We start from the raw sequence: 57,671 nt of genomic DNA, 5'->3' as shown, positions 1-57,671 counted from the left end.
TCTTCGACACGCGCAACATCTGTCGGATCTGAGAACGCCAGATATGAATTTGGATGCTTGTCTTCATTTAATTTGATCATGGTGCCGTTTTCGATCATCAGATCGATCAGGCGCTGGTTTTCTTCTTCGGAGCCGTCGCACCATTCGATGGCGGCAGGTTTGGTCAGAGCGGCAATTTCAGCCACCCAATTAATCAAGGCTTGGTGACGAACAAAATCTGGAGCAGTTATCTTTGCAGTCATGTTTGGATCTCATTTAATGAAAATTGGCGATCCACTGTTATTTGTACAGAAAGACTCATAAAGCCTTTAAATTGTAACAAGATAATACAGTGGCGCTGTGAAAAGCAGTATTAAACCACAAAACATGAAGAAAGATAAGTACTATAATTAAATTAAATGTATGTATTTTTAAAAGTTATGCTTAAAAACGGGTCAAAGTGGCGTTTTGCAGGTAGGATTGATAGGGTATTTGGGCTGCGTAAGATGTTAATTAGCAAGCATACTAAAAAAAATGCTACAATTTGATTAATCAATTAAGATTAATCAACTAGGATAATCTATGGCTAAAGCTAAATCAAGCTATATTTGCCAAAATTGCGGGGCAATTTATGGAAAATGGGCAGGGCAATGTACGGATTGCGGTGAGTGGAATACACTCGTTGAGGCGCCCAACACCAGTTTACCGCACCATAATAAGTCAAAAACCGCCACCGCTGCGCCTAGAAAAACTGCCAACTACGCTGGAGCGGTGAGCGGTGTGATGACCTTAGACCATGTTGGCGTTACGCTTGAGACGCGTATGCCAACTGGGATTGGTGAATTTGATCGCGTTCTTGGTGGTGGATTGGTGGCAGGGTCGGTGGTGCTCATTGGTGGCGATCCTGGCATTGGTAAATCGACAATTTTATTACAAACTGCCATTAATATGGCAGCAGGTGATTCACTGTCGGGCTCTGCTTTGTATATCACTGGCGAAGAAAGCCTATCTCAGGTGGCAATGCGTGCCAAAAGGCTTGGTCTGCCAACCGATCGCCTGCGCGTCTTAGCTGAAACCAATGTCGATACCATTTGTGCAGCATTGACTGCAGAGCAGCCAGCCATTGCGGTGATTGATTCGATTCAGACATTATTTACAGAGATGATTCAGTCTGCCCCTGGTGGTGTCGCCCAAATCCGTGAATCAGCAGCCATCTTGACTCGCTATGCCAAGCAAACAGGCACCGCGCTATTTTTGGTGGGGCATGTCACCAAGGAAGGCGCCTTGGCTGGACCTAGAGTGCTTGAGCATATGGTCGATACGGTGTTGTATTTTGAAGGCGAATCAGATAGCCGCTTTCGTATGATACGCGCCGTCAAGAACCGTTTTGGTGCGGTGAACGAGCTGGGTATTTTTGGGATGACGGATACAGGCTTAAAAGAAGTCGCCAATCCATCGGCAATTTTTCTGAGCCGTTATGATAAGCCCATCGCAGGGTCGGTCGTCATGGTCAGCCGTGAAGGTACGCGTCCTTTGTTGGTTGAGGTCCAGGCGCTTGTGGATAGCGCTCAAGCTCAGCCGCGCCGCATGGCATTGGGACTTGATTATCAAAGACTGTCCATGCTTTTGGCGGTAATGCATCGGCATGGCGGCATTCATACCAGTGGTATGGATGTGTATGTCAACGTCGTTGGCGGCGTTAAGGTCATGGAGACTGGATCAGACCTTGCAGTATTACTTGCCTGCGCCTCTAGCATTCGTGAAAAGGCGCTGCCCAATCGGCTTTGTGTGTTCGGTGAAGTGGGGCTATCTGGGGAGATTCGTCCTGTGCCCAATGGTCAAGAGCGTCTCAAAGAAGCGATGAAGCATGGATTTACCCATGCCATCGTACCCAAAGCCAATGCACCTGCCGCCAATAACTCACAATTTAACCGTATTCATATCATCGCTGTTGATAGGCTTGATGAAGCGATTTATCAAGCTTTTGAAATTACTGTTGGCTAAGGCGCTTTTTATCAGTTGGATTTTGGGCTAGTTTTTTAAATGTTATAAGCCCAAAAAATCCACCACAAAGTCACTGCTTGGCTTAGCAAACAGCTCGCTTGGCGTGCCAATTTGCTCTATTTGCCCATGATTCATAATGACAATCTTATCAGATATGGCTTGGGCTTCTTCTTGGTCATGCGTGACCATGATGCTGGTGATGCCAATTTCGCGCTGGATGTCCTTGAGAGAAGCTCGCAGCTCTTTACGCACTTTGGCATCAAGCGCACCAAAAGGCTCATCAAGCAGCAGCAGCTTAGGATTGGTCGCCAATGCACGCGCCAAAGCAATGCGCTGACGCTGTCCGCCTGACAGTTCATGTGGGTAGCGGGTTTTGGTGTGTGAAAGCTGCACCAAGTCAAGCAGCTCATCGACACGCCGATCAATTTCATCCACCGAAGGGCGCGCATGACGCGGTAGAAGTGTCAAGCCAAACCCAATGTTTTGGGCAACCGTTTGATGTCGAAATAACGCATATTGCTGAAATACAAACCCGATACCGCGATGCTGAACTGGTATGTCGGTCACATCGACACCATCAAAATATATCCGCCCGCTGTCTGCATTTTCAAGGCCTGCGATGATGCGCAGTAAGGTTGTTTTACCGCAGCCTGATGGACCCAATAAAGTGGTTAGCTCACCTGTTGGAATATCGATGCTGATATCGCCCAAGGCAACAAAATCACCGAAAGCTTTATGAATGTTTTGGATTTCAATACTCATGGAAGATACCTTTTTAGCTATATTAATAAATATTTATATGTAAATGCTTGTTTGATAAAACCTGTATGACTGCTATTTTTTACGACTCATAAAGCCTTGAACTGCCAAAGTGACCAAAGCAAGTAGCGCAAGCAAGCTTGACAGCGCAAATGCCAAGGTAAACGCGTATTCATTGTATGCAATTTCAATCATCAAAGGCATGGTGTTCGTCTCGCCTCGGATATGTCCAGACACCACCGATACCGCCCCAAATTCACCCATCGCACGTGCATTGGTTAGGATAATGCCATAAAGTAGCGCCCATTTGATATTTGGCAGAGTCACTTTCCAAAACATCTGCCAGCCGTTGGCGCCCAGCGTCAAAGCGGCTTCTTCTTCACTGTCGCCTTGTGCCTGCATGAGTGGAATGAGCTCTCGTGCGATGAATGGAAAGGTGACAAACAAAGTCGCAAGCACAATCCCTGTCGTCGCAAAGATCACCTGAATCCCCATGCTCTCAAGCCAGCCCCCAAGCAGCGTATTAGCGCCAAAGACCAGCACAAACATCAAACCTGCCACCACAGGCGACACCGCAAAGGGCAGATCAAGCAGTGTGGTGATCACAAATTTGCCGCGAAATTTATGGCGTGTGATCAAATACGCCAGCGCCACCCCAATGATCGTATTGATGGGTAAAACGATCGCCGCTGTTATTAAGGTAAGCTTAATAGATGACAGCGCATCAGGTTCAAGTAGTGCGGCTTGATATGCCTGCCATCCTTCTTTAAGCGCTTCATAAAAAACAGACAATAGTGGCACAACCAGCATGACGCCCATAAATACAGCCGCCACACCAATCAAACTGTATTTGACCCAAGGTTTATCACGCGTGGCAGGATTTTTTTGGTATGCATAAGAATTTGTATTTGCCATAGTCTTGCCTTAGATTTTTATATGACTCAATAATTTTTATCGTGATAAATCAGTTGGTTTTTGCACCAAGTCTTGCAGACAGTTTCCACTGAGCAAAATTAATGGCAAACAAAACCACCAATGAGATCAAAAGCATAAATAACGCGACGCAAGCTGCGCCTGATACATCAAACTGCTCAAGTTTTGAGACAATGATTAAGGGTAAAATCTCCGACTGCATGGGGATATTACCAGCAATAAAAATCACCGACCCATACTCGCCTGTAGCACGCGCAAACATCATGCCAGCGCCGATCAGCATCGCTGGGGCGATCTCAGGCAAAATGACGCGGCGAAATGTCGTCAGGCGGCTAGCACCCATCACCGCTGCCGCTTCTTCAAACTCTACCGAAAGCTCGGCAAGCACTGGCTGCACCGCGCGCACAATAAAAGGAAAACTGACCACCACCAAAGCAAGCCATATGCCAATCGGCGTAAAAGCAATTTTTATTGGCTCATTAAATAGCAGCAGTCCAAGGCGTGTAAACCATTGACCAAACAAGCCATTAGGCGCATAAAGCGTGGCAAGGGCGATGCCGGTCACCGCCGTTGGCAGGGCAAATGGCAGATCAACCAACGCATTTAAAAAGGATTTCCCCCAAAACTCATAACGCACCAATACCCAAGCCACCAGCGTCCCAAAAATCAGATTGGTAATGGTGGCAAGCATCGCCATGGATAAGGATAGCTTAATCGCTGCAAACACTTGTGGCTCGCGAATCGTGCGCATGATGTCGCCAAAATCCATTTGTAATGTCGTCAAAACCATCATCAAAAAGGGTAAAATCACCAACAAACTGAGTGCAAATATGCTGACGCCCATACTTAGCCCAAAAAAAGGCATCACTCGGCGCGCGCGATTTTTTGGGGGTATTGGCTGATTTGGCATGATAACAATCCTAATGGTACAATGGGTAACTGATGATAAACTCAAAAGATGGCTGTACTTTACGGCATTGGTATATAAACTTTAAGCGCAAAAATTGACTTTTTATTTTCCTTTATGGAATTTAGACCGATTAGAGCTGCGATGTGATGATTTTGCGTCTTTTGAGGGATGATCATAGACCTTTTCAAACTTTGCTAAACATGCGATAATGCCAAGGTTTAGCGCGATCAGTTGATCGTAAAATATACCAAAACACACTGGAATATAATGATGAAAAATAAGTTGATGCGTAGTTTGGCTATTTTGGCGTTGAGCTTACCAGCGGTGGCTTATGCAAATACTGCCGCGCCTGAAGCGTCTTTGACCCAACAAGAGCAAATGGCGGCGGATTTTTGCGATTTTGCAACTTATGGGGTGATGCGTATCGCTGGCGCTCGTCAAGGCGGCGCAACCAAATCTGAGGTGCTCACTAGCCATGGTGAGAGCATGACTGAGCTAAAAAAACTCATCGATCCGCAAACCGCTGCGACGCTTGATAAGTATTGGAAAGATGCCATTGATAGAATGTTTCAAGAATCGGTTCTAAAAACCGACGCTGAAAAACAAGCGTTCGTGATGAGTGTGGGCGAGTCATCTTTTTATTCTTGTCTTGAGCAAATCCTTGAAGCTCCCAAAAATTAATCGCAACACCGCAAGCCTGATGGTATTCTTATGACCGAAACGACTTTTAAAAATTTTGATGACTTGCCATTGTCTGAGGCGACTTTAAAGGCAGTGCAAGCACTAAAATTTGATCAATTAACTCCCATTCAAGCACAGATTTTGCCGCACACCTTGGCAAATCAAGATGCCATCGGGCAGGCGCAAACTGGCACAGGCAAGACGGCGACATTTTTGATTACCATCATTGAGTCACTATTAAAGCGTCCTTTTGGCGATGATGAAGTCCGTTATCTTGGCGAACCCAGAGCGCTGGTTTTGGCGCCGACCCGAGAGCTTGCGCAGCAGATTTTGGCGGACTGTCGCGAGCTGACCCGATTTAGTCAGCTTTATAATTTGTGCATTACAGGCGGCGCTGATTTTGATAAGCAGCTTGAGCAGCTGCACAAAAGACCGTTGGATATTTTGATTGGTACGCCAGGGCGCATCATCGATTGGGTTAATAAAGGCGAGCTTTTTTTGGATCGTGTCGAGGTATTTGTACTTGATGAAGCTGATCGCATGCTGGATATGGGCTTCATCCCTGATATTAAGCGCATCGTCCGGCACATGCCAAGCAACACCGAGCGCCAAAGCCTTTTGTTTTCAGCAACATTTAATCAAGATGTGATGAATTTGGCTTATCGCTGGCTGCATCAGCCAGCATTTGTTGAGATCGCACCTGAAAGCAAAACCAATCAGTCGATTGATCAGCAGTTTTATTTGGTCACTGAGCGTGAAAAAATGAGCGCGCTTAAGCAGATTTTGGCGGATGATTCGGTGAAAAAAACGATCGTTTTTGCCAATCGTAAAGATCAGGTCAAGCGCCTATATGATCATCTGCGCCGCCATCACGAGGTGACGATGCTGTCTGGAGATGTGGCTCAGCAAAAACGAGAGCGCTACCTTCAGCGTTTCAAAGACGGTGAGGTCAATGTACTGGTAGCAACGGATGTGGCAGGTCGCGGCATTCATGTGGATGATGTGACGCATGTGATTAACTATACTTTGCCTGAGATGCCTGATGATTATGTGCATCGTATAGGTCGTACAGGGCGAGCTGGTTTGAGTGGCGTATCCATCAGTTTTGTGAGTGAAAATGACGCTTTTAACTTGCCTGCGCTTGAGTCGCATGTCGATCAAAAATTCAAGCTCAGCCAATTTGAGTTTTTGGATGAGCAAGAACAAGGATCATGAGCGCATGCATCCTGATTTATTAGATCCTGCTCATATTCCGCTGTCGCTATATATTCACATTCCTTGGTGCGTCAAAAAATGCCCTTATTGCGATTTTAACTCGCATGCCTTGCCAAACCAAGCACCATTTGACAGCTATGTCGAGGCGCTGCTCAGCGATGCTTTGTCTCAACATAGCTTGGTATCAAATCGTCAGATTGATACGGTATTTATCGGTGGAGGCACGCCGTCTTTATTGCCCATCGAATCATTTGCGCGACTGTTTGATGGACTGCGGCTGATTTATCATTTTTCGCCTGACTGTGAGGTGACACTTGAGGCAAATCCTGGCGCACTTGAGCATTCGCCTTTTGATGAGTATCTCAAGATCGGCATTAATCGCTTGTCCATTGGCGTTCAAAGCTTTGATCACAGCGCCCTAAAAGTATTGGGGCGTATTCACAATCCCGATCAAGCATCAAACGCCATTCGTGCCGCACGCGCAGCTGGGTTTGATCGTGTTAATGCCGATTTGATGTATGGTCTGCCCAATCAAGACCCTTTAAAAGCGGTCAATGATATTCAAGCCGCCATTGATGCCGGCGCAACTCACTTATCTTGGTACCAGCTGACGATAGAGCCAAATACCGCCTTTTATCGTACTCCGCCGCATTTGCCAGACGAAGAAGTGATGGCGCAAATTGAAACTTTAGGGCGTGATGTACTGACGAAGCATGGATTTTCTAATTATGAAGTCAGTGCTTGGTGCGGTCCAAATGATGCCCCTTGTCGGCATAATCTCAACTATTGGCAGTTTGGCGACTATTTGGCGATCGGCGCTGGGGCACATGGTAAGCTAACTTTCAAAAACCATCCAAATCACCAAGATGGCATTTATCGTTATCAAAAATCGCGCCTGCCCAAAGACTATCTTTCATTTGAAGATGCGCCTAAAATGATTAACTTTGAGCGCATTGCTGATGAAAACTTGCCGTTTGAATTTATGATGAATGCGCTTCGTCTAAAAGATGGGGTGGGTGCTGATTTATTTGAGACGCGCACGGGGCTTTTGATCAGTACGATTGATAACGAACTACTGCCCTTACAGCATCAGGGGCTAATGGTCTCAGATCCTTTGCGCATAGCACCGACGCCTCTTGGGTTTCGATATGTCAATCATTTGGTCAGCCAATTTATCTGATGCATACATAAAAAGATCCACTCAGATGAGCGGATCTTTTTTAAGCTTAATGAGTCAAAATTAGATTTTGTTTTCAACTTTTTGTGCGGTGTTTGATACAGCGTCACCAGTTTTTGAGACATCTTTACCAAATCCTTTGACAGTGTTGCAACCAGTCAAAACAACAACGGCAGCGATAGAGGCGATCAATACTTTTTTCATGAGACATTCCTTAGTGATTTAATAAATTCATGTGAATTGTGAACTCACAATGCTATATTAGCGAAGTTTTTGATTAATTTCTAGCGATAGATGCGATTTGATAATACTTTTTACATTTTGTAAACTTTTGGCAAGATTTATAAATTTTACCTTTGAATTTCACCAAAATCTGGCGCAATGAGCCGTTTCGGAGTACAATAGGCGGCATCGTCACAGTTGTAAGTAAATTTCATGTCAAAATCTTCAGATGCGCTCATTCATATTGTGCTATTCTCCCCAAAAATTCCCAATAATACTGGCAGTATCATCCGTTTATGCGCTAACACTGGCGCTCAGCTGCACTTGGTCAAGCCGCTAGGATTTGAGCTTGATGACACTCGCCTAAAGCGGGCAGGGCTTGATTATCATGAATACGCAACCTTAAGAGTTCATGATCACTGGCAGGATGCCAGATCAGCGCTCGAATCGGTGGGTGTGACGTGTATTGTTGCGATGACGACTAAGTTTAGCCGCCCGTTTTATGAATATCGCTTTGGACTGGATAATCAACGGCATAAAGTTGCCTTGGTGTTTGGTTCAGAGACTGATGGGCTGCCTGAAGATGTGCGTGCCGACATTGGCGCTGATCATTGGCTGCGACTGCCGATGTTGCCAGATTCGCGCAGTTTGAACTTAGCCAATAGCGTAGGTATTTGCCTATATGAAGTGTGGCGTCAGCTTGGATTTGTGGGCGATGTTGGGCAGAGTGTGGGCTACCACAAACCAACATCAAGATAATGTAAGTGATTGATTTGGATAAATTTTGGATAAAAAGGGACAGTTATGCCACAAGTAATCATTGAGATATCACCAAACGTAGCTGCGGATGATATGATCATTCTTGGAACGATTAATCAAGCTCTGGATAACAGCGGAGTGTTTCGCCTGCAGGACATCAAAACTCGGCTCTATCGTCCAAAGGCATTTTTGATGGGAGATGGTCGTGATGATGCCGCCTTTGTTTATGTCAAAGTAGCGATAATGAAAGGTCGGAGCGATACCATTAAAGAGCAGCTTGCCAAATCCGTATTAAGTGAGCTTAAAAATGTGCTTGGGGCAGATTATCCGACCCTGAGCTACGGTGTAGAAGTGGTGGATTTGGCAGACAACTATCAAAAAGCTTGATGCGATTTAAGCCTTGGCGACTGTCAAACTTTGATCAGTGCAGGATTGCAAATCTTTTTTGCCATCCAAATTTATGCTACAATATTGCTATTTATAACAACAATATGAGCGAGCTATGTTTCAATTACATCCCACACTTGCCAAAGATACCTTTTTGGTCGGTGACTTTCCTTTATCGACTGTGCGTCTGATGAATGATTGCCAATTTCCTTGGCTAATCTTGGTGCCGCGTGTTTCTGGCATCAAAGAAATCTATGAGTTATCAGCAGCTGACCAAGTGCAATTTTTGCGTGAGTCAAGCTGGGTATCTAGCCAAATGGCAAAAATTTTTGGTGCAGATAAAATGAATGTTGCTGCTTTGGGTAATCAAGTACCGCAGCTGCATTTTCATCACATCGTACGTTATCAAAACGATGCCGCGTGGCCAAATCCAGTTTGGGGTCGTCCAGCGATGCCTTACACCCAAGAGGTGCTCAGTCACATGCAGCAAACGCTCATGATGGCATTACGTGGCCATCACCAAATGCCATTTGACTGGAAGATGGATGTTTAGGGTTTAAGTCTTTGATTTATATAATTATTTATTTTGCTTAGTGTATCATATACCACTTAAAATATGCCAATAATTATAATAAACCCCATCTGAATTCAACTACGCCCCAAAGGTTATCCAACTTTCGGGGCGTAGCTTATAGTAACTAAGGTTTTATGGACATATCCGTGCAGATAATTTAACTTTAATTTTTAGAATTAAAAATATCTAAATCAAAACTCATGATTTATCAGGATTGTCTTTTTCGGTGATGATGTCAGCATCTGGATCACCGAAGCTTAAGATATCACCAAAGTTTGGCTGAACTTTTAACAAAAGTTGTTGGGCTTTTAGATGGCCATCATTAACTTGAGCTTTTTTGAGGTTTTTCATGATTATATCGCTGTTTTTTAGCCAGCGACCAATTTCAAGATAAATGACATTACCTTTATGCTCGGTAAACGGGATGCCTTTGATCTTAATTTTATTTAAAATAAACGGCAGCGGATCTTTGCGCAGTAGCGCACGATATAGACCCACGCCAAGTCGTGCAGCTGGGGCTTTATACCATTGTTTGCTGTGTAGCTCAATCACTTCTGTGTCGCTGATTTGCTTAAGCACTATCCGCTGGGTATGGCGATCCAGCTGAAGATGAACCAGCTCAAAGTTACTTGCCACTGTCGTATATAGACCCATGATATCTACTGTGCAGGTTAGTCTAAGCCAGCCATCATGAATATCCAATTTTAAATTATGCAAAAGCTTAACATTTTTTGTAACAAACTTATATAAAGCATCATTAACTTGCTTTTGAGTCAATGTTACCAAAAGTTCATCCACCAAATTATCTGCTGCTTTGACATAGCCGTGCTTAATATTGCCAAAAGTCTGCTGCCAACTTAGCAGTAGGCTTTCATTGAATAAACTGCTTTGATCGGCATTAAATTGATTTCCAAAAACCACATTATCTGTTTGATCTTGATCAACATGATAAAAGGTTTTGTCATCGCCATTTTCGGCGATATGAGCAGCGGGTGTCTGAGAAGAAGGGTGATTTATTTGAGTATTATCCATATGATTTGATCTTAAAATTGATTATCCTAAAGCAGCCTTAGCTTGGCAAGCAAAGCCTGATAAATATAAATTGATGATTATTTTAGCAAATTTTTGGTGGGATAAGATGGGTGAATCAGTAACTTTTTGTAGCTTTAAAAAGTATGTGATCTTGCCAATGCCGATTGATCATCTAACGCCGAAAAATATGTAAAACAATGCTCAACACCACGCTAATAATGATCATGGTAACAATCGGAAAATAAACGCGCGTCTGCCCACTTGGAGAATGATAGCTGATATCGCCAGGCAATTTACCAAACCATGAAAATGCGTTTGGGAAAACGCTCAAAATAATACCAAGAAAAACAAAAACGATGCCAATTAAAAGAAATATTTTTGCCATAAAGATCTGAATGCCTGTCTTTTAAAACAAATCTACCAAAAATTTTGTTAAAATATAGCACAAATTTTATCAAGGAAATTCACCATGAGTCAATTTTTTGCTCGATTAACGCCTGAACAAAAAGAGATTTTGGCAACCATTCAAACGCCATATTATTTGCTTGATGAGCGTGCCATCATTGACAATCTCACCATCAGTCAAAAGGTCTGTGATGAATCAGGCGCCAAAGCCTTGCTTGCGCTCAAATGCTTTGCTACTTGGGGAGTGTTTGAGTCGATGCAGCCTTATCTTCACGGCACAACTTCTTCATCATTGAAGGAAGTGCGTCTAGGTAAAGAGTGCTTTGGTGGCGAAACACACGCTTATAGCGTGGCTTATGCCGATCACGAAATCGAAGAAGTGCTAAGTTATTGCGATAAGATTATTTTTAATTCTTTTAATCAATTAAATAGATTTGGACAACTGGCTCGCGATAAAAACATTCCTGTTGGACTTCGTCTAAACCCCCAAACCAGTAACTCATCATTCATCATCGCCGATCCTGCCAGACCATTTAGTCGCTTAGGTGAACATGATGTAGAAGCCATTATGGCGGTAGCCGATCAGATCACTGGCGTGATGATCCATAATAATTGTGAAAATAATGATTTTGAGGCATTTAGCCAAAGCTTGGCAGATATAGAAAAGCGCTTTGGTGAATTATTTCATCGCTTAGAATGGATTAGCTTTGGTGGCGGTATTCACTATATTGATCCAAACTATCCTTTAGATAAATTTATCAGTCGTCTGAAGTCTTTTAGCGAAACCTACGGCGTGCAAATTTACCTTGAGCCTGGAGAAGCGTCGGTACATCAAGGTGCTGTGCTGGTAACCAGTGTGCTTGATACGCTGCATAATGGTAAGCCGCTGGCGGTAGTTGATTCATCCATTGAGGCGCATATGTTAGATTTGCTGATTTATCGCCAATCTTCGCCGCTGGCCTATGTCAATGACACAGCTTATGATATTGCAGGCACAGATTTTGATGGCACATCGGCAGATGAGACCTCAATACGAATCTATGGCAAATCTTGCTTGGCGGGCGATATTTTTGGTGATTACGCACTGAGCGAGCCTCTAAAAATCGGCGATAAAGTCGCTTTTGGGAATGCTGCTGCCTATACGATGGTTAAGAAAAATTGGTTTAATGGCGTTGATATGCCATCGATCGTGATCATTCGCCAAGATGGTGACATCGTCGTTCAGCGCCAATTTGATTATGAAGATTATAAAGCCAGTCTGTCCTAAGCCAAAGATAGCTTTTGAGCATAAATGATTGCCTAGGTGCTTGAAAATAAGGCAAAAAATCGCTATCATTAAAGGCTTTGTCGTCAATGGCAAATGATTCGGGTGTATGAATTTTCCTTGAAGTCTTCCTTTTTAATTCATGCACAAATATTGATAAGCCCATTTCACTCATTGGGCACTAAGGAGGATTTATGTCTCAGGCAAAAAACGTACTCATCATTGGCGCAGGTGGTGTGGCTCAGGTTGTTGCGCACAAATGCGCAATGGCAAATGATATTTTTGGGGAAATTCACATCGCATCGCGCACGATTGATAAATGTCAAGCGATTGCCCAAGATGTCGCCCAAAAGGGCAGTTTCAAGCGCGATGCAGTTTTGCACACGCATGCTGTGGATGCGATGGACAGTCAAGCTGTGGCCGAGCTGATCCGTCAGACGGATACAGACATCGTGATCAATGTTGGTTCACCGTTTGTTAATATGAGCGTAATGGACGCGTGTATCGAAACTGGTACGCATTATCTAGATACCGCCATTTATGAAGATCCGCGTAAGATTTGTGAAACCCCACCTTGGTATGAAAACTACGAGTGGAAAAAACGCGAAGCCTTCAAAAAAGCCGGCGCAACTGCCATCTTAGGCGTGGGCTTTGATCCTGGTGTTGTCAATGCATACGCACGGTTGGGTGTTGAATATTTTGACAAAGATAGCGTGACTGATATTGATATCATTGATATTAATGCCGGCAGTCATGGCAAATATTTTGCGACCAATTTTGACCCTGAGATTAATTTTCGTGAGTTCACTGGCGTGGTGTATTCTTGGCAAAATAGCCAATGGCAGACCAACCAAATGTTTGAAGTCAAGCGCACGGATGATTTACCGGTCGTGGGTGTCCAAAACAGCTATCTGAGTGGGCACGATGAACTTCACTCATTGCACAAAAACTTAAATGTGCCAAATATCCGTTTTTGGATGGGATTTGGCGATCATTACATCAATGTGTTTGGCGTGCTAAAAAATCTTGGTCTACTATCAGAGCAGCCTGTCACCACTGCCGAAGGTCTAGAAGTGGTACCGCTAAAAGTAGTCAAGGCGGTTTTGCCTGACCCTGCTAGCCTTGCTGAGAACTATACAGGCAAAACCTGTATTGGCAATAAAGTAAAGGGTCAAAAAGACGGCGAGACCCAAGAGATATTCATTTATAATATCGTCGATCATGAAGAAGCTTATGCTGAAGTTGGCAGTCAAGGCATCTCTTATACCGCAGGTGTGCCCCCTGTCGCAGCGGCGCTTTTGATCGCCAGTGGTGAATGGGATGCAGGTACCATGGTCAATGTCGAAGAGCTTGATGCCAGACCATTTATCAATCTGCTTAATACCATGGGTTTGACGACGCGCATTGCCGATAAAGATGGCGATCGCTTGCTAGAATTTAACTAATCTATACTTTAAGCAGACAGCGCAGCAACGCAAATGCTTTGCTGCGTTTTTGCTTTTTGTCAAAAATCACCTGTGATATAATCATTCAAAACGAGTAAAATAGTACAATAAAGGCTTATCATGCGAATTCGCAAACTGTTTAAATTTGAAAATGCACACATCGTGCGTAATTGTTCATCTGATCGCTGCAAACGATCCATACATGGACATAGCTATGAAGTTGAGCTGATTTTGGAGGCGCATCGCCTTGATCATGGTCAAATGGTTTATGATTTTGGACTGTTGAAGCACAATATCAAAGATATCATAGATAGTTTTGATCACGCCATCACTTTTTGGGATAAAGACGATCCAGGCTATATCCAAGCCTGCAAGGACTTCAGCGCACGATGGGCGAGTCTGCCTGTGTCGCCTTCAGCCGAGCAGTTTAGCCGAGTGATTTTCTTTTGGGCAGATGCCATTTTAAGCCAAACCATCATGCAAAACGGTGAGCAAGATATCAGCGTTTATTCTGTGATCGTCCATGAGACAGCCACAGGCTATGCTCAGTGTTTTCGACAAGATGTTCAAAATGAACAGATGGGTAAGCTTAGCTTGGCTGATTTTGAATTCAGTGAGCAAGTCAAATCAGAATGGGGCGACCCTCAGATGTATGATAAGCTGCTAAAAGGTGAATCTTTTGTCAATCCCAAGGTGGATTTGCAGGTTCAAGTATGAGCAGCCAAACTTTATCACTACACACTGAAGCAGATACCAAAGCACTTGCCGAAAAATTGGCTCAGATGAACTTGTCGGGCAGTGTATGGTTATCAGGTGATTTGGGGGCAGGTAAAACCACTTTTGTACGCTATTGGCTACAAGCCATGGGTCACAAAGGCGCTGTCAAAAGCCCCACTTATACACTGGTAGAGCCTTATCAAATCAATATGCAAGGGGGGCTAAAGCCTGTTTATCACGCTGATTTATATCGCTTGAATGATCCTGAAGAGCTTGATTTTATTGGTTTTTATGAATATCTTGATGAGCCAAACAGCCTTGTCATCATTGAGTGGGCAAGCCAAGCCAGTCAAGTCCTGCCCAAGCCTGATTATCGCATTGATATCATCCGCCATCTTGATGACAAAAGGGTCGTGACCTTGACAGGCTTTGAGGAAGTGTGATGGATCTGCCGCATTATACCGATTTGCTGGATAACAGTGTTGTTTGCCTGATGTCTCCGACCGCCAGTGGCAAGACAGATTTGGCGTTCAAGCTGTACGATACGGGCAGATTTGAGCTGATATCTGTGGACAGTGCGCTGATTTATAAAGATATGGATATTGGTACTGCCAAACCAACCAAAGATGAGCTTAGAGCTTATCCGCATCATTTGGTGGATATTTTGACGCCCACTCAAAGCTACAGCGTGGCAAATTTTGTCCAAGATGTAGAGCGCTTGATTGGCGAGATTCATGCGCGCAATAAAATCCCTGTTTTGGTCGGCGGAACGATGATGTATTATATGGCGCTGCTTGATGGGATATCCACAGTACCACAAACCAAGCCAACCATCCGCAATCAAGTCAAAGCTTGGCATGATGAAAAAGGTAATGAAGCTTTGTATGAGTACCTAAAGCAGCATGACCCTGTGATTTGCCAAAAGCTCAAAGTTACAGACACACAGCGCATCACTCGTGCGGTTGAGGTGCACATGCAAACTGGTAAGCCCTTAAGTGAATGGCAATCGACACCCAAAGTAGCGATCAGCAACCACCCAAAATGGCATTGGTATGCTATCATCGTCATGCCAGACAGAGCTTGGCTGCATGAGCGGATCGAACGAAGGCTTGAAAAAATGTGGGCGGATGGATTTTTGCAAGAAGTGATCGGACTCATTGAACATCATCCAGATCTGACAGCCGACATGCCAGCGCTGCGTGCCGTCGGATATCGGCAAGCGCTTGATTATTTGATTGCAATTAACCATCCCTGCGTCACCGCTCATCCTAGGCTTAAGACATATTATGATGCTCAATCATCTAATAAAAACCAAGAAATTGGCTCAATTCATCAAGATTTTAACAAAAAATTTAAAAAAACCATGACAAATGCAGGGGGTTTGGCTTGTCAAGATATGAAAAATAAGGCATTATATGCTACAAGACAGTTGGCAAAACGCCAATATACTTGGCTGAAGCAATTGGCACAGACAGATAACCCAACCAAAAATAATTTAACAATAGTATCATTTAATAGCATAAAACAAGTAGAACAGCAATTATTGCAATAACTTATGAGGGGTTTCCCCGTTTGCATTGCTTTAGCTATTTAGATTGGAGAAACTTATGTCAAAAGGACAAACTTTACAAGACCCATTTTTGAATGCTTTGCGTAAAGATCGTATTCCAGTATCAATTTTTTTGGTTAATGGCATAAAGCTACAAGGACAGATCGAATCTTTTGATCAATATGTTGTCTTATTGAAGAACACAGTCAGCCAAATGGTGTATAAGCACGCCATTTCAACGGTTGTACCCACCAGAAACCCTCGCACAGAAGGCGGCTCTACACCAGCTCAATCCACAGGTGGATATCAAGGCGCTAATTTGGGCGTCATGACCAGTGGTACTTATCAAGGCAGTGGCTTTGAGCGCCAAAATCAAGGTGGATTTGACCGCGGTGGTATGGGCTATCAAGGTAGCTCTCGTCCACAGGGTGGCTTTACTCGTACGCCCCAGAGCGGCTTTGAGCGCCAAAATCAAGGTGGATTTGACCGCGGTGGTATGGGCTATCAAGGTGGCGGCATGGGCGGCATTAATCACACAGGATTTGATCGTCAAAGCTTTGATCGTTCAGGCTTTGAAGAGCGTGGATTTGATGGTAAAGCTTTTGAAAGCAACGATACCAGAAATTTTAACCGATCAGGCTTTGATGCTAAGCCAGACCCAAAATTTAATCATGACGATGATTTTGAGAATCAGTCCTAATCCAGTTATAACTTGGACTTATTCAGTTTAAAATGCAGTATTTTATAATCAAACTTGTATGCGAGCTTATCGTGTACAAGTTTTTTCTTGGGGAATGTTTTATAGATCACAAACCCCAAAATACCAATCAATAGACAGATAAAATGTGCTATTATTATGGTCTAAGTTTTTTGATGAATTGAATGGTAATGAGACAAAATAACCTTGCGCCCAGCGATTACATTCAAGATGCTATTGACGCCATCCGTACCGAACAGCGTGCTTTAGACCTGTTGATTGATGAGCTCGATGAGCGTTTTGTCAATGCGTGTCAGGCGATTTTGAATTGTTCTGGACGCGTGGTAGTAACAGGCATGGGCAAGTCTGGACATATCGGTCGCAAGATTGCCGCTACTTTTGCATCGACGGGAACGCCAGCCTTTTTTATGCATCCTGGGGAAGCAGGGCATGGTGATCTGGGGATGCTGGTGCAAGGAGATGTGCTCATTGCCATCTCAAATTCGGGTGAGTCAGATGAGATACGCATGCTGCTGCCTGTCGTCAAGCAGTTAAAAATCCCGCTCATTAGCATCAGTCGCGATAAGCGCGGAGTTTTGCCAAGATCGGCGGACATTGCATTGACTTTGGGTCTGTCCGAAGAAGCGTGCCCCCTTGGGCTTGCACCAACTTCAAGCACCACAGCAACACTGGCTTTGGGCGATGCGTTGGCGGTGGCGCTATTGCATGCACGTGGATTTACTAGCCATGATTTTGCGCTTTCTCATCCTGCGGGCGCACTTGGGCGTAAGCTTTTGACGCGTGTTTCTGACATCATGCATACCGACAATTTGCCCGTTGTGCATCATAAATCAAGCTTGAATGAAACTTTATTGGCTATGACCAGTGGGCGCCTAGGTCTTGCTGTAATTGTCGATGATGAAGATAACGTGGTCGGTATTTTTACCGATGGGGATTTGCGCCGTAAATTGGCGGAGCAGACTAAGCTGACCGTTGAAATTCAGACACTGATGACCAAGACACCAAAATCTGCTGATGAGCAGATGCGTGCGTCTGATGCACTTACTTTGATGAACGAAAATGCAATCAGTCAGTTGTTGGTACTAAAAGACCATCAATTAATCGGCGTAATTAGTATTCATGATATACTAAAAGCTGGCGTCAGCTAACTTGAGTATAGCTAAAACTAAATTCAGTTGATCTAAAATTAAAAAGATAAGCCATGAATGAAATTTACCAAAAAGCCAAAAATGTCAAACTCTTTGCCATGGATGTCGACGGCATTTTATCGGATGGGCAAATCATTTATAATTCTGAAGGTGTCGAAACCAAAGCATTTTATGTGCAAGATGGTTTGGGCTTGCAGGCGCTAAGACAGTCAGGTGTGACTTTAGCCATCATCACAGGTCGAAGCTCTGCCATGGTAGATCGACGCGCCAAAGAGCTTGGCATTGCACACATCATCCAGGGTCGAGACGATAAATTTACTGCTTTGGCAGGGCTTGCCAAGGCGCTTGGATTTGAGCTGTCGCAGTGTGCTTATATGGGCGATGATCTGCCTGACCTAAAAGCCGTGCGTGAGGCAGGCTTTGGGATCAGTGTGCCTAATGGATGTGAGCAGACCAAGGCGGTTTCAGATTATATCACCACCAAAACTGGAGGTCATGGCGCGGTCAGGGAGGTTTGTGAGCTGATTTTAAAGGCGCAAAATAACTTTGATGCATTCATTGCAAAATTTGAATAGGCAGCCCAAATGAACTTTCGTATTTTAAGTGTGTTGGGTGTGATGGCGTTGGCGGTTGCGGCGTGGTTTTTTTATCAAGAAGATGTCGAGGTCAAGCCTGCTTTGCCTGAAGCGCCGACTGTAGACTCTGAAGTTACCCAAATCAAAGCCATCCAAACCGATCCTGAAACTGGCGAAACAGAATATACACTGACCGCCGATTCATTGGTTCAAAATGCCAACGGTCAAGATGAAATGCTGGGTGCGACCATTCATTGGCAGCCCCCACAGGGTGAAACCTATACACTGACCGCTGACCGTGCGACGCTTGATCAGGGCAGTGGTGAGTTACGATTATCCCAAGGGTTTCAGTTGGTGCGTGCAGCGACTGCTGATAAGCCTGAAATGATCATTGAGGGCTTGAGCATTGTTGGCAATACCAAAGATCGCACTGTATCAAGCCAAGAGGCTCTGACTGTGCAGCAAGGCATGGATAGCTTTAGAGCGCAGGGTTTTAGAGCTAATCTGCAAACTGGCGAGTATGAGTTTGATCGCATCGAAGTACTTTTTGATGCGCCTAAGCGTCAGAATAAGGCGTTATTTTAATTAAATTTTCTTAAGTTTTTCAAGGTTTTATATGAAAACTGGTTCTGTAATTACAAAATACTTATTTTTAGCGTGCATAGTCAGTGCACCGATGATTGCCTCAGCATTGCCTTCTGATGCCAATCAGCCGATTCGCTTATTGGCTGATCGAGCCACTTATAGTGAGCGTACAGGCGTGACCACTTATTCAGGAAAAGTGACGATTGAGCAGGGCACCTTAAAGATCGCCGCCGATAATTTGACAGTGAATCTTGATACCAATAATCGCAGCATCAAGTCAGCGGTTGCGACAGGGCGACCTGCCACCATGCAGCAGGTGGTGACCCAAGAAAAAGGCTTGGCAAAAGGGCAGGCAAATCGCATTGATTATAACGCCGTCAGTGGGATTGTGACGCTCACAGGTAATGCCAGACTGACTCAGGCTGGATCGAGTTTTTCAGGCAATACGATTCGCTATAGTCTATCTGCCGGCGATGTCGAAGCCAATGCTGGCGGCGGTCAGCGTGTAGAGCTGGTCTTTCCGCCAAGCGATTCAAATTCTCGAAGTGGCTTGCGCTAAGGTCTGAAGATGACAGTATTATCGATGCGCCACTTGGGCAAGCGTTATGGTCAAAGATGGGTGGTCAAAGATGTCTCTTTTGAGATTGAGCAAGGTCAAGTGGTAGGAATTTTGGGTCCTAATGGCGCAGGTAAAACCACAAGTTTTTATATGGTGATTGGGCTTGTACCTATGGATAAAGGTCGCGTGATCTTGGGTGATCAAGACATCTCAAAAAATGCCATGCATGAGCGCGCCGCCAAAGGTATTGGCTATCTACCCCAGGAGGCTTCGATTTTTCGTAAGCTGACTGTCGAACAAAACATCATGGCAATCTTGCAGACGCGCAAGGACTTAACTCAAGCACAGCAGCATCAGCAGCTTGAAAAGCTGATGGCTGATTTTCATCTGGAACACGTCCGCCATTCGTTGGGTATGAGCGTATCAGGGGGCGAGCGTAGAAGGTGTGAGATTGCCCGCTGCTTGGCATCAGACCCCAAATTTATCCTGTTGGATGAGCCATTTGCCGGCGTCGATCCCATTTCAGTAGGCGATATCATGCAGGTCATCGAAACATTGCGCGAGCGTGGTATTGGCGTCTTGATTACCGACCATAATGTTCGCGAAACGCTTTCAATTTGCCAAAAAGCTTATATTGTTTCTGAAGGGGAAATCATCGCCGAAGGAAATAAAGATGAAATTTTATCCAATGAGTTGGTTCGTAAGGTTTATTTGGGTAAAGATTTCGTCGCTTAAGTATTTATATAATTATGGCACTTTTTATGATAAAACCGCTCCAAGATAGAGCGGTTTTATTTTGATCACGAAGGACTAAGCTGAAGCCATGAGACTGGCATTGCCCCCGGCGGCGGTCGTATTATAGCTTTGGCTGATTTCATGATACAGCCTTGACATATCAAGCCCTGAAGTGGCGTCAATGATACGGCGAATCGAGCCATCCAAATCGGCAAAGCGAAGCCGCTCATCTGCTGGCATGTCTGATAACGCCACAATAATATCATTCATATCAGCCGCTGGCTGTTCAACGACTTGTAGAATACCCTCAAGGTCAGCGGCATAATCCGCCAATGCGTGAGAAGGACAGACTTGGGCGATGACACCATTTAGCGCCAATACTGCCAAAGCGACCAAGCTGTCAGCTAAGTTGCCGCCATAAATGGCAACCGATTGTGGCGCGCGCCAGCTTAGGGTATTGGCTTCGCCGGTCGGTCCTGGCAAAACAGCCACAGCTTCATTCAAAGATGAATTGATGGCTTGTTGTACAATGGCATCAAACGTCGCCTGTTCAGCATTTGACACTAAGAGCTTGCGCGCCAGATGCTGCACTTTGCCCAGTCCTGCATGGTCGATGATTGCTGGCGTGTCAATAACCGGTTTTTGCCAGTTTGTCAGCTTGCTTAGACGCTGAAGATAAAACGGACCGCCTGCCTTAGGACCTGTTCCACTCATGGCATGACCCCCAAAGGGCTGCACGCCCACCACAGCACCAACGATATTTCGGTTGATATACACATTACCCGCTTCTATACGATCGGTAATTTGTTCAATCGTGGCATCAATGCGGCTATGAATCCCATGCGTTAGTGCATAGCCTTTTTTATTGATACTATCAATCAAATCATTGAGCTCATGCGCGCCAAAGCGCACGACGTGTAGAACAGGACCGAAAACCTCTTTTTTGAGCTGCGATAAGTCATTAAGCTCAAACAAAATCGGTGCAACAAAGGTCGATGGTGCCTGCGATCGGATGGCAACTTCATGATAAGGCGCGATTTGTTTGAGTGTGTTGATATGCTCAAGCAAGTTCTTTTGGGCTTCTTCATCGATCACAGGACCGACATCGGTCGCCAGCGAAGCAGGGTCATTGACGATTAACTCATCCATTGCGCCTTTGATCATCTCAATCACATGATCGGCGATGTCTTCTTGGATACATAAAATTCTCAGTGCAGAGCAGCGCTGACCTGCCGAATCAAACGCTGAAGCTAGCACATCGGCACAGACTTGCTCGGGTAGGGCGGTGCTATCGACAATCATGGCATTCATGCCACCCGTTTCGGCGATCAGCACAGGTTTGTCATCGCGTGCCGCCAAAAGCTTATTGATGCGCTTTGCCACATCGGTTGAGCCAGTGAAAATCACCCCATTGATTCGCTCATCTGCTGTCAAAGCTGCGCCCACATCACCCGCGCCCAAGACAAGCTGCAATACTTCTTTGGGAGCGCCTGCCTCGTGGAGCCAAGATACCGCCAAATGTGCGATTAAACTGGTTTGTTCGGCAGGCTTAGCCACGACAGTGTTACCCGTCACCAAAGCAGAGACGACCTCACCAACGAAAATTGCCAAAGGAAAATTCCATGGGCTGATCGCAGCCACTGTGCCAATGGGACTTGTTAGATTCAGGGTTTCGGCTTCATCGGCATAATAGCGACAAAAATCAGCAGCTTCGCGCACTTCGGCGATGGCATTTAATAAAGTCTTGCCTGCCTCACGGACAGCCACCATCATCAAAAGCGCCATGCGTGCAGGCTCTTCCATCAAATCGGCAAATCGCCGCAGTATCGCCGCTCGCTCAGCTGCACTCACTGCTTGCCATCCTGATTGTGCACGCACTGCCACATCGATCACACTGGGGATGCTATTTGGATCAATAAAAGAGACTTGACCGACCACATCGCGATGATCGCTGGGATTTAGGACTTGGTGGGGCGGCTTGTGACTGACTGTGGTCGCCGTTATTGAGTGCACATCAAATGCAATGGCAGTCGCCGATTGCATCGCATCTTGGAGTCTGGCAAGTACATGTTCATTGGTCAAATCCAAACCAAGGGAGTTTTGGCGCTCGCCATAAATATGTCTTGGTAGCGGCGTCAGTGGATTTTGGGAGATGCCATTGGCTTTTACAATATCAATGGGAGATTCGATCAGTTCATCAATACTGACATTTTCATCGACAATGCGATTGACAAAGGACGAGTTGGCACCATTTTCTAGCAAGCGACGCACCAAATAAGCCAACAAAGTCTTATGCGTGCCGACAGGCGCATAAATACGCACTCGCCGACCTAAGTTCTTTTCGCCAACAACTTGATCATACAGCGTCTCTCCCATGCCGTGTAAGCACTGAAATTCGTACTCTTTGTCTTTACCCATCTCATAGATGGTAGCAAGACTTTGGGCGTTATGCGTGGCAAATTGTGGGTAAATCACATCTTGGGCTGCCAGTAGTTTTTGTGCGCACGCCAGATAAGACACATCAGTGTGCACTTTACGCGTGTAGACAGGGTAGCCGCTCAAGCCATCGACTTGCGCCCACTTGATCTCGCTGTCCCAATAAGCGCCTTTGACCAAACGAATCATCAGTTTTTGGTTGTGGCGCCGCGCCAAATCAACCAAATAGTCGATCACATAGGGGCAGCGTTTTTGATAAGCTTGCACCACAAAGCCGATGCCATGAAAGCCTGCCAAATCAGGATCACTGACCAGTTTTTCCATCAAATCCAGCGACAGCTCAAGGCGGTTGGCTTCCTCAGCATCAATATTTAGACCGATATTATACTGTTTGGCAAGCACAAAAAGTGCTTTTAGGCGTGGTAGAAGTTCATTCATCACGCGTTCATGCTGAGCACGAAAATAACGCGGATGAATGGCGGACAACTTAACAGAGATGCCATTGCCTTCATAGACGCCGCATCCAGCGGCATCTTTACCGATCGCATGAATGGCGGTGACATAATCTTGATAATAGCGGTCAGCATCTTCCGTGGTCATCGCCGCTTCACCCAGCATATCAAAGCTGAAGCGATAGCCCATTTTTTCGCGCTCTTTGCCATTAGCGAGTGCTTCATCAATGGTCTGTCCAGTGACAAATTGTTTGCCCAAGATTTTCATGGCATGATTGACACCAGTACGAATGAATGGCGCGCCGCCTTTTTGGAGTACTCGCGTCAATGCTGAACTTAAGCCTTTTTCGTTGGTTGGCTGAGTCAGCTTGCCTGTCAAGACCAAGCCCCACGCCGCCGCATTAACAAACATGGAGGGGCTGTGACCAACATGGCTTTTCCAGTCACCATCAGCCAACTTATCTTGGATCAGCCGATCGCGCGTGGCGGTATCAGGAATGCGCAGTAGCGCCTCAGCCAAGCACATCAATGCCACACCCTCTTCACTGGATAATGAAAACTCGTGCATGAGCGCATCCACGCCAGAAGACTTGCTGCGATCGGCGCGAACTTGGGTAATCAGACGGTGAGCAAGGGTGCTGATTCTTGCTTTTTCTTCGTCATTGAAATTTAGAGTTTCTAATAAATTTGTTACGGCAGTGACTTCATCCAGTCGGTAGGCACTGGTGATGGCGTCGCGTAATTGGGATTGTGGCTGAGTAAAATTAAACATAGAACAACTCGTCAGGAAAGTAGCACAAATAAAACATAAATCCAATATACAAATGTTAATTATATATCACAAAAATATATAAACCAAGTTTATTTTAAAGTGTTTTAAGGGCAATTTATGAAATTTTATGATAATAAAATAACGCTCATTTCTGAATGCTCATCAATTAATCCCTTTTATGAATCTATCTCAATAAATTCATATTAATTTGCAACATATAATGCCTATGTCCGAAGTTTAGACATTCTGATGATGAATGGGTGCTTGGTTTATGCTATTTTGTTGCTGATATGTAATCTTGTGCTATATAATGGCTGGCTAATGGACGATGGGGGCAAAAATTCATGAAAATCATGGGGGAGGTCATCCCAACTTGGGTGCTCATAGGTGCTGTGATTTTGGCATTTTGTGCAGGTATCTTAAATACCACTGCCTTGATGGGCATCACTCATATCTCAGCATCGCATGTGACAGGCAATGTCAGCTTATTTGTGGTTTCGATGCTTGCAGGCGATTGGTCAAATTTTAAGTTATTGTTAATATCCATCGCGTCATTTTGGCTAGGCTCGGTATTAAGTGGCGCCATCATCGGCTCAAGCGAACTGAACATCCGCCGAAATTATGGCTATGCCATGCTCTTAGAAGTGCTGATGCTGTGCTTGAGTCTGTGGATGTATTTGTCAGAGCATCATTTTTTTGGGCAAATGCTCATCGCCATGGCGTGCGGACTTCAAAATTCAATGGTCGCCACTTATCATGGTACAGTCATTCGTACGACTCATTTGACCGGCATTACTTCAGATTTGGGTTCGGCGGTAGGGAATTGGCTGATTGGTCGGCGTGTGAGCTTGCGCAAAATCATTTTGCACAGCTCGCTATGGTGGGCGTTTTTTATCGGCAGTGCTGTGGCGGTAATTTTATATATGCATATCGGGTACTTATCGATGATTTTGCCAATTATCATCATTTTAATCGCTGCATTATTTTATAATCAAATGGGCAGGCTCTATACCCAAATGTCGCGGCTCACGCGCCTAAAACTGATCCAAAATCAGCGAAGAAAACGCCGCTCAAAGTCTCATCGCTCCAACATATCCACCTAAAACATGCCAAAACGCTTGGCATGTTTTATGGGTTTGGGTTATTTAGCCAAATTTGGCTTGGTTTTACCGACGGTAATAATGATAAATTCATCAGGCTTGATGCGCTGTCTTAAGACGGCATTGACACTATCAATGGTGGCACTATCAAGCCGCTCTAAGCGAGTGTGGATATGGTCTTTTGGGTATTCTGAGACGACCAAAGAGCTGACTGTGCTATGGATACTGGCGTTACTTGAAAAAAGATTGGCAAAGCCATTTTTATTGCCTAAGCGCACCAATTCAAGCTCTTCATGTGTGACACCATCTGCCAAAGATTGGGTGATGATCTGTAGCGTATCTTTGATCGCGTCGGTAGCTTTATCGCCATCCGTTGAAAATTTAACCATATAACTGCCACCTGCTTTTAGCCGCTCCATGCTGCCATAAATGCCATAGGTGTAGCCTTTTTGTTCGCGGATGGTTTTCATCAATCGGGCATTAAAATCACCACCTGCCAAAATTTCATTACCCAATGCAAAATCGCTGAATGCTTGACGGCTTAATGCATCATTTTGCTCTTTATCGGCGATGTGTCCGATGATGATTTGGGTTTGGCTGCTGTCATGCGGGATATGGATGTGCTTGGCTTGAGCTGGCTTGACGACAGCCAAGGCATCTTTATAAGATTTGCCTGCTGGCAGCTGACTGGTCAAGCGATTAGCAAATGTCTTGGCAGATTCAATATCCATATCTCCAGTGATGATCACGGTTGCATTATTGGCATTAATAAAAGTGCGCCAAAAACTGATCAGATCGTTACGCGACATTACATCTAAAGTTTTTTCATCACCTGTCACAGCGCTGGCATAAGGATGATCACCATAGACGGCTTGATGATAAGCCAAACCAGCGACATAAGCAGGGTTTTGTTTTTGCTGCTTTAGGCTGACCATCAGACGCTGTTTGTTACGCTCCAAAACTTTATCATCAAAGGCAGGATTTGCCAGCGCATCCACCATTAGATCTGCTGCTTGCGTTATGATTGAGGGATCGGACAAACTTCTGAGCGATAAAGACAAGCCATCTTTACTGGCATTGCTCGAAAGATTCACGCCAAGCTGCTCTTTGGCGGCTATAAATTCATCTTCAGGCAGTGTTTGGGTACCTTGGGTGAGCATGGTTGCCACCATATTGGCGGTGCCCGCTTTGTCATCATAAGCAGACCCAGCAAAAAAATGCAAATCCACATCCACAATAGGCAGCTCATGCAGCGGCGTAAAAGCCACTGTCACGCCGTTGTCTGTTTGGAAATAGTGAGTTTTTGGGATATGGACACTTAAGTCGCCCAGCTGATTGATACTATCAATGATACTATCATCAGCAAGCCTAAGCTCGCTGCTGGTGGGTGTGTGATCATGCGCCATATTCGCCTGAACGCTGGGGCTGAAAATAACTAAAGTACTGCTGATGGCTGCTGCCAAGCTATGTTTTCTAAGTGCTTTCATGATTTCACCGCTTTATTGTTGAGTGTGATTGGGTAAAACGTACACTGTGGTTAAATTATCCTTTGTGATATATTTTTTGCCGACAGCTTGAATGTCTGATTTACTGATTTTATCAAGTGCTTGCGGCAGGGTGTTTAGCGTCTCTAGCGGCAATCCAAGCGTAGATAATAATCCTAAGCTGATGGCTTGATTGGCGATACTGTCATTGGTAAAGACCAAGGACGACAACAAGCCTGCACGGCTGCGAGACAGCTCATCATCAGTGATTTGACCTTCGGTGATGGCATTTAGCTCTGCCAAAATGGCGGCTTCAGCGTCCTGCAGGCTCACCCCATCGCGCGGCGTTGCGATGATGGTAAACAAACCATCGCCTTTTGAGAGCATGTCATAATGAATAGAGACGCTGCTGAGCACCTGAAGGTTGCGAATCAGTTGACGCTCAAACCGTGCCGATAAGCCGCCATCAGCAAGATCGCTTAATAATGATAGCGCATGGGCTTCACTGGTGGATTGGCTGTTTTGGCTGCCAAGCGTTGGCACATTAAAGCCCATGATCAGGCTTGGTACTTGCACATTTTGATGGCTTTGGGCTTGGGTGTAGCCTCGGTGGCTAGGCTGATTTAAATTGGCTCGCTTGGGCAATGAAGATGGCGTTAGATCCTTAAAATATTTTTCGATCCAAGGCATGGCAACATCAGGGGTGATGTCTCCGACAAGCACAAGCGTGGCATTATTTGGGCGATACCATTTACCATACCAGTTTTGTAAATCTTGCAAATCAATCCCTTCGATATCTGCCATACTGCCAATGACTGGACGACCCATTGGCGAGTCAGGCATAGCGATCGCCAAAAATTCTTCATAGGCTTTGGCGATTGGGTTATCATCAGTGCGCAGACGGCGCTCTTCTTTGATGACTTGTTTTTCGGTGGCGACTTCATCGGCGGTCAAGATCAGATGATTCATGCGATTGGCTTCAATCTGCAGTGCCAGTGGAAATTGATTGGCAGGCAAACTTTCATAGTAAGCTGTGAACTCATCACTGGTGAATGCGTTGGTCTGACCACCAAAATGACTGATCAGCCTTTGATAATCATCATGGCTAATCCCTTTGGCATCTTTAAACATCATATGCTCAAGAAAATGCGAAATGCCGCCTTTGCCCACAGGCTCATCACTTGAACCCACATCATACCAAATCTGCGTCATCACGATCGGCGCGCGACTGTCTTGCTTGATGATGACTTTAAGCCCATTATCTAAGGTGTGGGTATAAATATCGTGTTGTTTTGCTTGGGTGCTTGTGGGTTTTGTGGTTGAGGCAGCGTCTTGGGTGGGGGTAAGACTTTGACAGGCAGATAAGCCGACTGCCGCACTGATCGCAAAAGCCAATGGAATAAGTTTCATGGGTTGTCCTTACTGTGTTTTATAATGTGGTTGTACCGCCAATCATGACTGATGCCGTCGGCGAAACACTGGCGCAGCCGACGACTACCAAGGCAAATATCATAAGTAAGCTGCTTTTTAATATATTCATAAATTACTCCAGCCAAAATAATTAGTAAAATAATCTGACCATTATAATGATAATCATCATCAAAAACACATCTTCCAAGCCAAATGTCGCAGATTAGATACATTGAGTAATAAATGCTTATCAAATGAAAATTTTGCCAAACAAAATCTGCTCAATCTCTGTCATGAATCTGTCATGTACCAGTCACTGATCTGTCATGCTTGCTTGCTAAGATATCGGCATTCACCAAGCCCGCTTACTATGGCAAGCCTAAGGAAATACAGATGAATAACCCACACGATTTTATCGAAGACTCAAACCCAACCAGCAACCCAAACTTTGCTGATATCCTAAATCAAACCGTGTCACGTCGCACCATTTTAAAAGGTGGCGCAGGCTTGACGGCTGCTGCCATGTTTGGCTCATTGCCTTTGATGGCGAGTGCAAATTCCACCACCGCACCAACCAAAACAAATTTGGCACGCCCAACAAAACTTCAATTCAAAGCCGTACCACATTATACAGGCAATGATATGAAAGTTGCCGAAGGCTACACGGCGCGTGCATTTTTGCATTTGGGCGAGCCGCTGATTGATGGCATCGAAGCGTTCCGTGACAACCGCGAACATTCGGGCGAATCATTTTTGTATCGCATGGGCGATAACCACGACGGTATGCATTTTTATGGCATGACCAACGGCAAATTTGATCCTAATCAATCAAATCGTGCTTTGTTGGCAATCAACCATGAATATACCAACGAAAATCTACACCCAATGGGTTTCTTTACACAGGAAGATAACAATGCCGCGCCGATTTATCGAAAAAAACGCCTTGCTATGGATGTGCGTCGCGATGCTAACGCTCATGGCGTGGCTGTGGTTGAGCTAAGAAAAACAGGCGATCGCTATGAAATGGTCAAAAACTCACCATTTAATAAGCGTTTTTCAAGTGCAACGACGGTAGATTTTGCAGGTGCAGCAGCAGGCAGTAAAATGCTTGTCACCAAATTTGACAAATCAGGCAAAAGCACTTGGGGCATCAATAACCAATGTGGTTCAGGCATGTCACCATGGGGCACTTATCTAACCACCGAAGAAAACTTTTTAAATGTCTTTGCACGCGGTGAAGACAAAGCCAAAATCGGCACCCAAGCAGATATCGCACTGGCTCGCTATGGCTTAAAAGAAAACAGCACAGGCGGCGGCTATCTGTGGCACACCGCTGACGATAAAGAAGGCATTGTGACTGATGAATTCAGCCGCTGGGAAGCCACTGCCAAAGCCAATGACGCAAGCGCTGATTATCGTCATGGGTTTAATGGCTTTGGATACATCGTTGAAATTGATCCATTTGATCCAAAAGCTCGCGCAGTAAAGCGCACAAGCTTGGGGCGCTTTGCTCATGAAAACTGTGCTTTTGTACCGCCTGTCGCTGGCAAGCCTGTGGTCTTTTATATGGGTGATGACGCGCGCGGTGAGTACATTTATAAATTTGTCTCTAAAGCCAAATGGTCACCAAGCGATGTGGGCAAAGGCTTAAAGGCAGGCGATAAATACATGAATGATGGCACGCTGTATGTTGCCGTGTTTAATGCAGATGGTACAGGTGAATGGCGTGAGCTGTCTTATGGTAAAGTCAATCATAAAGATTATCAGTTCAAAGACCAAGCCGATGTCGTCATCAATGCTCGCTTGGCAGCCGACAGCGTAGGCGCAACCAAGATGGACCGTCCTGAGTGGATCTCGGTCAGTCCGATCACAGGCGAAGTTTATGTGACTTTGACAAACAACTCAAAGCGTACAGTTGAAGCTACCGATGCCGCCAACCCAAGAAGCTATAACAACAAAGGCAACCAACATGGTCATATCGTTCGCTGGCGTGAGCGTGGTGAGCACACCGCAACAGCGTTTGATTGGGATGTGTATTTGTTTGCTGCGCCAAATGATTTGACTGAGCAAAACTTATCCAACCTATCTGCTGAAAATGACTTGTCTTCTCCAGATGGCTTGTACTTTGATCCGCGTGGTGTCTTGTGGATTCAAACGGATGACAGCGCTTATACCAAGACCACTAACTGTATGTTACTTGCAGCGCTGCCTAGCCATGTGGGTGATGGTAAAATCATGACCACAACCACAGGACGCAATACGCCCGTGGGTGCGATGGCGACCAATGATACCCTAAAAAGATTCTTTGTGGGTCCAAAAGGCTGTGAGGTCACAGGCATCACCATGACACCTGACTTTAAAACCTTATTCATCAATATCCAGCATCCTGGCGAAGACAGCCCTGATGTGACTTGGGGTGCGGTTCCAGGTGGACGCGTACCACGCTCAGCGACAGTCATGATTACCAAAAATGATGGCGGCGTGATCTTAGGCGAATCATTACAAAACATGGTTTAATATCAGCTAATACCACCGATCCCCAAGCATGTTATGACAGGCTTGGGGATTTTTGTGTAATGAATTTTGGGTAAATTTGTGTTACAATCACACTCAATGACATAATCATAAAATCGTAAGGCAGGATATGAGCGAAAACGAAAAAGGCGGCTGGTTTTCCCGCATGAAAGCTGGACTATCAAAGTCAAGCAAAAACTTATCAGAAGGGCTGGTTAATGTCTTGGTCGGCGGCAAAGAGATTGATGATGAGCTGCTTGAAGAAGTTGAAGATCAGCTACTGGTTGCTGATATCGGTGTCAATGCCACCAACCGCATTATCAAAAATCTGACCGAGCAGACCGCGCGCGGCGATTTGATTTATTCGCATTCTTTGTATAAGGCGCTCAAAACTGAGCTGACCGATATTTTGACGCCCAAAGTTGAGCCTTTGGTCATTGACACCACCAAAAAACCTTTCGTCATCTTGATGGTGGGTGTCAATGGCGTTGGTAAGACTACCACGATCGGCAAGCTTGCCAAGCGCCTACAAGCCGAAGGTAAATCAGTGATGCTTGCTGCTGGCGACACCTTTCGGGCAGCAGCAACCGAGCAGCTACAAATCTGGGGCGAGCGAAATGGCATCCCTGTCGTCGCTCAAGGACATGGGTCAGATAGTGCTTCGGTAATTTTTGATGCCATGCAGTCTGCTAAGGCAAAGGGCATAGACGTGCTCATCGCTGATACAGCAGGGCGCCTACAAAATAAAACCTATCTTATGAATGAGCTTGAAAAAGTCGTCCGTGTGATGAAAAAAGGCGACGAGACAGCTCCGCACGAGACAATGATCGTGCTAGATGCAGGCACAGGTCAAAACGCCATTAATCAAGTGCAGGTATTTTCAGAGGCGGTGAATTTGACAGGTATCAGTGTCACCAAGCTTGATGGCACTGCCAAAGGCGGCGTGGTATTTAATATTGCCCAAAACACCGACATTCCCATCCGTTTTATCGGCGTTGGGGAAGGTATTGATGATCTACAGCCCTTTAAGCCAAAAGATTTTGTCGATGCGCTTTTGGAAAAAGAGGAATGATGAGCGAGGCGGTCAGCACAGAGTATCATCCGCCAAGTTTTTTGGCCAAGCTGCCGACCATGCGCTTAACTGCCAGTAACGGCAAGCTTGTTTTGCTTGACTGGCAAGAGGTCAAAACCCAAAAGCTGCTGACCAAAGCCAATCAGCGCGCGGTGCTGATCAACTCATCTAAATTGGACCGCAGTCAGCCCAATCAGGCAATTCTTTTGCAGACGATTCGTCAGCTTAATGAATACTTTGATGGCACGCGCAAGGACTTTAGCATACCGCTTGATATTTCTTATGGCACCCAATTTCAGCAGCAGGTTTGGGCAACGCTTTTGACCATTGATTATGGTCAAACCATCAGCTATGCCGAGCTTGCCGCACGCATTGGCAAGCCCAAAGCCTATCGTGCCTGCGCCAACGCCAATGGCAAAAATCCCTTGAGTTTACTCATTCCTTGCCACCGAGTGGTCGCCTCTGATGGCAGTTTGGGCGGCTACACTGGCGGCATCGCCATTAAAAAAGCACTGTTGGATCTTGAAAGGGCGCATCGCTTGCGCTAACTTAGTCGCATTTGTGTATATAAGCCAAAATAAAAACACCCACTGATTTTGATTATTTATGCTATAATTGGATGATTTCATTTCACATTTGATGGTTGAAGGGGGTGTTTATGCCTTATGCGCTGCTGCGTCCGTTGTTATTTAGTATGGATCCTGAGCAAGCACACGAAAAGACACTTGAGATGCTTGAATCCGCCAATAAAGCGCATCTTTTGGGTTTTGTGTATGCCAAGCAGGCGCTGCCTACCGAGTGCATGGGCATCTCTTTATTAAATCCTGTGGGTCTGGCGGCAGGTTTGGATAAAAATGGCGAATACATCGACGCCTTAAGCGAGCTAGGATTTGGGTTTTTGGAAATTGGCACCGTTACCCCAAGACCTCAATCAGGCAACGACAAACCTCGTCTATTCCGCATCAAAGAAGCGCACGGCATCATCAATCGAATGGGATTTAACAATCATGGCGTGGACGCGATGATTGATAATATTGAACGGGCAAAGTATCAAGGCGTGCTTGGAATTAATATCGGCAAAAATGCCACCACCCCTGTTGAAAATGCGCTTGACGATTATATCTATTGTCTTGAGCGTGTGTATCCATACGCCAGTTATATCACCATTAATATCTCAAGCCCGAATACCAAAAATTTGCGGGACTTACAAAGCGGTAATGCGCTATCACAGCTGCTTGATGGCATCAAAAACTGCCAACTGCGCCTCGCCAATGACTATGGATTTTATGTGCCATTAGCATTGAAGATTGCGCCTGATTTGGATTTAAGCCAAATTGATGAAATCTCTTGTACTGTGCTTGATTTTGAGATTGATGGTTTGATTGCAACAAATACCACCTTATCACGCACAGGCGTTGAGGGCTTTCGTCATGGAGAAGAAGCAGGCGGATTGTCTGGTCGCCCTGTAAACCATCAAAGTACACTGATTTTGTCTCAATTTGCAGATCGTATCGCTGATAAAGTCGATTTGATTGGCGTGGGTGGTATTGAGACAGGCGAGCTTGCTGTCAAAAAAATTCATGCAGGTGCCAAAGCGGTTCAGTTATATTCTGGGCTTATTTATAAAGGTCCTGGACTGGTGACAGACTGTGTGCAGGCGCTCTCAGGCGATCGCTACGGATAAGCCTATGAATTGGATTGATATCATTATCAGTATTGTTGTCCTTTTGGGTATTTGGCGTGGTTTTACTGCTGGTATCATAAAAAGTATGGCAATGCTTTTGTCGTGGCTCATTGCCTTGGTTGTCGCATCAAAGACGGCGAACAGCTTTTCTCATATTTTTGCCCCATTTGTCGATAATTCGGTTCTGCAAGTTGCCATGGCTTTTGTTGTCATCATGCTGATTACTGTTTTGCTTGTTGGCACAGCTGCCAACATATTGGCGCGCTCATTTAAGGCGCTAAAGCTGGGATTTTTGGATCGTATTGGTGGGGGTGTGTTTGGTGCTGCTACCGGCGTTTTGAAGGTTTTGGTTGTGCTAAGTATCATTTCTCCTGTATTGGCGCTGATGCCTGTGGCTCAGTCGTCTGTGCTTGTTCCAAGCTTATTACCGTATGCACCAGTGGCAAAAAATTTATTACATAAGGCATTTGACAGCACTTGGAATCAGCTAGAAAATCCCTATAAAGACCAACAATGATGATATAACTTAACATCAGCTTTCGATAATTATTAACTTATTGTTATCAATAATTTGGAGTAAATATGTGTGGTGTAATCGGCGTCATGGCGCATGAACCCGTCAATCAAATGTTGTATGATGGCTTAACCATGCTACAGCACCGCGGTCAAGACGCAGCAGGCATTGTCACCCTAAAAGACAATCGCTTCTATCTGCGTAAAGACAATGGTATGGTGCGCGATGTATTCTTGAATCAGCATATGGTGCGCTTGGTGGGTAACTGCGGCATCGGTCATGTGCGCTATCCGACAGCTGGCACTTCTAGCACCGCAGAAGCTCAGCCTTTATATGTCAACTCGCCTTATGGCATTACTTTGGCACATAATGGCAACTTGACCAATGCTGAAAAATTGGCTCGTGAGCTGTACGAAGAAGATCGCCGTCATCTAAATACTCAGTCGGATTCTGAAGTATTGCTAAATATTTTTGCGCATGAGCTCCAAAAATTCACCAAGCCCGCTTTGGCGTCTGGCGACATCTTTGAGGCGCTGACCAAGCTGTATAAACGCTGTGAAGGTGCCTTTGGTGTGGTGGCTTTGATTACGGGTCATGGTTTGGTGGCATTTCGCGATCCTAACGGCATTCGTCCCTTGATTTATGGACGCCGATTGACCGAAAAAGGCATAGAGTATATGGTGGCATCAGAGTCGGTGGCTTTGCAGGCATTGGGCTTTGAGGTAGTCAGAGACATTGCACCAGGCGAAGCGATTTTTATTGATCTAAATCACAGCCTCCATACACATCAGTGTGTGCCAGTCGAAGAAGGGCAATATACGCCTTGTATCTTTGAATACGTGTATTTTGCGCGTCCTGATTCGATCATTGATAATATTTCCGTTCACAAAGCGCGGATGCGTATGGGCGAAAAATTGGCAGATCAAATTTTGCGTGAGTGGGGTGAAGATCATGGTATTGATGTGGTGATTCCAATTCCTGATACATCAAGAAACTCAGCGCTTGAATTGGCGGTGCGTTTGAATGTCAAGTATCGCGAAGGTTTTAATAAAAATCGCTATATCGGTCGCACTTTTATCATGCCAGGTCAGCAGCAGCGCAAAAAAAGTGTACGCCAAAAACTAAACGCCGTACCGCTAGAATTTAAAAACAAAAACGTGCTTTTGGTGGATGACTCAATCGTGCGCGGCACCACGTGCTATGAGATCATTCAGATGGCGCGCGATGCGGGCGCCAAAAATGTCTTTTTTGCGTCAGCAGCGCCGCCGGTGATGTATCCGAATGTCTATGGTATTGATATGCCTGTGCGTAGCGAGCTGATCTCATCGGGTCGCAGTGTTGAGGAAGTGCGCGAGATTATCGGTGCAGATCGTTTGATTTTCCAAGACTTAGACGATTTGATTGAAGCGGTCAGCGACACCAAACACAGCCGAGTGGATGGCTTTGATTGTTCGGTTTTTGATGGTAAATACATTGCAGGTAATATTAATGAAGCCTATTTGACCGACCTTCAAAATAAACGAAATGATGCCGTCAAAGACAAAGGCGTGACCTTAGTTGATACGCCTGTTGATATGACAGGTGTCTCTGCGGTCTAGGGATTATAAAGATTAAAAAAGAGTAAAACAGCGTCAAAATTGATTTGGCGCTGTTTTTTTATTTGGCAAATGTCATTAAGCAGTTAAACTTATCCGTTATCATTTTATGATTAGCCACAAGCTGTAAAAATTTTGCTCATTTTATGTGATAATGATCGACTTTTTGCCTGATTCTTGCTAAAGTGATTTGGCATATGATTCATAGACATTGTTGGAAATACTTATGACAAAAAAACCCTTTCCTTGGTCAGCCCTACCTTTGACGATTTCGGCGCTGCTTTTGGCATCTTGTGCATCACAGCCCGCCCCCGATCGTGCGCCAATCAAAGTGGTGCAAGCCACGCCTCAGCCGACAACCAAGCCGCCTGTCGTCGTCCAAAAAGCGCCACCGGTCGTGGTTCAAACACCTACAGTGACTAAACCAAGTGCCGGCATTGAGTTTCAATATGGCAGCTTTGGTGAGTGGAAAAGTGACTTTATGCACCGCGCGGTATCTCAAGGTGTCAATCCCAATCTTTTAAATTCATTGATGGCGGGCGCAATGCTAAGTCAGCGCGTGATTGATTTGGATCGTAGCCAAGCTGAATTTACCAAAATGCCTTGGGAGTATGTCGAGTCAGCCGCCTCTTCAAATCGCATCCGTCAAGGTAAATCTAAATTAAATGAAAATCTCAGCATCTTGACCTCGGCTGAATCCATCTATGGTACACCAAAAGAGATCACTACTGCCATTTGGGGTATGGAATCATCATACGGTGCCGGTATGGGCAGTATGGATTTGGTGAGTGCGTTATCAAGTTTGGCTTATGATGGTCGCCGCCGTGAATTTGCTGAAAGTCAGCTGATTTCTATGGTTCGAATGATTGAACGTGGTGATGTGACAGCATCTCAGCTGCAGGGCTCATGGGCAGGTGGCATGGGACATACTCAGTTCATCCCGACCACATGGATGCAAGAGGGCGTCGATGGTAATGGTGATGGGCGCAAAGACCCTTGGAGCCGCCAAGATGCTTTAACGTCCACTGCAAGTTATCTGGCGAATGCTGGATGGGTGCGCGGCTTGCAGCCTTTTTATGAGGTACGGTTGCCTGCTGGGTTTGACTTCTCGCAGCTAAATACCAAGCGCAGTCTTGATGCTTGGAAGGCATCTGGATTGGTCAGTACAAGTGGCGAATATTTTGGCGGCGCACATGAAGCTGAACTGTGGCTGCCTGCAGGTCAATACGGACCAGCTTTATTGCTCACCAAAAATTTTGATGTCATTCGAGTGTATAATAACTCATCAAGCTATGCCTTGGGTGTGTCATTATTAGCCAAGCAAATCGCAGGCGGTTCTGGGTTAATTCAATCTTGGCCACGTCATGAGCAGCCATTGTCAAGAAGCCAAATTTTGACCCTTCAGCGTAACTTAACCACACAAGGCTTTGATACTCAAGGTATTGATGGTGTGGCGGGCAGTAATACGCGCCGTGCCTTTGCACGCTGGCAAGCTGCCAATGGTCAAGTGCCAGACGGCTTTATCAGTCAGCGCACCGCAGGTCATTTGATTTGGTAAGCTTATTTGTATCATTAGCCATTTTTGACTGAGGATAATTGCCCTTGCAAAACCCCATTATCACCCCCATGATAATGGGGTTTTTGTTGATTTAACTGTTTAAAGAAGAAAAAGAATCCATTATGCGACTGCCCGAAACTTCCAGAGCCGAACGCCAAACCAATCAGCTGGCTCGCGAGCTCCAAGAAAAAGCTCAGCTTACTGGCGTGAATGTGTCAGGAACTCAAATTTCAAGCCAAGCCTTTGACATGGTGACAGACTTTGAGCCATCAGGGGATCAGCCTGCGGCGATCTCCAAACTCGTCAAAGGGATTGAATCGGGTATGCGCGGGCAGCTTTTGTTAGGCGTCACAGGATCAGGTAAAACCTATACCATGGCAAAGGTGATCGCCGAGAGCGGGCGTCCTGCCATTATTATGGCGCATAATAAGACTTTGGCAGCTCAGCTGTATGGTGAATTTAAGGCATTTTTTCCACATAATGCGGTTGAATATTTTGTCAGTTATTATGATTATTATCAGCCCGAAGCCTATGTGCCTGCCAGCGATACTTTTATCGAAAAAGACAGCGCCATCAATGATCATATTGATCAGATGCGCCTATCGGCGACGCGTGCTTTGCTTGAGCGGCGTGATGCCATCATTGTGGCGTCTGTGTCAGCCATTTATGGTCTGGGCGACCCTGAAAGCTATCTAAAGATGCTACTTCATATCGTCGTCGGAGATCGGGTGCATCGAGATGCGATGATAAAAAGGCTTGTTGAGCTGCAATATGAGCGCAATGAGCTGGACTTTGGGCGCGGTACTTATCGCTTACGTGGGGAGACTTTGGATGTATATCCTGCCGAAAGTGAAAGCTTGGCGGTGCGCATTTCTATGTTTGATGATGAAGTGGAAAAAATCACTTGGTTTGATCCACTGACTGGTAAAAATATCAAATCCGTGCCACGCATCACCATTTATCCCAAATCACACTATGTCACCCCAAAAGAAAAGCTAGAAGCTGCCAGCGCCACGATCAAAGAAGAGCTTGCCCAAAGGCTAGAATATTTTCGTGCCAATGATAAACTTATCGAAGCGCAGCGAATCAAAGAGCGCACTCAATACGATCTTGAGATGATTCAGCAGCTCGGCTATTGTAATGGCATTGAAAACTATTCTCGCCATCTGTCTGGCAGACCTGCAGGTGAAGCGCCGCCGACATTGTTTGACTATATTCCATCGGATGCACTGCTGTTCATTGATGAAAGTCATGTCACTGTGCCACAAATCGGTGCGATGTATAAAGGTGATAAAAGCCGCAAAGAGACGCTGGTACAATATGGTTTTCGTCTGCCAAGCGCCATGGATAACAGACCCATGAAGTTTGAGGAATGGGAGCGTATCTCGCCTGCCACCATCTATGTGTCTGCCACGCCAGCCAATTATGAGCTTGAAAAATCCGAGCAAGTCGTCGAGCAGGTGGTACGCCCAACAGGCTTGGTCGATCCTGTGCTTGAGATTCGCCCTGTGCTGACTCAGGTGGATGATGTGCTGGGTGAGATTAACTTAAGAAAGCCTTTGGATGAGCGCGTACTGATCACGACGCTGACCAAGCGTATGGCAGAAGATTTGACCAGTTATCTCAAGGAATACGGCATCAAGGTGGCGTATTTACACTCAGACATCGATACCGTTGAGCGCATGAAAATCATTCATGAGCTGCGCACAGGCATTTATGATGTGCTGGTGGGGATCAACTTACTTCGTGAAGGTCTTGATATGCCTGAAGTGAGCCTTGTGGCGATTTTTGATGCCGACAAAGAAGGGTTTTTGCGTTCGGAGCGTTCACTGATACAGACCATCGGTAGGGCAGCGCGGCATGTGAATGGTAAAGCCATCTTATATGCCGATACCATCACGCCAAGTATGCAAAAAGCCATCGATGAGACCGAGCGACGACGCGCCAAGCAAATCGCCTTCAACGAAGCGCATGGCATCACGCCCAAGTCAGCGAGCCGCGCCATCACTGATAAAATTGATACAGGTGATGATGAAAATACCGAAGTGGTGCAGATTATTCTATCTGAAGCACTGGCAGACGTGGATGAAAATATTCTACATTCGCCAAAGCTGCTCGCCAAAGAAATTGCTCGCTTAGAAAAACAAATGCAGGCATTATCACGCGAGCTAAAATTTGAAGAAGCTGCAAAAGTGCGTGATACAGTCATTGCACTCAAAGAACTTTTGGTCAAATAAACTTATAATGACGATGTCTTTACTTTTTAATTATAAAGTAAAGACAAATCCATGTTTAATCAGCCTATGACGACAAAAACGATCCATACGCACCCTTTACCGCCTTTCACACCGCCCAATGCGCGCGTGATGATGCTTGGCAGCTTTCCGCCGCCGCCTGAGCGCTGGAAAATGCCATTTTATTATCCAAATTATAATAATGATATGTGGCGCATTTTGGGCTTGGTGTTTTTTGGTGATGCTGAGCGATTTATTGATAAAGCCAACAAAACCTTTTATCAAGATGAGATTGAAAAATTTTTGGTGAGTGCAGGCATCGCCATCGGTGATACGGCTTATCAGGTGATCCGCCAAAAAGACAATGCTTCTGATCAGTTTTTACAGATCATAACGCCCATGGATATCGAAAGCATACTTAGGCAGCTGCCGCAGTGCCACGCTGTGATCACCACTGGTGAAAAAGCCACCGAAGTTTTATGTCAGCAATTTACCAGCCAAAATACGCCCAAAATCGGTGAGCGGGTGCAGCTGTTGATCGCCAATCGGTGTATTGACTTATACCGCTTGCCGTCATCATCAAGGGCGTATCCTTTGGCGATCGATAAAAAAGCCGATGTTTATCGACAGGTTTTTGATGCGCTTGGTCTGCTTACATAATATAAAGTTGGACTGGATTTTGGGCGCATATTTGCTAAAATACTAAAACCGACGCAACCAGATACAGCAATGACCGATATTATCTTGCCCACGCTGCCGACAGCACCCAAACATTCTGAACAAACTGAGCAAATCGCCGCCTTGCAATGCACGCTTGAGCAGGCGTATTTGATCGAAGCTTCGGCAGGTACTGGCAAGACTTGGACGCTGACGGGGATTATTTTACGCCTATTAATCGAAAAAAAATATCCACCTGAGCGTATCATCGCTACGACATTCACTCGGGCAGCTGCCGCCGAGATGCAAGAGCGCATCAGTGAGCGGCTGCACAGCTTTTATGGGTTGGTGCGCTGGCTGCAGGGTATGGCGAGTACACAGCCTGAGTGGTTTGACGGGGCGGCGCCCATGGATCAGATCATCACGCGTGCCACTGAAGCTGGGCATGATGCCGCCGATCCCATCAATGAGCATTTACTTAAATTTATCCTATCTCAGCCAGCGACATTCTTAAATGAAGTGATTTATCGCACAGGGCTTTTACTGACGTCTTTGGATAAGCTGTTTGTTGGCACGCTAGATAGCCTTGCCCAAAAATGGCTCAATGAATTTGCCGCCCAAATCGGTCATCAGTCCGGCATGGAGATTTTGAATCATGCTGAACAAAAAGTCGCCGCCATCGTCCATGATGAGCTACGCGCCGAAGAAGTCAGGTTAAAGCACGCCCATCCTGAATTTTATCAAATTTTCAAAGCGTTTTATCCAAATTTTTTTAGTCAAGTGGCTGCGGTCGCAAGTATCGTCAATAAAGCCATCGACTTTTATTCTGCCCCCATTGATGAGCTGAATATGCCTCAAGATGCAGATATCAGCTCAGCTCAAACGCTGATTGACCAAATTTTAAACACTGATTTTACAGGATTTACGCCATATTTTGATGCTGATTTTCGTAAAAGCGTGTCCATGAACCAAAGTCTAGGTTTTGGCAAACAGATCCATCATCTGCCACATGTGTTGTCTTTAATCCAAAAACATGGGGCGCTGTTTGTTAATTTTGTGGATGATGACGCGCTTAAGCTGATTGATAGCATCACTAAAGCGGCTGAAAAAGAGTGGCAAATTTTTAATAAAAGCGCAGATCCAAGCGATATGCATCAATTTATGGCGCTGCCACTTCAAGCGCTCAGTGATATTGCCAATCTTTATACCGCTCTTGGTGAACAAGCCAAGCTGTATCATGAGCACATCTGCCGACACATCATTATAAGTGCAAAAAATCAGATCGCCCAACGGCTTGAAACACAGAATCAGACCACATTTACCTTGCAAATGGTGAGATTGAATGAAGCGCTTGGTAATAGTCCTGCACTTGCGCGGCACATTCGCCATCATTATCCCGTGGCTTTGATTGATGAATCTCAAGATGTCAATGGGCTACAAGTTGATCTCATTGAGCGGGTCTATCTCACTGAGATCGCCCATTATCACAAAAATCTTATCCGCTATGAGCAAATCGGCGGCGATAAACCGAAACTGCCGCGAGGGTTTTTGCTATTGGTTGGAGATCCTAAGCAGGCAATTTATCGCTTTCGGGGCGGCGATGTTGCCAATTATAATTTGATCAAGCACTATGGCAACCAAGATGCGCTCATCAAAGCGCCGCTGATCGATCAGTCGCTGTCTTTGACGGTCAATCGCCGCTCAAGCAAAGCATTGATTGAGGCGCTCAATGCATGGTTTGAAAATAACGGTCAAGAGGGCATCGCCAATCATGCAAATTTGGGTCAAGGGATTTTTTATCAGCAGATCCAAGCGCATAAAGACAGCGGCGGTATCCAGTGGCAAGCTGATGCCTATGCTGATTATTATGGCAATCATCCCGTGGCGGTGCTGCATTTTGATCATATCGAAGGTAATCAAAAAGCCGACAAAAGAGCTGAAAAAATTGCTCAGCATATCAACACCATTTTACAAGGTGATCATACGCTGCATGGTCAAAAGATCCTGCCAAAACACATCGCGGTACTTGGGCGTACAGCCGATGCGCTAGATAAGATAAAAAGCAAGCTTGACCATCTGAAGATTCCAGCGGTCATCCCCAAAGAAATTAATGTCTTTATGACTCAAGCGGCGGATGATCTTTTGGCGCTCATTATCGCGATGGTACAGCCAAACCATAGCGAAAATTTGGGGAAATTTTTGGTCTCACGTTTGGTGGGTATGACGCTCAAGCAAGCGATGGCTATCATCGAGCCAAATGAGCAGGATTTGAGTGATGCGCCGTCAGATGCCCAAAACTTAAAAACTCATATTTTAACTTATCTAAAAAAATCATACGAAAGATGGCAAAGATATGGGGTATCATCAGCACTTGCCTATGCACTTTATCATTCGCCCATCGATAGCGATCACGACAAATTGCCTTGGCTTAAGGCAGCCACTCAAGGAGAGCGTTATTTGGCGGATCTTGAGCGATTGGTGGCATTAGTCAGTGAACAATCGCAGCTGCATGAGATGCGCTTAATTGCTTGGTATCATAAACAGATGAGCGCTGATGTTGATAGCTATAATAAGCGTCCTATCCTACCTAGCGAAAGCGGCGTGAATTTGATGACCATTCATAAATCAAAAGGACTTGAATTTCCTATCGTGTATGTGATAGGGATGGATGAAAAGCCAAGAAATGACAATGGCTTGACGATCTATCCTTATAGTGATCATAATTTTCAGCGTCGCTTAAGTATAAGTCAAGGTAATCTCATTGATGAAAGTTATTATCGCGATATCAATCGTCAAGAATTGATTGATGAACTCAGACGCTTAGGCTATGTGGCATTGACGCGCGCTTCTGAACAGCTGTATATCGTGGGTGGTGATTTATCTAAAAAAGATTCTAAAGAAATGCCTTTGTATCAATGGCTTGACTGTGCAGGCGAAAAATCATTGAGCTTACCAGATAGGCTAAAAGACTGCGTGGGCTGGATCGCCATGAATGAAGCAGATTTATTAAGTCAGCCTTATCAAAACCAGCTGTCTAACCCTATCGCCAAAAATTATGCGCCATGGGATGCGGTTATGACCAAGACACAGTTTTTTGGAGAGCATAAGACCAGCTTTAGCGCACTGATCACTCGCTTGGATAAGTCTGTCATCCCCCCTGATGAAGCTGATATCGATCAGCTGTCTGTGATTACCGATACGGCAGCATCTGATCAGCTTGATGGCATTCGTGCAAGTTTTTTTAAGGGCAGCGTGGCAGGCGATTTTTTGCATAAAGTCATGCAATTTTTGCCAACAGATCGTCTAAAATCAGCATCATCACAGGCTGCCTATGACATCATCAGTGGAGTGATCTATGAACAGGGGCGAAAACTTGGCATTGCCGAGTGCTATTTACCCACTTGGCAGGCGGGCGCTCGCACCCATGCTTCTGGCGATCAAACCAATGATCATGATAAATTGGTCGCTTGGATTGATCAGCTTGCCTATGCGCCTTTTAGGGCGTCTCGTCGTTCTCTGATTTCTCTGCCGATGACCGCTCAGCTGCGTGAGCTTAGCTTTACATTGGGTCTTGGCGACGGCTTTAGCATCGCCCGCCTCAATGAGGTATTTAAAGCGCACAGCGATAAAGATCTGATCTTGCTTGAAGATGACTATCGTACCATCTGTTATCGTTATTTACGCGGTGAGATTGATTTGGTTTATGAGTCTGATGGGCGATTTTTTATTGTGGATTATAAATCAAATTACTTGGGTGGTACGCCTGATGAATATCATGATCTCGCCATGAGTGCCGCGATGGATAAGGTTGGCTATTGGCTACAAGCCGCGATTTATCAAGTGGCACTGCATCGACTTTTAAAGATTCGCTTAAAAGGCTATGTGGGTAATGAGGCACATTATCTGGGCGGCGTTGAATATGTCTTTTTACGCGGTGTTCAAGATGATGACGAAAATACAGGGCGTTTATTTTGGCAGCCACCGCTGTCTTTGATTTTGGCGCTTGACGACATTTTATAAGTTAAAATTCACTATTAATGGCAGAGATAATAAGATGGCAGGGGATATCATTAGCCGATATGTGACCGATCGCATACAAGACAATCACCACTGGTATGCCAAAAAGCAGGTTTTGGCCGCTGAGTGCGTGCTTAGCCTGCCTGACTTTGAGCTATATCATATCATGCAGGATGCTTTGTTATTTCAGCTCAATCAAGGACATACGATACTGCGCATCAATGATCATGACGACTTGAACAATCGTCATCGCTTGAATGGCGTGATACCCATTTGGCAACAAAAAATCATGGATTCATGCCTGACCGTGATAGCTCAGGCATTGACAGATGAGGGCATGGACTGGGCTGCGTTTTTTGATAATTATCATCATTATGCAGAAGATCCTGCTAAGATCAAAGAATTCGTTGAGCACACCTTAAATAATTTTCGTTGGCAATTATCCTTACTTGATCATACAGTCATAGAAAATGAGCGGCTGACTGCGCTGTTTTTGTCCATGCTGCGTATTTACTATGTTTTATATAAAAAAGCCAATTCTTTGAGCCAATTTGTGAGTATTTTGGATAAGAACACTTTTTTTGGCGATATATTGGCACCAAAGACTCAACGCATGCTCACTCATGAGCCGCCGATTTATTATAGCCATCAGGTAGACGGGCTGTGTTTATGGACTCATCGCGCCTACCTGGCTGAATCACATCTGATGGCGCATATCTTACGCATCAGTGAGGCCAAGGTGCCTGTGTTTACTCTGGATCAGTTACCAAATAGCCTAAATGCCGAGCAGCGTGAAGCCATCAAGCTGGTCTCAAAACAGGCATTTTGCTTAATTACTGGTGGTCCTGGAACGGGTAAGACATTTACAGTTGCCCAGATTGTGATCGCGCTCAATCAGCTGCGCGAGCCTAAACTGATGCGCTTGGGGCTTGCTGCGCCTACAGGCAAGGCGGCTCAGCGCATGAGCGAATCTTTACTCAAATCCTTGGGTGAGAATAGCGATGTACAGCTGCCTGAACCTAAGACCATTCACCGCTTGCTTGGCATTGGGGCGGATGGCAGTCCGCGCTATCATACCAACAATCAGCTGCCGCTTGATATTTTGATTGTCGATGAGGCTTCCATGCTTGGCACAGAGCTGGCAAGTCAGCTGTTTGCTGCCATCGCCACTGGCTGCCGTGTGATTTTGCTTGGTGATGCGCATCAGCTGGCTGCGGTGGATGCCGGCGCGGTGCTGGCTGATTTATGCCGAATTGATCGCCTAAAGCATTTGCGTGTCAATTTAACAGTCTCAAAACGCTTCACAGACACATCAGGGGTTGGTCAGTTAGCAAGGCTAATTAATGATCATCGTCAAAACATACTCTTTGAGGAGGTGGAGCAGCTGATCGATCGTGATGCAGAGATTGATTTTGAGCCCATCACCCACGCTAAAAGGGGTCATGACATATACCAAAAACTTAGCCAAGGCTATCAGGATTATTTTTTGGCAAGTAAACAGCTTCGTTTTAGTTTTGCAAAATTATCTGCTCAAGAGTCCATTGATAGCGTCAAAAAATTATTTGAAATATTGGATTCTTACCGCATTCTTTGTGCTTCACATCACGGCACATTTGGCGATGATCAGATCAATGATTACTTAAGCTCATCTCATCGAGCGTTTCAGAAAATACCGCCATCAGCTTCGCCTTGGTTTCATGGGCGTGTGGTGATGATCACCAAAAATTTATATGATTTGGGTTTATTTAATGGGGATATCGGTATTTGTTTGTGGGGATCGTCTGGTCTTAGCGTCTACTTTGAGGGTGAAAGTTTGCGCATGGTGGCGGTTGATATGCTAAGCGAGACCGTCGTAAGCACTGCCTATGCCATCACAGTGCATAAATCACAAGGGTCTGAATGGCAAAAAGTCGCCATTGTCTTTGACGAAAATAGCGAGCGTCTACTATCAAAGGAGCTGATTTATACTGCTGTCACGCGAGCAAAATCTGCGGTGCACATCTACAGTACGCGCGGCGCGCTGATGAATGCCATCAATACGCCTACGGTTCGTCAAACTGGGCTTGATAAAGTGCGCAGTATATGATGTGGCAGTCTCAACCAAACCTTGACAAACCTAAAATATAATTTTTATCCTGCTTATGCATCAGTGGCAAAATTATGTCATAATATGCGATCCTAAAAAAGATATCTTAAAATGCAAGCACACTCAAACCCCCTTGAAAATCAAAACATTTTACTACAGCCCTTATCCATTGGGGGCTTGCAGATTCAAAATAGATTATTCGTGGCGCCGATGGCAGGGGTGACGGATAACCCTTTTCGTAGACTTTGTAAGTCATTTGGTGCAGGTCATGCGGTCAGCGAGATGATTATTGCAGATACGGCGCTGTATGCACGTAAAAAATCCCTTTATCGCGCGAATTTTGATGGCGAAATTGCGCCCATCAGCGCGCAGATTGCAGGGGCTGAGCCTGATAAACTGGCGCAAGCTGCCCAGTTTCAAGTCGACAATGGCGCTCAGATTGTTGATATTAATATGGGCTGTCCTGCCAAAAAAGTCTGCCGTAAGCTCGCAGGCTCGGCGCTACTTCAGGACGAAGATTTGGTTAAGCGGCTGCTTGACAGTGCCGTCTCAGCAGTTGATGTGCCCGTGACCTTAAAAACTCGTTTGGGATTTGCCAATGGGCAAGAAAATATTCTTAACATCGCACAAATCGCTGAAAAGTCAGGCGTGGCCGCCATCGCCATTCATGGGCGCACACGAGAGGATTTTTATACTGGTCAGGCGCGGTATGAGCTGATTCAGCAGGTTAAGCAATCAGTCAAAATACCCGTCATTGTCAATGGCGACATCGACAGCCCCCAAAAAGCCTTGGATGTTCAAGCCCAAACAGGGGCAGATGCCGTGATGATTGGGCGGGCAGCTCAAGGCAAGCCCTGGCTATTTCAGCAAATTATCCATTTTGCCAAGACTGGCGAGCTATTGGCGCCGCCTACAGTTGGCGAGATCCACGAAGTGGTCTTAAGACATTTAGATGAGTTATATCGCTTTTATGGGGAGTATTCAGGGTGCCGCATTGCCCGTAAGCACATCGCATGGTACACGGGCGGTCTGCCCAATTCTAACGCATTTCGTGATGCCATGTATGCGTGTGAGACCACCAAAGAGCAATTTACCGTGGTCGATGAATTTTTTAAGACAATTTCTTGAGTATTTTAATAAATAAAAAAAATGGATTGAGTGTGTATTCAATCCATTTTTTATAATTTAAATAAACTTAATCACTTCTTCGGCATTTAGGCGTGCCTTAGGTAGATTTTTATTGCCATCATTTTGTGAGGCGTATCCAAGCGCAACCAGCACAGAGCTTTTTAATCCTTGATCAGCAAGACCAAACGCTTCATCTAGCACTGCCTGATCATAGCCGCCAATCGGCGTGGCATCAATCCCCATCAGTGACACCGCAAATAGCAGGTGTCCAAGCGCGATAAAGGTTTGATTTTCAGACCATTGGAATAATTTTGTTTGATCGTCTGCCAGTTGAGAAATATAATGATTGCAAAGTTCAAATCGCGCCTGCATGACATCATCGCTAGCAAAACGTCCGCCATCTTTTTCAGCTTGCAGCACCTTTTGTAAGTGAGCATCGCCCAAATCGGTGCGTGTGCACATGATGATGACATGCGATGCATTGTTAATCTTAGCGGCATTATGCGCATCACCGCCCACCATGGATTGGGTAATTTTGGCTTTGGTATCGGCGTTGTCCGTCACCAAAAATTGCCATGGCTGACTGTTAATAGATGAAGGCGCCAAACGAAGGGTTTCAAGTAGTTCATTAAGATCCGCTTCACTGATTTTTTGGTTAGCATCGTAGGCTTTACAAGTATAGCGGCTTTGGGCATGGTGCCTTGCAGTTGACATTATGACTCCTTATAAGAATTAATAGGTGTGATTAAGTGATCAGAACTTGGGTGCATGCTGACATCTTGGATGATGGCATTGGCTGACCCATCTTTAAAAGTTATCTTAACCGACTGATTTTTTTGTAGCGTTTTGGCGCTTTGAATGATTTTATGGCTATGAGTGCTATTAACGATCGCATAGCCCTTTTGTAGCATTCGGCTTGGATGCTGAATCAAGATCAAGCTTTGTAAATGCCGACAGTCTTGTTTGGCTTTTTGCAAATGATCAAACACAATTTTATGCTGATTAAGATAAGTTTTTGTTGCATGTTTGACTTGTAAGGTGATCGCTAAGCTTGATTTTTGGGTCTGAGCCAGTAGGGCGCTTAGTGCTAATTTTTCTTGATGGTAGCGAAACTTGGCGGTGCTTTTGATATGGCTAAGCTGATATATATTGTCTTTTTTTGCCATACTGATGGCATGTAAACTGCTTCTTTTTATTCGCTCAATTTGCCGTTGGCTGTTTGACTGCGCTGTCGCCAGACGTATGTTGGCAAGTTTACTCAAATGCTCCATCGTAGCCACCGCCTGACGCGTCATCTTGACCAGATGCGCTTCGATACCAAGGACAACTTTTGATGGCGTATCAAAACTGGTATGCGCCACTTCATCAAGAATCACGGAGTCGCGCTCATGCCCAACGCCGACCCAGACAGGGATCGGGCATTCTGCCACCAAAGCCGCCAATTCAAAATTATTCAGATACGCCAAATCACCAACCGCACCGCCGCCACGAATGATGACTAACAAATCCGGCAAACTGTCATACGCATTTTTAAAATTGCTTAAACTCTCAGAGATCGCAAGGCGTATCTCATCAGGGGCATGATTGCCTTGAAAAGTCGCATGATGATAGTGAAATCGGCAAGCGCCCGCCAAAGCAAGCCGATCAGCTTCAGCGCGAAAGTCCCCCAAGCCTGCTGCTTTTTCAGGGGCAATCACGATGACATGACGAATATCAAACGGCATCGGATGTTGTTTGTTTAAATGAATCAGCCCTTCTTCAGCCAGTCGTTTTTTCATCTGCGCATACGCAGCGGCGATTTCGCCTAAGGTATAATTTGGATCAATATCGCTGATGTTTAGGCTAAAACCGTAATTGGTATGAAAACTGGCTGAGCACTTGACCAAGACTGAGACACCTGCTTGCAGGGTTTGACCAGTGATTTTGGCAAATTTGCCCATCACTGTCTTGGCACGAAATCGCCATAAAGTCGCGCGGCAGCTTGCGGTGATCTGATCGGCATCATCGGTCTCAGCCAACTCAAAGTAATAATGACCGCCCTTGGTATTCATGGCACGGATCTCGGCGCGCACCCAAACTTCATGGTCAAAACTATCATCAATCACCATTTTGACCGCTGTCAAATAGTCCGATAAAGACAGCTGAGTGCCCGCCAAATTATAGTTATTTTCATCCAAAAGCTCTGCTTTGGCAAGCTGAGCTTCAAAACTTTCAGCAATTTGACGATGTTTATTTAATAGCGTTTCGGGGTCGGGCGGGGCGGCACCCAATGCTTCGGCGCGCTCTACGATGGAGTCTTTTGGCATAATTTTGGTGTGATTTAAGTGAGATAATATTGTAGCAAAGCCAAACCAAATTGGCAATTTTAAGCTTTTAGGCGTTTGTAAATGGTTTTGTTTAAATAAAGGCATAAAAAATCGCCCAAACGAATTTGAGCGATTTTAAAGCCAAAGAGCTTATTTTAAAGACTTATTCAGCTGCAGAAGTTTTGTTGGCGGGCTTGCTGGCAGGTTTAGTCGTTAAATTTACCGCTGTTCTGATGGGCAATTGGGCACCGACAGTCAAATCTGTGCGCTCATCCATCTCATACAACGCACCTGCACGACCAACGATCAAAGGATCAATATTGCCAATTTGAGAAGTGTCTTTATTTTCGTAGGTCAATTTATTAAGCACATAACGCATGGCGTTTAAGCGTGCACGTTTTTTACAATCAGACTTGATCACAATCCAAGGCGCTTCTGCCGTATCAGTGTTAAAGAACATGGCTTCTTTGGCAAGTGTATAATCATCCCATTTATTGAGCGATGCTTTGTCCACTGGTGAGAGTTTCCACTGTTTTAACGGGTCGTTTTCACGGCTGGCAAAACGCGCGCGCTGCTCTTCACGGCTAACCGAAAACCAAAATTTCACCAAATGAATGCCAGATTCTACCAAATGCTTCTCAAACTCAGGCACTTGATGCATAAAAATGCGATATTCTTCATCAGTACAAAAGCCCATGACGCGTTCTACAACAGCGCGGTTATACCAAGAGCGGTCAAACAAGACGATTTCGCCAGCGGTTGGCAGATGCTGTACATAGCGCTGAAAATACCACTGACCGCGTTCTTGTTCGGTTGGCTTTTCCAAAGCAACCACGCGCGCGCCACGCGGATTTAGATGCTCCATAAAGCGCTTGATGGTGCCGCCTTTACCTGCAGCGTCACGACCTTCAAAGATGATGACAAGTTTTTGACCAGTAGTTTTGATATGGTGTTGAAGTTTTAAAAGTTCAATTTGTAACTTGTATTTTTGGGCTTCGTAATTTTTGCGACTTAGGCGATATTTGTAGGGATAACCGCCTTCGCGCCAGTTGTCTGACAGCTGAGTATCGCGCGATCTATCGGTGCGAACTTGGCTGATGATTTGAGCAGCAGGCAGGTATTCTTTGAGCGCTTCACCAAATTCTGTTAACTCCTCAGGCGTGGCATGTTCAAGCAGCTCTTCTAATTGACCCACAGTTTGAGCCATGATCACTTCGGCTTTTGACGGCTTTGGCTTAGCTTCTGTCGTAGTTGATGCTTTGGCGCGAGTCGATGTTGTTTTTTTGGGGGCAGTTGCGTCAGTGGTTGAACTTGTCGCAGCTGTCTTAGGCTTTGGGGTAGTTGTCATGAAAACTCCTTAGGTGAACAAATGTAAAACAACAAAAAACCTTGCTATTAGTATGTTATCATGTTAATACAATGTTATCAACTGTTAAGCTATTTGTAATATTGACTGACCATTTCACCATAACTGATCACAAGGTATGGACAAGCTTATTTTTGGCTTAATATGAGCTTAAGCGGTTTAGATGACAATTTAAAGAAAAAAATTTATAAAAGTTGTTGACAGTGGTAAAAATATCGGTATAATACGCACTCATAGCCAAACAGGCTAACCATACATGCCAGTGTGGTGAAATTGGTAGACACGACGGATTCAAAATCCGTTGCCCTTAAAAGCGTGTCGGTTCGAGTCCGACCACTGGTACCAATAAAATCAAAGACTTACAGCGAAAGTTGTAGGTCTTTTATTTTGTCTTTTGATAATCAAAAAATAACCAACGTTGTGAAAAATAAAAAAATCTCAAAATGACTTGGGATTTTAGCTCACTAAATATTTGACAAAATTTCTTTAATCAATCAAAGCATCATCATGATTATTTAACCTTCCATGATTTTATGGAGCTAGCAGCTTAATTAATTGGTACAATTTCATCTATCAATATTAGCTTCTATCTTTTGAATATTTTTAAGCTCAGGCTTGGTGAGTAATCCATCGGCATAAGCCGCCTCAAGCGCGCGTTTTAATTCTGGATGCTTTTGCAGCACTGTCGGATCACTATCAGGGTGATAATATCGCCTCGACAAGTCGTACAAATATCCAGTAGGTACAGGATCCGTCCGATCCTCATAAGTTTTAGCGAAAAGTACCAAAATCGTCATCAGCAAAGACGCTATCAACAGCCGTCTTAAGGTTTTATCATTTTTTAAAATTTTTATCATAAAAATCTCTATTGCATCAGGGCAAGAAAAGTGTTACCAGGTAGCCATTAACCAAAAAATTTTTGGATTTATGAGCTTTCTTATCGATTAAATAGTATTCTATGAAAGCGGAGGTCAAAAAAACAGCTTCTCCCTATCTGAATAGGACTGCTGATGATCAAATTCCAAACTGGCGATGTCATCTTTGTCAATTTTAATCTGTGTGCGCTTTAAGCACTTTTGAAAGATGATGCGTCCCCCGCCGATTTTATCGGAACAATCCATGGCAGGTCTCAAAGGATGTACAAACACCGCCGACAAACCCGGCCGGGGCGTGTAATAGCCCTCATAGACCTGCCCGTGTTCGGTGGTTAATTTGACGGAATGAAAGCCAACCACATACCAAGAGTAGTAATGCTGCACCAAATACGCGCCATTCCATAAAATAAATGCCACCAAATACAGCTTAAAAATCTTAAGTAGTAGCCATTTCATCCAGCATCCTCCTAATACGGGCCAGTGTCGCCATAGGTGAACAACGCCCAAAACAGCACTATCAATAGGCTGTCTTGGGTAAAACGCTGCACGCATGATGGCTTATTCATCAGAATCAGACTGAACCTTATCCCAGTATTTTTCCTTAGGAGCAACATAGCCCATTGCTTCAATCAGCTCACGAACCTCAATCAAAACCTCGCCATCTTCAGCAGGAACAATCTCAATCCCTGGGTCGTAATCACTCAAATCCAATGCTTCAGCCGCTTCTAGGGTTAAAATCAAATCGCCAGTATAAGGATTGACAGGTAAAGCAGCTGAGCTGCCTGGCACAAGCCCTCGATTGATGACATCCATATTAATGCTGCGTAGCCACTGACCGCCCCACAACCAGCCGCTATCAATGATATTGTTGGCATACCAAATGGGCAGCTCTCTTACCCGCATAAACGATTCATCAACACATTCGCCATTGACCACAGGGGCATATCCCCATTTTTCAATCAAATAGGCAATCAAAGGCACATAAGGACGCACCATTAACAGTTGTTCATCAACCGGGCGATCAACCGCCACTTTGCCCGTATCTTCATAATAACGCACCGGATAGCCATCGACTTCTTCAGGACGATCTGGATGATCAACAAAACGCATCATAATAAACTCCCGAACTTAAGAAACCCAATCATAAAAGATTAATCCTAATAAGTTATTCTAGAATAACCTTTTTGTAAAAACAAGTATTTAAAGTATGTACCGTTGTTAGGGTTTAAAGTATTAATATTTAAAAAGATAATTGACCTATTATAAAAGTGGGTTTAAAATATAAAAAAGCGACAATGATGGGGTGGTAATATGGGTTTTTATAATAAAGATAGTGGTTATAGCACTGGCTATGATGTTGGTCGGGCTGACGCCTTTAGGGCGATGAGTACAGTTACCCCTGCCTCTTATCCACCAGTTGAAAGTAGTGAGGTGACTAAGCGGATAAATACCGCTTTTGGTAAGTTGTTTTTTTTGGGTGTTTATTTCCTTGGATGGGCAGGTTACGGTTTTGCTTTGGCTGTTTTTGAGATCGACATGTTCTGGCTGATATTCGCCCCGTTTTGGCCAGTGATTTTGGTAGGCTGGATTTTATATGAGATCTTTGCGGAGTTTGGTTCAGAAAGTGTTGATTTTATCAAAGAGAGCAAGGATTTTGTCGTTGCACTTTATTACGCTTTGATTGCATAACAAAAAGCGCTAGATTTAGCGCTTTTTTAGAATTTATAAACCCTGGTTATTTTCAAAATTAGATTGAAAATAACCATTTTTTGTTCTATAGAATTCAAATCGATTTTTTCACTGAGCTTAGCCGCCAAAACGCGATGATCAAGCAAGCCGCCGCCATGCTCGCCAAATACACCATCTTTTGCCACACATCTTGGGTGGGTACGCCCATTTGATTAAGCTGCACAAACATTTGTACGCCTTGCGTGGTAGGCAGGGCATGGGCGATGGCTTGCACAAATTTTGGCATCGCGATCAAAGGATAAGCAAGTCCTGTCAGCATAAATAATGGCACAGAAGTAAAAATCAGCAGCACGCCCACTTTTTCGCTACCATTGACCCACGATGCGATCAATAAAGCCACGCCGATTGCGCAGCTGACAAAGATGGGTACACCAAGCATCATCCCCCAAAAGTTGCCGCCCCTGGGATAATCGTGCCACCAAAAAGCAAATCCAAATAAATAAAAACACGACAAACAACCAATGGTCAGCGCCACAGCATAAATCGCTAAAAAATCAGAAGCGGTTGCACGCCATTGTCGCTGGCGATAGCCTGCTACCAGCATGGCAAGACCAAGCACGACTGTCTGATGCACAATCAGCGGCGCCACCGCAGGAAAAATATAGCTGCCATAGCCCGATAAAGGATTAAATAATGCGCTGGTATGAATAATCTGCGGTATGGGCTTATGCCTGGTTTGGGTGACTTGTCCTAGCTCATCAATGATGGTCGCCTGTAGTGATGACACTAAGCCTGCACCGATATTTTGGATACGCAAAAAATACGCCGAACTAAGATAAAGCCCAATGCCGCCTGTTTCGCCATGGTGAATGCTTTGGCTAAGATTATAAGGCAGCAATAAAATGCCATCTGCTTGCCCAGATTGCACCATGCTTTGAGCGTCATTAAAGCTGTCAGTGATCGCCAAAACGTGTATATTTGGCGTATGGCTCGCGGTATGGATGATGGCTTGGGTCAGCGGACTTCGCTCTTCGTCGACGATGATGATGGGTAGGTCGGCAGGGCGTTCAGCCTGATAAGCAAAAGGATAAAAAAAGCTATAAAACACCACCGACAGCACCATGGTCAAAAAAATAGATCGGTCTTTGACAATGTCTAGCCAAATGCTGGCATACTTTTTGATAAAGCGCATCATCACTCCTTGTCCATACCAAGTGGTCGGATTGCTAATGAGTGGTGGCGGTGCACAATAAAGACACTGATCGCACCAAAAATCAGGACAAATATCAGCAGGGATTTAAGGTTTGGTAGGCTGATGCTCACTGGGCTGCCAATCACCCACTGCTCGACCTGCAAACGCGCAAAGGGCGTAAAAGGGATGATTTCTGACCAAAACTGGGTAAATCCAGGCGCGTTGTTTAATGGCAGCGTCACACCTGCAAAACTCATCGATGAACCGCCATAGACGGCTAAAACGCCATAGCTTTTATTGACATCTTGAGTTCTTAGCACGACCATCGCACCAAATAGGGCATAAGCAATATAAAACAGCAGCTGACCAATGATAAGCACAAATAGCGAACCTGCCACAAACCAACCGCGCACGCCTACCAGCCACGCCTGCCACAGCCAATGCCAAAGGCTGATAATCAGCACATAAACCCACAGCTTGCCAAACAAGGCGCCCACAGGTGATTTTTGTAGCCATTCGTGTGTTGTTCGCTCGCGAAATTCTTGACCAATGGCATTTGCCACCAAGCAGCACAGCAGCAAATGCAGCACCGCTGGCACCAAAAACGGCTCCAAGAAAAATTCATAACTTAAATTGGGATTAAATAGCACAGATACTTTGATGTGCGGCACATCGACAGGCAGGTGGGGTAATACGCCGTTCAGGTGTTCGGTTTTGACAAATTCAGCGACAGCCCCTTTGGTGCTACTCGATAAAGCCGATGACACAGCACTGCCAATGCTAAAAAAAGACTGGTTATAAGCGATGTGGATGCCAGTGTTCTCACCGCGCACCAGTCGGCTCTGAGCACCGCTCGGAATATGAATATATCCCCCAACTTCCAAGCGATTGATGGCATGGTGCGCATCTTGTATATCGGTTGAGCTAAGCGCAACGTGCACAGCTTCATTATGGCTGATACGATGATGTATCAAACTGCTCAAGGTGCTATGATCTTCATCAATCAACGCCACAGGCAGATGATGCGCCTTCCCATGATAAAACATCGCCCCAAACAGCACAATGATCATCAAAGGCATTGCCATCACCATCACTAAGTCAAATCGGCTGCGTGATAAGCGGTCAAGCTCACGCCCAAACGCATGACAAAAAGCACGGATAAAGCGAGTAGGATCGATTGCCATGACAAATACCCTAATCTGATAATTTAAGGTGTCACAGTAATGTCAAATACGACGCTCATACCCACTTTTAAGCCTTCAATGGGTGCGATTGGCTCAAGTTTGGCTTTAAAGCTATGTATATCATAGCCGCCGGTTTGTCTGGTATTTTTGATGGTGGCAAATTCGCCTTCAGCATCAGTATGCACGATTTTGAAATCGGCACTTTTATTGAGCGCAGGGATAAAGCCGGTCAGCTTGGGCAAGGCTTGCACATGGCTGTATTGATCTTCTTGGATATTGATACTGACGGTAGGGTGATTGTCAAGCAGGCTCATCACAGGCACCGCCGGCATGATCAGCTCGGTGGTTTGGGCATAGATTTTTGAGACCGTACCATCAATGGGCGCATAAAGCATGGTTTCGGCTTCCAAAGCATTGGCTTCGGCAACCGCCGCTCGCGCGATTTGGACTTGGGCGTCGGCAGACGATTTTAATTCATCGGTGCGACCACGCTCAGCTTTTAGGTATTGCTGATGCGCTGCATGGGCGATTTGAGCAGATGACCGATGCGCAGCTTGCATTTCATCGCGGCGCTGACGCGAGATGACGCCTTCTTGATACAGATAGTCACTGCGACGGAAAGTATCGGCTGCCAAAGCTGCCTGAGCTTCTGCACTTTGCCAGTTGGCGTACAGCGTATCCACATTTTCTTGTCTTGTACCACGATCAGTAGAAGCCTGGAAGGCAAGGGCGGACTGTAGCATGGCGGCAGCTTGCTGTTTTTTGGCTTCGATTTCAGGGCTGCTTAGCTCAACCAGAGGATCACCTGCTTTGACTGTTTGACCTTCTTTGACATAGATGGTATCGATGCGGCTAGGCAGTTTGGTGCTGATATTGACCGTTTCGCCCTCGACGCGTCCTTGGATACTAAATGTGGTCGGTTTGGCAATTTTTTGTCTGACGCTGCCGATTAAGCCTGATTTTGAGTCATTGGTATTCAGCTGATTATTACCTGCAGGCGTACTATGCTTGGTATCATAGCTTTGCATCAGCCCAAAAATGATCACGCCCAATACCGCACCAATCAGCACTAATAGCAGCTTGGCAGCGATACGCTTGCGCTGATCAGCGGTCAGAGTAGATTTCTTTTTTGGGTAGCCAGTCTCAGCACTTTGCTTTTCGTCATCAGTGTTATCAGTCATAGATGTTGTCTGTGGTTAATGTGTTAAATTGTCTCATGATTTGGTTTATAAACTACTGATTTAATCAATCACAGTCGATGCACATCAGGCAAATACAGATGGCTATAAAATTCATCAATCGATCCCGTATGGTGCAGCAGTGTCGCAAGCGCCAAGATATATCGATACGCATTGAGTGCCGTTTCACTTTCGATCTGCGATAAAGCAGTCTGCGCATCGACCACATTGGTCACTGTCCCAAATCCTTCTTGAAAAGACAAAGTTTGGATGCGCAAGTTTTCTTCGGCAGCTTGACGATTTTGCTGAAGTAGGGCGTGTGTGCTTTGTGCAAGTGCCATCTCACCGTAGGCGGTATGCATGGTGGTTTCAATATGCTGATTCACACGATCGCGACCTGATTGAGCTGCTTGTTTTTGTAGATGCGCCGCTTGGACTTGTTTATCGCGATCGATCCCTGAGAACAAATTATACTGAACTATCACCCCGGCAAACCAGTCCGGCTCATCATCCAAAGTATAACGAGCGACTGCAGCGACTTTGGGTTTTTTGGTGGATTGTCTGAGTGCGATATTGGCATCAGCAAGACGAATATCGGCTTCAAGTTTTTGATTTAATGGCGCATTTTGGGAAGCGCTAACTAAGGCTTGCCAATCAGGGCGCTCTTTGGTGTTGATAAATAGCGGCGTACTAAGCCTATCAAGCCGAGACAAGCCAAGCAATGACTCAAGCTCATAAATGCTGTTTTGATGCTGATTTTGGGCGGCTTGATGCAGCCTTTGAACTTGGTTACGCGCCACTTCAAACTGCATACGCTGCCCACGACTGATAAAGCC

52 protein-coding genes and 1 tRNA gene (2 of these 53 cut by a window edge) are annotated in these 57,671 nt (G+C 45.2%); 33 read left to right on the top strand and 20 right to left on the bottom strand.

Annotation, left to right across the window (positions count from 1 at the left end):
• A protein-coding gene (locus U0021_RS00460) for a phosphoenolpyruvate carboxykinase (GTP) (protein WP_114800918.1) crosses the window boundary here: on the bottom strand, positions 1 to 242 show its start. Its footprint begins 1,591 nt before the window's first position; the window shows 242 of its 1,833 coding nt (coding positions 1-242); its start codon is at positions 240 to 242; its stop codon lies off the left edge, out of view.
• 319 nt (positions 243 to 561) lie between these two features.
• On the opposite strand from U0021_RS00460, the gene radA reads away from it, so the two are divergent.
• Positions 562 to 1,983 (top strand): DNA repair protein RadA, encoded by a 1,422-nt coding sequence (gene radA / locus U0021_RS00455; RefSeq protein WP_114800919.1) that lies wholly within the window; start codon positions 562 to 564, stop codon positions 1,981 to 1,983.
• A 42-nt stretch (positions 1,984 to 2,025) separates the two neighbouring features.
• Here the strand turns inward: radA and U0021_RS00450 are convergent, their stop codons facing one another.
• The 3 genes from U0021_RS00450 to cysT form a co-directional block, all read right to left on the bottom strand.
• Positions 2,026 to 2,745, bottom strand: coding sequence for a sulfate/molybdate ABC transporter ATP-binding protein (locus U0021_RS00450; protein ID WP_114800920.1), 720 nt, complete (start codon positions 2,743 to 2,745; stop codon positions 2,026 to 2,028).
• 72 nt (positions 2,746 to 2,817) lie between these two features.
• On the bottom strand, positions 2,818 to 3,657 hold the full coding sequence (cysW, locus tag U0021_RS00445) for a sulfate ABC transporter permease subunit CysW (protein WP_114800921.1): 840 nt from the start codon (positions 3,655 to 3,657) through the stop codon (positions 2,818 to 2,820).
• Between the two features lie 49 nt (positions 3,658 to 3,706).
• Entirely contained in the window at positions 3,707 to 4,585 is an 879-nt protein-coding gene (gene cysT, locus U0021_RS00440; RefSeq protein ID WP_114800922.1) for a sulfate ABC transporter permease subunit CysT, read from the bottom strand.
• 270 nt (positions 4,586 to 4,855) lie between these two features.
• On the opposite strand from cysT, the gene U0021_RS00435 reads away from it, so the two are divergent.
• The 3 genes from U0021_RS00435 to hemW are packed head-to-tail and all read left to right on the top strand — an operon-like array spanning position 4,856 to position 7,661.
• Positions 4,856 to 5,266: a hypothetical protein gene (locus tag U0021_RS00435; protein WP_227507074.1), complete on the top strand. Its 411-nt coding sequence runs from the start codon at positions 4,856 to 4,858 to the stop codon at positions 5,264 to 5,266.
• Positions 5,267 to 5,296: 30 nt separating this feature from the next.
• Positions 5,297 to 6,481 carry a DEAD/DEAH box helicase gene (locus U0021_RS00430; protein WP_114800923.1) on the top strand — a complete coding sequence of 395 codons (1,185 nt, stop codon included), beginning with the start codon at positions 5,297 to 5,299 and terminating at the stop codon, positions 6,479 to 6,481.
• 4 nt (positions 6,482 to 6,485) lie between these two features.
• Positions 6,486 to 7,661, top strand: coding sequence for a radical SAM family heme chaperone HemW (hemW, locus tag U0021_RS00425; RefSeq protein WP_114800933.1), 1,176 nt, complete (start codon positions 6,486 to 6,488; stop codon positions 7,659 to 7,661).
• A gap of 60 nt (positions 7,662 to 7,721) precedes the next feature.
• Here the strand turns inward: hemW and U0021_RS00420 are convergent, their stop codons facing one another.
• Positions 7,722 to 7,862 (bottom strand): entericidin A/B family lipoprotein, encoded by a 141-nt coding sequence (locus tag U0021_RS00420; RefSeq protein WP_049236062.1) that lies wholly within the window; start codon positions 7,860 to 7,862, stop codon positions 7,722 to 7,724.
• 231 nt (positions 7,863 to 8,093) lie between these two features.
• Here U0021_RS00420 and U0021_RS00415 point away from each other — a divergent pair, with 231 nt between their 5' ends.
• The 3 genes from U0021_RS00415 (at position 8,094) to U0021_RS00405 (ending at position 9,579) form a co-directional block, all read left to right on the top strand.
• Positions 8,094 to 8,639, top strand: a complete 546-nt coding sequence (locus tag U0021_RS00415; protein ID WP_114800924.1) for a tRNA (cytidine(34)-2'-O)-methyltransferase — start codon at positions 8,094 to 8,096, stop codon at positions 8,637 to 8,639.
• 45 nt (positions 8,640 to 8,684) lie between these two features.
• Positions 8,685 to 9,026, top strand: a complete 342-nt coding sequence (locus U0021_RS00410; RefSeq protein ID WP_114800925.1) for a 5-carboxymethyl-2-hydroxymuconate Delta-isomerase — start codon at positions 8,685 to 8,687, stop codon at positions 9,024 to 9,026.
• Between the two features lie 115 nt (positions 9,027 to 9,141).
• Positions 9,142 to 9,579: an HIT domain-containing protein gene (locus U0021_RS00405; protein ID WP_049236054.1), complete on the top strand. Its 438-nt coding sequence runs from the start codon at positions 9,142 to 9,144 to the stop codon at positions 9,577 to 9,579.
• 219 nt (positions 9,580 to 9,798) lie between these two features.
• Here U0021_RS00405 and U0021_RS00400 read toward each other — a convergent pair whose 3' ends face one another.
• Positions 9,799 to 10,632, bottom strand: a complete 834-nt coding sequence (locus U0021_RS00400) for a hypothetical protein (RefSeq protein WP_114800926.1) — start codon at positions 10,630 to 10,632, stop codon at positions 9,799 to 9,801.
• A gap of 172 nt (positions 10,633 to 10,804) precedes the next feature.
• Positions 10,805 to 11,017, bottom strand: coding sequence for a DUF2905 domain-containing protein (locus U0021_RS00395; protein WP_114800927.1), 213 nt, complete (start codon positions 11,015 to 11,017; stop codon positions 10,805 to 10,807).
• An 84-nt stretch (positions 11,018 to 11,101) separates the two neighbouring features.
• On the opposite strand from U0021_RS00395, the gene U0021_RS00390 reads away from it, so the two are divergent.
• The 11 genes from U0021_RS00390 (at position 11,102) to lptB (ending at position 20,332) form a co-directional block, all read left to right on the top strand.
• The gene (locus U0021_RS00390) at positions 11,102 to 12,304 is read left to right on the top strand and encodes a carboxynorspermidine decarboxylase (RefSeq protein WP_114800928.1); all 1,203 of its coding nucleotides are present in this window, start codon (positions 11,102 to 11,104) and stop codon (positions 12,302 to 12,304) included.
• 191 nt (positions 12,305 to 12,495) lie between these two features.
• Complete coding sequence (locus U0021_RS00385; protein ID WP_049236048.1) at positions 12,496 to 13,746, top strand: saccharopine dehydrogenase family protein; 1,251 nt, start codon at positions 12,496 to 12,498, stop codon at positions 13,744 to 13,746.
• Between the two features lie 120 nt (positions 13,747 to 13,866).
• Positions 13,867 to 14,463, top strand: coding sequence for a 6-pyruvoyl trahydropterin synthase family protein (locus U0021_RS00380; RefSeq protein WP_114800929.1), 597 nt, complete (start codon positions 13,867 to 13,869; stop codon positions 14,461 to 14,463).
• Entirely contained in the window at positions 14,460 to 14,906 is a 447-nt protein-coding gene (gene tsaE / locus U0021_RS00375) for a tRNA (adenosine(37)-N6)-threonylcarbamoyltransferase complex ATPase subunit type 1 TsaE (protein ID WP_114800930.1), read from the top strand. The genes U0021_RS00380 and tsaE overlap by 4 nt, the downstream gene beginning before the upstream one ends.
• On the top strand, positions 14,906 to 16,015 hold the full coding sequence (gene miaA, locus U0021_RS00370) for a tRNA (adenosine(37)-N6)-dimethylallyltransferase MiaA (protein WP_114800931.1): 1,110 nt from the start codon (positions 14,906 to 14,908) through the stop codon (positions 16,013 to 16,015). Before tsaE ends, miaA begins: the two co-directional genes overlap by 1 nt.
• Positions 16,016 to 16,070: 55 nt before the next feature.
• Positions 16,071 to 16,712, top strand: coding sequence for an RNA chaperone Hfq (gene hfq / locus U0021_RS00365; RefSeq protein ID WP_327037523.1), 642 nt, complete (start codon positions 16,071 to 16,073; stop codon positions 16,710 to 16,712).
• A gap of 188 nt (positions 16,713 to 16,900) precedes the next feature.
• Positions 16,901 to 17,878, top strand: a complete 978-nt coding sequence (locus tag U0021_RS00360; protein ID WP_114800518.1) for a KpsF/GutQ family sugar-phosphate isomerase — start codon at positions 16,901 to 16,903, stop codon at positions 17,876 to 17,878.
• A gap of 53 nt (positions 17,879 to 17,931) precedes the next feature.
• The gene (locus U0021_RS00355) at positions 17,932 to 18,453 is read left to right on the top strand and encodes a KdsC family phosphatase (protein ID WP_114800519.1); all 522 of its coding nucleotides are present in this window, start codon (positions 17,932 to 17,934) and stop codon (positions 18,451 to 18,453) included.
• Between the two features lie 9 nt (positions 18,454 to 18,462).
• Positions 18,463 to 19,038 (top strand): LPS export ABC transporter periplasmic protein LptC, encoded by a 576-nt coding sequence (lptC, locus tag U0021_RS00350; protein ID WP_114800520.1) that lies wholly within the window; start codon positions 18,463 to 18,465, stop codon positions 19,036 to 19,038.
• A gap of 31 nt (positions 19,039 to 19,069) precedes the next feature.
• Positions 19,070 to 19,597: a lipopolysaccharide transport periplasmic protein LptA gene (gene lptA, locus U0021_RS00345; protein ID WP_049236040.1), complete on the top strand. Its 528-nt coding sequence runs from the start codon at positions 19,070 to 19,072 to the stop codon at positions 19,595 to 19,597.
• Positions 19,598 to 19,606: 9 nt separating this feature from the next.
• Positions 19,607 to 20,332 carry an LPS export ABC transporter ATP-binding protein gene (lptB, locus tag U0021_RS00340; RefSeq protein WP_049236039.1) on the top strand — a complete coding sequence of 242 codons (726 nt, stop codon included), beginning with the start codon at positions 19,607 to 19,609 and terminating at the stop codon, positions 20,330 to 20,332.
• A gap of 75 nt (positions 20,333 to 20,407) precedes the next feature.
• Here the strand turns inward: lptB and putA are convergent, their stop codons facing one another.
• Positions 20,408 to 23,992, bottom strand: a complete 3,585-nt coding sequence (putA, locus tag U0021_RS00335; protein WP_114800521.1) for a bifunctional proline dehydrogenase/L-glutamate gamma-semialdehyde dehydrogenase PutA — start codon at positions 23,990 to 23,992, stop codon at positions 20,408 to 20,410.
• A 344-nt stretch (positions 23,993 to 24,336) separates the two neighbouring features.
• Here putA and U0021_RS00330 point away from each other — a divergent pair, with 344 nt between their 5' ends.
• Positions 24,337 to 25,095 carry a YoaK family protein gene (locus U0021_RS00330; RefSeq protein ID WP_114800522.1) on the top strand — a complete coding sequence of 253 codons (759 nt, stop codon included), beginning with the start codon at positions 24,337 to 24,339 and terminating at the stop codon, positions 25,093 to 25,095.
• 38 nt (positions 25,096 to 25,133) lie between these two features.
• Here the strand turns inward: U0021_RS00330 and U0021_RS00325 are convergent, their stop codons facing one another.
• Positions 25,134 to 26,579 (bottom strand): M16 family metallopeptidase, encoded by a 1,446-nt coding sequence (locus tag U0021_RS00325; protein ID WP_114800523.1) that lies wholly within the window; start codon positions 26,577 to 26,579, stop codon positions 25,134 to 25,136.
• A 12-nt stretch (positions 26,580 to 26,591) separates the two neighbouring features.
• Positions 26,592 to 27,986 carry a M16 family metallopeptidase gene (locus tag U0021_RS00320; protein WP_114800524.1) on the bottom strand — a complete coding sequence of 465 codons (1,395 nt, stop codon included), beginning with the start codon at positions 27,984 to 27,986 and terminating at the stop codon, positions 26,592 to 26,594.
• Between the two features lie 393 nt (positions 27,987 to 28,379).
• On the opposite strand from U0021_RS00320, the gene U0021_RS00315 reads away from it, so the two are divergent.
• The 12 genes from U0021_RS00315 to dusB all read left to right on the top strand — a co-directional run bounded on the left by U0021_RS00315 (position 28,380) and on the right by dusB (position 47,045).
• Positions 28,380 to 30,503 (top strand): PhoX family protein, encoded by a 2,124-nt coding sequence (locus U0021_RS00315; RefSeq protein ID WP_114800525.1) that lies wholly within the window; start codon positions 28,380 to 28,382, stop codon positions 30,501 to 30,503.
• Positions 30,504 to 30,630: 127 nt separating this feature from the next.
• Complete coding sequence (ftsY, locus tag U0021_RS00310) at positions 30,631 to 31,572, top strand: signal recognition particle-docking protein FtsY (RefSeq protein WP_049236033.1); 942 nt, start codon at positions 30,631 to 30,633, stop codon at positions 31,570 to 31,572.
• Positions 31,572 to 32,120: a methylated-DNA--[protein]-cysteine S-methyltransferase gene (locus tag U0021_RS00305; protein ID WP_227538702.1), complete on the top strand. Its 549-nt coding sequence runs from the start codon at positions 31,572 to 31,574 to the stop codon at positions 32,118 to 32,120. The genes ftsY and U0021_RS00305 overlap by 1 nt, the downstream gene beginning before the upstream one ends.
• A gap of 110 nt (positions 32,121 to 32,230) precedes the next feature.
• Positions 32,231 to 33,256: a quinone-dependent dihydroorotate dehydrogenase gene (locus U0021_RS00300; RefSeq protein WP_114800526.1), complete on the top strand. Its 1,026-nt coding sequence runs from the start codon at positions 32,231 to 32,233 to the stop codon at positions 33,254 to 33,256.
• 4 nt (positions 33,257 to 33,260) lie between these two features.
• Entirely contained in the window at positions 33,261 to 33,773 is a 513-nt protein-coding gene (locus U0021_RS00295) for a CvpA family protein (RefSeq protein ID WP_114800527.1), read from the top strand.
• 65 nt (positions 33,774 to 33,838) lie between these two features.
• Positions 33,839 to 35,368, top strand: coding sequence for an amidophosphoribosyltransferase (gene purF / locus U0021_RS00290; protein ID WP_114800528.1), 1,530 nt, complete (start codon positions 33,839 to 33,841; stop codon positions 35,366 to 35,368).
• Positions 35,369 to 35,591: 223 nt separating this feature from the next.
• Positions 35,592 to 36,923, top strand: a complete 1,332-nt coding sequence (locus U0021_RS00285) for a lytic murein transglycosylase (RefSeq protein ID WP_114800529.1) — start codon at positions 35,592 to 35,594, stop codon at positions 36,921 to 36,923.
• A 248-nt stretch (positions 36,924 to 37,171) separates the two neighbouring features.
• Positions 37,172 to 39,160, top strand: a complete 1,989-nt coding sequence (gene uvrB / locus U0021_RS00280; protein WP_205276540.1) for an excinuclease ABC subunit UvrB — start codon at positions 37,172 to 37,174, stop codon at positions 39,158 to 39,160.
• Positions 39,161 to 39,211: 51 nt separating this feature from the next.
• Positions 39,212 to 39,817 carry a uracil-DNA glycosylase family protein gene (locus U0021_RS00275; RefSeq protein WP_114800531.1) on the top strand — a complete coding sequence of 202 codons (606 nt, stop codon included), beginning with the start codon at positions 39,212 to 39,214 and terminating at the stop codon, positions 39,815 to 39,817.
• A gap of 69 nt (positions 39,818 to 39,886) precedes the next feature.
• The gene (locus U0021_RS00270; protein WP_114800532.1) at positions 39,887 to 43,834 is read left to right on the top strand and encodes a UvrD-helicase domain-containing protein; all 3,948 of its coding nucleotides are present in this window, start codon (positions 39,887 to 39,889) and stop codon (positions 43,832 to 43,834) included.
• Between the two features lie 34 nt (positions 43,835 to 43,868).
• The gene (gene recD, locus U0021_RS00265) at positions 43,869 to 45,917 is read left to right on the top strand and encodes an exodeoxyribonuclease V subunit alpha (RefSeq protein ID WP_114800533.1); all 2,049 of its coding nucleotides are present in this window, start codon (positions 43,869 to 43,871) and stop codon (positions 45,915 to 45,917) included.
• 111 nt (positions 45,918 to 46,028) lie between these two features.
• The gene (gene dusB, locus U0021_RS00260) at positions 46,029 to 47,045 is read left to right on the top strand and encodes a tRNA dihydrouridine synthase DusB (RefSeq protein ID WP_114800534.1); all 1,017 of its coding nucleotides are present in this window, start codon (positions 46,029 to 46,031) and stop codon (positions 47,043 to 47,045) included.
• A 57-nt stretch (positions 47,046 to 47,102) separates the two neighbouring features.
• On the opposite strand, the gene nfsB is transcribed toward dusB, so the two are convergent.
• The 3 genes from nfsB to ppk2 all read right to left on the bottom strand — a co-directional run bounded on the left by nfsB (position 47,103) and on the right by ppk2 (position 50,699).
• Positions 47,103 to 47,759, bottom strand: coding sequence for an oxygen-insensitive NAD(P)H nitroreductase (nfsB, locus tag U0021_RS00255; protein ID WP_114800535.1), 657 nt, complete (start codon positions 47,757 to 47,759; stop codon positions 47,103 to 47,105).
• Positions 47,759 to 49,351, bottom strand: a complete 1,593-nt coding sequence (gene xseA, locus U0021_RS00250; protein WP_227538703.1) for an exodeoxyribonuclease VII large subunit — start codon at positions 49,349 to 49,351, stop codon at positions 47,759 to 47,761. The genes nfsB and xseA overlap by 1 nt, the downstream gene beginning before the upstream one ends.
• Before the next feature lie 163 nt (positions 49,352 to 49,514).
• A complete protein-coding gene (gene ppk2, locus U0021_RS00245) occupies positions 49,515 to 50,699 on the bottom strand; it encodes a polyphosphate kinase 2 (RefSeq protein ID WP_227538704.1) in 1,185 nt (394 codons plus the stop codon).
• Between the two features lie 276 nt (positions 50,700 to 50,975).
• Between ppk2 and U0021_RS00240 the strand changes: the two genes are divergently transcribed.
• Positions 50,976 to 51,062: transfer RNA gene (locus U0021_RS00240), tRNA-Leu, on the top strand.
• A gap of 221 nt (positions 51,063 to 51,283) precedes the next feature.
• Here U0021_RS00240 and U0021_RS00235 read toward each other — a convergent pair.
• The 3 genes from U0021_RS00235 to U0021_RS00225 form a co-directional block, all read right to left on the bottom strand.
• Positions 51,284 to 51,574: a hypothetical protein gene (locus tag U0021_RS00235; RefSeq protein WP_114800536.1), complete on the bottom strand. Its 291-nt coding sequence runs from the start codon at positions 51,572 to 51,574 to the stop codon at positions 51,284 to 51,286.
• A gap of 114 nt (positions 51,575 to 51,688) precedes the next feature.
• The gene (locus U0021_RS00230) at positions 51,689 to 52,048 is read right to left on the bottom strand and encodes a hypothetical protein (protein WP_114800537.1); all 360 of its coding nucleotides are present in this window, start codon (positions 52,046 to 52,048) and stop codon (positions 51,689 to 51,691) included.
• Positions 52,049 to 52,150: 102 nt separating this feature from the next.
• Positions 52,151 to 52,705 carry a hypothetical protein gene (locus U0021_RS00225; protein ID WP_114800538.1) on the bottom strand — a complete coding sequence of 185 codons (555 nt, stop codon included), beginning with the start codon at positions 52,703 to 52,705 and terminating at the stop codon, positions 52,151 to 52,153.
• A 198-nt stretch (positions 52,706 to 52,903) separates the two neighbouring features.
• Between U0021_RS00225 and U0021_RS00220 the strand changes: the two genes are divergently transcribed.
• On the top strand, positions 52,904 to 53,281 hold the full coding sequence (locus tag U0021_RS00220) for a hypothetical protein (protein ID WP_114800539.1): 378 nt from the start codon (positions 52,904 to 52,906) through the stop codon (positions 53,279 to 53,281).
• Positions 53,282 to 53,375: 94 nt separating this feature from the next.
• Here the strand turns inward: U0021_RS00220 and U0021_RS00215 are convergent, their stop codons facing one another.
• The 4 genes from U0021_RS00215 to U0021_RS00200 form a co-directional block, all read right to left on the bottom strand.
• Positions 53,376 to 54,476, bottom strand: coding sequence for an ABC transporter permease (locus tag U0021_RS00215; RefSeq protein WP_114800540.1), 1,101 nt, complete (start codon positions 54,474 to 54,476; stop codon positions 53,376 to 53,378).
• The gene (locus U0021_RS00210) at positions 54,476 to 55,657 is read right to left on the bottom strand and encodes an ABC transporter permease (protein ID WP_114800541.1); all 1,182 of its coding nucleotides are present in this window, start codon (positions 55,655 to 55,657) and stop codon (positions 54,476 to 54,478) included. Before U0021_RS00210 ends, U0021_RS00215 begins: the two co-directional genes overlap by 1 nt.
• A 23-nt stretch (positions 55,658 to 55,680) precedes the next feature.
• The gene (locus tag U0021_RS00205) at positions 55,681 to 56,838 is read right to left on the bottom strand and encodes an HlyD family secretion protein (protein WP_114800542.1); all 1,158 of its coding nucleotides are present in this window, start codon (positions 56,836 to 56,838) and stop codon (positions 55,681 to 55,683) included.
• A 68-nt stretch (positions 56,839 to 56,906) separates the two neighbouring features.
• Positions 56,907 to 57,671 carry the 3' portion of a TolC family protein gene (locus tag U0021_RS00200; protein WP_114800543.1) on the bottom strand. The gene runs 645 nt beyond the window's last position, so 765 of the gene's 1,410 nt are visible here — the last part of the coding sequence; its start codon lies off the right edge, out of view — the gene reads right to left on this strand; its stop codon occupies positions 56,907 to 56,909.

Source organism: Moraxella canis, assembly GCF_034424565.1.
Lineage (GTDB): Bacteria > Pseudomonadota > Gammaproteobacteria > Pseudomonadales > Moraxellaceae > Moraxella > Moraxella canis.
This window is presented reverse-complemented; position numbering and strand designations above follow the sequence as displayed.

What these genes read in the sequence shown, in the direction of transcription:
- radA (WP_114800919.1), top strand. Translation starts at nt 562, where the DNA reads ATGGCTAAAGCTAAATCAAGCTATATTTGCCAAAATTGCGGGGCAATT.
- U0021_RS00450 (WP_114800920.1), bottom strand. Translation starts at nt 2,745, where the DNA reads ATGAGTATTGAAATCCAAAACATTCATAAAGCTTTCGGTGATTTTGTT.
- cysW (WP_114800921.1), bottom strand. Translation starts at nt 3,657, where the DNA reads ATGGCAAATACAAATTCTTATGCATACCAAAAAAATCCTGCCACGCGT.
- cysT (WP_114800922.1), bottom strand. Translation starts at nt 4,585, where the DNA reads ATGCCAAATCAGCCAATACCCCCAAAAAATCGCGCGCGCCGAGTGATG.
- U0021_RS00435 (WP_227507074.1), top strand. Translation starts at nt 4,856, where the DNA reads ATGAAAAATAAGTTGATGCGTAGTTTGGCTATTTTGGCGTTGAGCTTA.
- U0021_RS00430 (WP_114800923.1), top strand. Translation starts at nt 5,297, where the DNA reads ATGACCGAAACGACTTTTAAAAATTTTGATGACTTGCCATTGTCTGAG.
- hemW (WP_114800933.1), top strand. Translation starts at nt 6,486, where the DNA reads ATGCATCCTGATTTATTAGATCCTGCTCATATTCCGCTGTCGCTATAT.
- U0021_RS00420 (WP_049236062.1), bottom strand. Translation starts at nt 7,862, where the DNA reads ATGAAAAAAGTATTGATCGCCTCTATCGCTGCCGTTGTTGTTTTGACT.
- U0021_RS00415 (WP_114800924.1), top strand. Translation starts at nt 8,094, where the DNA reads ATGTCAAAATCTTCAGATGCGCTCATTCATATTGTGCTATTCTCCCCA.
- U0021_RS00410 (WP_114800925.1), top strand. Translation starts at nt 8,685, where the DNA reads ATGCCACAAGTAATCATTGAGATATCACCAAACGTAGCTGCGGATGAT.
- U0021_RS00405 (WP_049236054.1), top strand. Translation starts at nt 9,142, where the DNA reads ATGTTTCAATTACATCCCACACTTGCCAAAGATACCTTTTTGGTCGGT.
- U0021_RS00400 (WP_114800926.1), bottom strand. Translation starts at nt 10,632, where the DNA reads ATGGATAATACTCAAATAAATCACCCTTCTTCTCAGACACCCGCTGCT.
- U0021_RS00395 (WP_114800927.1), bottom strand. Translation starts at nt 11,017, where the DNA reads ATGGCAAAAATATTTCTTTTAATTGGCATCGTTTTTGTTTTTCTTGGT.
- U0021_RS00390 (WP_114800928.1), top strand. Translation starts at nt 11,102, where the DNA reads ATGAGTCAATTTTTTGCTCGATTAACGCCTGAACAAAAAGAGATTTTG.
- U0021_RS00385 (WP_049236048.1), top strand. Translation starts at nt 12,496, where the DNA reads ATGTCTCAGGCAAAAAACGTACTCATCATTGGCGCAGGTGGTGTGGCT.
- U0021_RS00380 (WP_114800929.1), top strand. Translation starts at nt 13,867, where the DNA reads ATGCGAATTCGCAAACTGTTTAAATTTGAAAATGCACACATCGTGCGT.
- tsaE (WP_114800930.1), top strand. Translation starts at nt 14,460, where the DNA reads ATGAGCAGCCAAACTTTATCACTACACACTGAAGCAGATACCAAAGCA.
- miaA (WP_114800931.1), top strand. Translation starts at nt 14,906, where the DNA reads ATGGATCTGCCGCATTATACCGATTTGCTGGATAACAGTGTTGTTTGC.
- hfq (WP_327037523.1), top strand. Translation starts at nt 16,071, where the DNA reads ATGTCAAAAGGACAAACTTTACAAGACCCATTTTTGAATGCTTTGCGT.
- U0021_RS00360 (WP_114800518.1), top strand. Translation starts at nt 16,901, where the DNA reads ATGAGACAAAATAACCTTGCGCCCAGCGATTACATTCAAGATGCTATT.
- U0021_RS00355 (WP_114800519.1), top strand. Translation starts at nt 17,932, where the DNA reads ATGAATGAAATTTACCAAAAAGCCAAAAATGTCAAACTCTTTGCCATG.
- lptC (WP_114800520.1), top strand. Translation starts at nt 18,463, where the DNA reads ATGAACTTTCGTATTTTAAGTGTGTTGGGTGTGATGGCGTTGGCGGTT.
- lptA (WP_049236040.1), top strand. Translation starts at nt 19,070, where the DNA reads ATGAAAACTGGTTCTGTAATTACAAAATACTTATTTTTAGCGTGCATA.
- lptB (WP_049236039.1), top strand. Translation starts at nt 19,607, where the DNA reads ATGACAGTATTATCGATGCGCCACTTGGGCAAGCGTTATGGTCAAAGA.
- putA (WP_114800521.1), bottom strand. Translation starts at nt 23,992, where the DNA reads ATGTTTAATTTTACTCAGCCACAATCCCAATTACGCGACGCCATCACC.
- U0021_RS00330 (WP_114800522.1), top strand. Translation starts at nt 24,337, where the DNA reads ATGAAAATCATGGGGGAGGTCATCCCAACTTGGGTGCTCATAGGTGCT.
- U0021_RS00325 (WP_114800523.1), bottom strand. Translation starts at nt 26,579, where the DNA reads ATGAAAGCACTTAGAAAACATAGCTTGGCAGCAGCCATCAGCAGTACT.
- U0021_RS00320 (WP_114800524.1), bottom strand. Translation starts at nt 27,986, where the DNA reads ATGAAACTTATTCCATTGGCTTTTGCGATCAGTGCGGCAGTCGGCTTA.
- U0021_RS00315 (WP_114800525.1), top strand. Translation starts at nt 28,380, where the DNA reads ATGAATAACCCACACGATTTTATCGAAGACTCAAACCCAACCAGCAAC.
- ftsY (WP_049236033.1), top strand. Translation starts at nt 30,631, where the DNA reads ATGAGCGAAAACGAAAAAGGCGGCTGGTTTTCCCGCATGAAAGCTGGA.
- U0021_RS00305 (WP_227538702.1), top strand. Translation starts at nt 31,572, where the DNA reads ATGAGCGAGGCGGTCAGCACAGAGTATCATCCGCCAAGTTTTTTGGCC.
- U0021_RS00300 (WP_114800526.1), top strand. Translation starts at nt 32,231, where the DNA reads ATGCCTTATGCGCTGCTGCGTCCGTTGTTATTTAGTATGGATCCTGAG.
- U0021_RS00295 (WP_114800527.1), top strand. Translation starts at nt 33,261, where the DNA reads ATGAATTGGATTGATATCATTATCAGTATTGTTGTCCTTTTGGGTATT.
- purF (WP_114800528.1), top strand. Translation starts at nt 33,839, where the DNA reads ATGTGTGGTGTAATCGGCGTCATGGCGCATGAACCCGTCAATCAAATG.
- U0021_RS00285 (WP_114800529.1), top strand. Translation starts at nt 35,592, where the DNA reads ATGACAAAAAAACCCTTTCCTTGGTCAGCCCTACCTTTGACGATTTCG.
- uvrB (WP_205276540.1), top strand. Translation starts at nt 37,172, where the DNA reads ATGGTGACAGACTTTGAGCCATCAGGGGATCAGCCTGCGGCGATCTCC.
- U0021_RS00275 (WP_114800531.1), top strand. Translation starts at nt 39,212, where the DNA reads ATGTTTAATCAGCCTATGACGACAAAAACGATCCATACGCACCCTTTA.
- U0021_RS00270 (WP_114800532.1), top strand. Translation starts at nt 39,887, where the DNA reads ATGACCGATATTATCTTGCCCACGCTGCCGACAGCACCCAAACATTCT.
- recD (WP_114800533.1), top strand. Translation starts at nt 43,869, where the DNA reads ATGGCAGGGGATATCATTAGCCGATATGTGACCGATCGCATACAAGAC.
- dusB (WP_114800534.1), top strand. Translation starts at nt 46,029, where the DNA reads ATGCAAGCACACTCAAACCCCCTTGAAAATCAAAACATTTTACTACAG.
- nfsB (WP_114800535.1), bottom strand. Translation starts at nt 47,759, where the DNA reads ATGTCAACTGCAAGGCACCATGCCCAAAGCCGCTATACTTGTAAAGCC.
- xseA (WP_227538703.1), bottom strand. Translation starts at nt 49,351, where the DNA reads ATGCCAAAAGACTCCATCGTAGAGCGCGCCGAAGCATTGGGTGCCGCC.
- ppk2 (WP_227538704.1), bottom strand. Translation starts at nt 50,699, where the DNA reads ATGACAACTACCCCAAAGCCTAAGACAGCTGCGACAAGTTCAACCACT.
- U0021_RS00235 (WP_114800536.1), bottom strand. Translation starts at nt 51,574, where the DNA reads ATGATAAAAATTTTAAAAAATGATAAAACCTTAAGACGGCTGTTGATA.
- U0021_RS00230 (WP_114800537.1), bottom strand. Translation starts at nt 52,048, where the DNA reads ATGAAATGGCTACTACTTAAGATTTTTAAGCTGTATTTGGTGGCATTT.
- U0021_RS00225 (WP_114800538.1), bottom strand. Translation starts at nt 52,705, where the DNA reads ATGATGCGTTTTGTTGATCATCCAGATCGTCCTGAAGAAGTCGATGGC.
- U0021_RS00220 (WP_114800539.1), top strand. Translation starts at nt 52,904, where the DNA reads ATGGGTTTTTATAATAAAGATAGTGGTTATAGCACTGGCTATGATGTT.
- U0021_RS00215 (WP_114800540.1), bottom strand. Translation starts at nt 54,476, where the DNA reads ATGATGCGCTTTATCAAAAAGTATGCCAGCATTTGGCTAGACATTGTC.
- U0021_RS00210 (WP_114800541.1), bottom strand. Translation starts at nt 55,657, where the DNA reads ATGGCAATCGATCCTACTCGCTTTATCCGTGCTTTTTGTCATGCGTTT.
- U0021_RS00205 (WP_114800542.1), bottom strand. Translation starts at nt 56,838, where the DNA reads ATGACTGATAACACTGATGACGAAAAGCAAAGTGCTGAGACTGGCTAC.